This window comes from Streptococcus tangpeifui (genome assembly GCF_044503215.1).
Classification (GTDB): domain Bacteria; phylum Bacillota; class Bacilli; order Lactobacillales; family Streptococcaceae; genus Streptococcus; species Streptococcus tangpeifui.
Genome location: NZ_CP172427.1, coordinates 1,441,574 through 1,499,244, shown reverse-complemented (window position 1 = coordinate 1,499,244; position 57,671 = coordinate 1,441,574). Strand labels below are relative to the sequence as shown.

Here is a 57,671-nt window from a genome sequence, read left to right as displayed (position 1 = left end):
AAGACTGATTTTATCCGAGCTACCGGTAATATGATTCTTTTGGCTGGAAGCGAAGAAGGGGAAGAGGAAGGTCATGAAGGTCATCATCATGAATTCGATCCCCATGTATGGTTATCACCACAGCGGTCCATTAAATTAGTAGAAAATATTCGTGATAGCCTATCTAAGAAGTATCCTAAAAAAGCTAAAATTTTTAGGAAAAATGCCGCAACTTATATTAAAAAACTGAAAACCTTAGATAAGGATTATAGTTCAGCTCTTTCTACTGCTAAACAAAAGAGCTTTATCACCCAGCATGCAGCTTTTGCTTACCTAGCTTTGGACTATGGTCTCAACCAAATCCATATTAATGGTATTTCTGCAGAAAGCGAACCATCAGCCCAACATTTAGGCGAATTAACCCAACAAGTTAAAGACTCCGGTATTAAATACATTTATTTTGAAGAAAATGCTTCATCAGCTGTTTCAGAAACTTTGGCAAAAGAAGCTGGTGTTGAAACCTTGGTTTTGAACCCCATCGAAAGTTTGACCGAAGGAGAAATGAAAAACGGTCAAGACTACTTGTCTATCATGCGACAAAATCTGAAGAATTTACGAAAGACAACAGATAGTCAAGGGCAAGAAATCCCAGCTAAAGAAGCTGAAAAGACAGTTCAAAAAGGTTACTTTAAAGATACTGATGTTACGGATCGTAAGTTGTCTGATTGGACTGGTAGTTGGCAATCAGTTTATCCTTATCTTCAAAAAGGTACTCTGGACCAAGTTTGGGATTATAAAGCTAAGCTCAACAAGGACATGACAGCCAAAGAATACAAAGATTACTACACCAAGGGTTATAAAACGACTGTTGAGGCTATTTCTATTAATGGTAAGAAAAATCAAGTAACCTTCACCCAACGTGGTAAAAAACATACCTACACTTACAAATATGTTGGTTATAAGATTTTAACCTATAAGAAGGGAAACCGTGGTGTTCGCTATCTCTTTGAAACTAAAGACAGTAAGGCTGGAGAATTCAAATACATCCAGTTTAGCGATCATAATATTTCAGAGACTAAGTCAGCCCATTTCCATCTCTTTTGGGGCGATTCCAGTCAAGATACCATTTTAAAGGAAATGGACAACTGGCCGACCTACTATCCTAAGGACATGACAGGACATGAGATTGCACAAGATCTTGTTGTTCACACCTAAGCTATACAGACAGAAATCAATAATTCGAAGAATTTGATTGTCCTCGCTTAAAGCTCGAGAGTGGGACTCAATCAGTAAATCGTGATAAAATCACGATTTTGATTTATCACACACAAAGTGGAATTGTAAATATCACATTGTGTTCACCCCTAAGTATAGACGAAAAATCATCTATAATCAATATCGAAGCAGTCTCGGCGAGATATTCCACCGTTTATGTCGCTACAAAGGTGTAGAAATCATTGAAGGACATCTCATGCCAGACCATGTTCATATGTTGGTCAGTATTCCTCCGCGAATTAGCGAATCTAGTTTCATGGGCTATTTGAAAGGCAAAAGTGCTCTCATGATGTTTGACAAACACGCCAATCTCAAATATAAGTTTGGGAATCGCCATTTTTGGGCAGAGGGTTATTACGTGAGTACAGTCGGACTTAATGAAGCCACAATAAAGAAATATATTCAAGAACAGGAAAAGCATGATATCGCACTTGATAAACTGAGTGTGAAAGAATATGAAGCTCCCTTTAGGGATAATGGCAAGTAATACCAACACCTCTTTGAGAGGTTTGTGACGAGTCAAGAGCAGTGAGGCTTGAACAACGTGAAAGCCAGCGTCTTTAGGCGCTGGCTGGTTATCTGGGCTTATAGCCCTAGTTCAAACCACCCGTTTGACGGGTGGTTTTGATTTTTCTTCGCTCTCTTATTTTAAGACTCAGGTCTCTGCCACTCTCCTGTTTTTAGGTAGCAGGCTTTGGCAGTCTATCCCCAGACTGCCAAAGTCCACTGGAGCATTTTGATACTTGCTTTGCAAGTTTTATTTCCCGATTAAAAAGCTCTACCAGAGCTTTTTACCCCACCTCCGCACAGTTGATTAGGGATTGACATGAACTAACGTTCATAGAATTGGATATCCTCCAACAGTTCTCTAAACTGTGGGAGCTATCACTTGCGTGGTCGTTAAACAGTCCAGTGGACTGTTTAAGGGGGCGCCTGAAAATGGGACTGCCCCCAAAGATAAGAATTATCCAACCAGCAGTGAGCCATTGATGCTAAAGCACCTGATGAACTGTGCAGGGGTAAGACTAAGCCGGCACAGCCAACAAGTCTTTCCCCAACCACTGTGCCTAGCCAATAAAATTGACCAAATAAATAAGGCTGAGAACTTTTGTCTCAGCCTCTTTTTTTTCCGATAGAAAAAACAGCTCCGATGAGCTGTTTTCAATCTTATTTGAGGCCGTACTTTTTGTTGAAGCGATCGACACGTCCATCTGCTTGTGTGAATTTTTGACGGCCAGTATAAAATGGATGTGAATCTGAAGAAATTTCAACACGTACCAAAGGATAAGTTTCGCCTTCAAATTCAACAGTTTCTTTAGAAGGTTTTGTTGAACCACTAAGGAACTTGTAACCAGTAGTTGTATCAAGGAATACGACTGGGCGGTATTCTGGATGGATATCTTTTTTCATTCTCTAAAATTTCCTTTCTGCCATAGCTTTTCTAAGCCATAGTTTAATAACTATTCTAGTTTAACAAAGTTCCCTAGCTTTGGCAAGACTTTTAGTCAAATTCTTTAAGGTTTTTAGTGAGAAGATGCACCAGAAGTAGCATCAGCAGCAGTTGGAGCCCCGCCGTTAGAAGAAGATGCACCGGAAGTAGCATCGGCATTGGCGGAACCGGCAGCTGGGGCTGCTCCACCAGCCAAATGCTGACCAGTAGTTTCCAAATACCAGTCCAACCAAGGCTTGAAGTTAAAGACAATTTCATTGATACCTGCATAAGAACCATCGTCATAATACATAGCTTGATAATTATGGGTATTGAGGACAGCTGGATTGGGATTAGGAATTAAGGTCCGAACGACTTCTTGATCACCATTACGCAGGGTACCAATAACCCATTCAACATTTTTCATTCGATTAGCTGGTAGGCTGCTGTGGACTGTTGATAAACGGCTGCCTGACTGTGATGGAACACGTTTTGCAAACATGGTTTCTGGATCTTGGTGAGCATTATTGTAGTAGAGAAATTGATTGTTATCATCCGCATAGGTCAATTCAAAGGGCATAGACTTGAGGAACATATTGATTTGATCGACAGTTAGGATGCCGTGATCAAGCTTGACATAGGTATTACCCGAGACAGCACCAGTAATTTCGGCCACTTTTTCAACCCAGTCTGGATCATCAGGATCAACTTCGGTTACAGTGGTTGCGATTGGATGGTTACAATCCAAATCTTCTGGTTCGATAGGTTTTGGTTTTTTCAATTTTGAAACGACCTCCACATATTTAACGAAGTTATCTAAGCAGGTACTAAGGAAATCAACAGTTCCTTGGTTGATGATATCACCATTATCGTCAAAGGCTTCTTTTGCCTTGCCCAAGAGAAATTCATTACCAGGTAAGGTGTAAGCATTAACACCAGGTGCATCCAAAATTTTTCTCAGATGAACCTGAGCTCGTGAAGTTCCTTGATCATAGTAGGAGGCTCCGACAATCATAACGGGTTTGTTTTCAAAAGGATGGAGGTTGAAGGATAGCCATTCTAATGTACTCTTGAGTGCCGGTGTGATGGTGTGGTTATGTTCCGGTGTTGCAATGATGACACCGTCAGCGCGGGTAATTTTATTATAAAGATATCGGACTGCAAAGGAATCCGACTGGTCTTCGTCTTGATTGAACATTGGGACATCTTTGATTTCTAAAACTTCTAGTTCAAATTGAAATTTAAAGTGCCGACGAATATATTCCAGCAGCATGCGGTTATAAGAGGTTTCTGCGTTTGAGCCTACAAGTCCAACAAATTTCATTGTCATTTTTTATCCTCCCTTTTAGTTCAAAGTTTCCCAGTCGAAGTTTTCAGCCTCTTTTTTCAAGAGTTCCTTGGCATGAGACATTTTTTCTGTCATTTTTACAAAAAGCCTGAAGTCATCAAAAATAGCATCCAATTTTTGACTGGTTTCAATGTCATTGAGTTCTCCTTTAAGATCAAAGGCTTGTAAAGAGTGAGATAAAAGAAATTCATCAGGGAGAACATTAGCTTTGAGCTCTGGGGCATTGAGAATTTGTCGCAATTGGAGCTGAGCACGAGAAGAGCCTAAGGTTCCATAGGAAGCTCCTGTAATCATGACGGGTTTGTTAAGCATGGGATAGATACCATAGGATAGCCATGCCAGAGCATTCATTAGAACTGCAGGAACAGAGTGGTCATATTCAGGTGTTCCAATAATCACCCCGTCAGCGGCTTCAATTTTAGCAGCCAGTTGTCTAACGGCCTCAGGTAGTATACGATCCGCAGGTTTATTAAAGAGAGGTAAATCCTTAATTTCAACCAACTCTATGTCTGCCTTGTCAGCAAAATGTTTTTGCATATACTGTAGTAGCTGTCGGTTAGTGGACTTCTTAGAATTTGTTCCAACGATTCCGATAATTTTCATAATATAGCCTCCTCTGTTTAAGATATTAAGCCGTTAACCACGCTAAAGAAAAATAGGAACCTGACGATGAATCATACAGGTTCAAGGAAGGTGAGCTTTTTTACAGGAGCGTCGTAGGCGAGTTCCATTAACAAAATACGGCAGAGGTTTGTTATCTAAGTGCTTTGCACTTGATAGCAAGCGCCAATTACTAAGGTGACTTGGCTACCTCTCCCATTAACTCCATTTGGTTAGCAAGATTCCAAACGGAGTATCACAAAGGGACAATTCGCTTTAGCAAAAATTCCTGATAGGAACATAGAGAGTGAGACAGAAATCGGTATTATAATACAATTGATGTCATCGTCTTACCTTCGCAAGGATAGTCAGGATGAAACACTATTATGCAGATGATAAGTACCTTCAATCACCTACTAACTAGTTATTACTTGCATCGACTATAATTGCTTTTTTCTGAAAGAAATCGTCCCGTGTGCAATTCTGAATGCAGTATTATTGTAGCAAAAAAGCACCTCTTTTGAAAGTGCTTACAAAATATTTGAATCAGTTTTTCCAGATTGGCAGGTTAGAGCTAGATAAAACTTGGTTATTTTTAGTTACAACTAGAGTAGCTAAATCGGGTACTTGACTGACTTCCGTCAAAATTTCTGATGGGGATTTACCAAAGAGACGAGTAGTCCAGATTTCCCCGTCAACCGATAGCTTAGAAACAATGGTTAAACTGACTGTCTGGCAATTGACGGGATAACCAGTCTGACTGTCGAAAATATGGTGGTAAGTTTTTCCTTGGTAGGTAAAAGTTCGCTCGTAGATACCTGAAGTGACCACCGATTGGTCGCGGATGGAAAGAATGGCTAAGTGGTTTCCCCGAGGAAGTTTGGGATTTTGGATACCGATGCGCCAGTTTTGATCTGGATTATGGTAGGCAGGTCCGAATGTTAGGACATTGCCCCCTAGGTTGATGAGTCCAGCAGAGATACCCTGTTTTTTCAAAAATTCCATAAGTCGGTCGGCAATATAGCCCTTGGCCAAGGCTCCTAGGTCAATTTTCATACCAGTCTTGGCCAGATAGACAGAAGAATTTTTCTCATCCAGAATAATTTGTCTAGGATCAATCAGAGCTAACTTGGCTTTTATTTCCTCTTGACTGGGAACCTTAGCATCGTCAAAACCAATTCGCCAGGTCTGAATCAGTGGCCCAATGGCAATATTAAGATGACTGCCAGAGGCCAGACTGTGCTTTTTTCCTAGAGCAATCAGTTCAAAAAGCTGAGGATGGACAACGACAGCCTTATTACCTGCTGACCGATTGATAGCCATTAACTCAGAAGAATTATCATTAGCAGAAAAGCGATGGTTATAGAGACGAAGGAGTTCTTCGGCTTCATCCAAAATAGGTTCTGGATTGGCGTGATAAATGGAGATATCAATAGTTGTCCCCATTAGATAAACTTGCCGATTAGTTAGTGTTGGCATGGGCAACGGCCTCTTTAATTTCTTGGTAAATTTGCTCGTTTTCTTCTAAACTGTAAGAATTAGCTCCGCTGGCAAGCGGGTGCCCACCGCCATCGTGGCGTTTGGCAATTTCATTGATAATGACTTTTTTACTGCGAAGACGAACGCGATAGTAGCCTTCAGGTTGCTCAACGAAGATGGCCCAAGATTGTACAAGGTCAATCTTGCCTGGCGTACTGACAATGGCTGAGCTTTCAGCATCACTGATATCAAACTCCTCCAGCACCTGACGAGTTAAGAGCAGGCGGGCTGCTCCGTTTTCATCAACTTCCAAATGCTCGAAGACATACCCCTGTAGTTTAGCAATTTTGAAGGAGAAACTGTCCATTTGACGAGAAATGGCTGCAAAGTCAAAATCAAATTCTCGTAAGTCAGCCGCAATTTTCAAAGTTTTAGAACTAGTGGCGTCATAGAGAAAGCGACCAGTATCGCCAACAATACCAGCATAAAGGAGACGAGCAGCCTCATTGGTTAGCTCAAGGCCAGTTTCACGGGCAAAATCAGTGATAATTTCGCTGGCTGAAGAGGCTTTGGTATCAACATAGAGTAAGTCACCATAAGGATCTTCGTTAGGATGATGGTCAATTTTAATCAAACAATCGCCACGCTCAAAACGTCCATCATCAATACGAGGCGTGTTGGCAGTATCTGTCACGATGACTAGAGCTCCTTGATAGGCGCTGTCCCCAACAGTATCCATCTTGCCCAGCCAGCTTAAACTTGGTTCATCACTGCCCGTTGCCAGCACAGCTTTATCAGGAAAGTTATGGCGCAAAATCTCCCGCAGCCCCAGCTGACTGCCTAAGGCATCAGGATCAGGCCTTTGGTGACGGTGAATAATAATCGTATCATGAGTTTGAATTTTTTCCAAAATCTGGTTGAAAGTCATAATCTTCTTCCTTTAATGTAATGTTTTTTATGCTATTATAGCACGGAATACTTCCATTACTTGAAAAATAGTAAAAAAGAATCTATATACGGTCAAAATGAATTTGGTATAATTGGTAAAATATCAAAGAGGTGAGAAATAAGAGCAGTATAGCCATCGATTCCTTACAAATAGTGATTGTTATAGTACTCACATCAGTTGGTTTGATGCTGTTACGAACTGGTAAGAGTTGCTGATTAACATCGCCAAGATGAGATATTGAAGCCTTTACACGAAATGTCGACATTCAAATGTAAGGACAATGTAGGAAAAGCGAAGTTCCTACAGCTGTGCTTTCTTCTCCGTTACGTTTAGCTTAAGTTTGATGTACGATATAAAATATAAAGAGGTTGATGAATGGATTTATCATTTGATTTAAGTATAGCAAATGCTTATAAAAGCAAATCTCAAAAAGCCAGAGTGCTGACTGAAACTTGGGTAGCCCGTAATATTTATTGTCCCAATTGTGGCTGTAGCCCAGTACAGAAATTTGAAAATAACCGTCCAGTCGCAGACTTTTGGTGTGCTTCCTGTGCAGAAGAATTCGAACTCAAAAGCAAAAATGGAAAGTTTTCATCAACTATCGTAGATGGAGCTTATCAGACGATGATAGCCAAAATTAGGTCAAACAATAATCCAAATTTTTTCTTTTTAAATCATACCAAGGAAATGACCGTTAGTAATTTCATCGTCATACCTAAGCACTTTTTCACTCCTGAAATAATTATAAAGCGTAAGCCCTTATCTCCAAATGCTAAACGAGCTGGATGGGTTGGTTGTACCATTGATATGAGTAAAATATCAGAAAGCGGGAAAATTTTTCTAGTCAATAATGGAAGAGTGATAAATCCTGATTTAGTTCAGGAGAAATTTCAGAAAACTTTGTTTTTACGCCAGCAATCCGCTGATAAGAGGGGATGGCTATTAGAAATGCTAAAATGTTTGGATAAAATTTCTGATGATGAATTTACGCTAAAAGACATATATACTTTCGAAGCAGACTTTAAACAAAAGTATCCGGACAATCACCATATTAGAGAAAAAATTCGACAACAATTGCAAGTATTACGTGACCAAGGTATTATTGAATTTTTGGGAAAAGGAAGGTATAGAAAGTTGTGAGCTTTTGGAATAGATAGACACCCATTTTCTAACTTGGATTTGGTTAATCCGCTTAAAGAGGTAATTCCGTATCTGATTGGTGGTTAAGCAAAAAATTAGGTACCATGCTAAATAAGCCCAGTACCTTTTAAAATCGTCTTATTTTATTTCTTTATACTCTGCTTCTAGTCCACGTTTAACAGCTGGACGTTCCGCAATTTTCTTTGTCCATGCCTGTAGATTTTTGTATTCTGTGACATTGAGAAAGATTCCTGCACGATCCCAGATTTTATCTTGAGCCAAGCGGCCGTACCAAGACCAGATGGCGATATCAGCAATAGTATAGGTGTCGCCCGCAATATAAGGTTTCTTGGCTAATTCCTTATCAAGAAGGTCTAGCTGACGCTTGGCCTCCATAGCAAAGCGATTAATGGCATATTCGATTTTTTCAGGCGCGTAGTGGAAGAAGTGCCCAAAACCGCCACCCAAGAAAGGAGCAGCCCCTGTTTGCCAGAAGAGCCAGTTAAGAACTTCATTGCGATCAGCAGAGTTACTTGGAATCAGTTGATCAAATTTTTCCGCCAAGTAGAGCAGAATATTAGCTGATTCAAAGACACGAACAGGACTTTCTCCGGATAAATCTAAAAGGGCAGGAATTTTTGAGTTAGGATTGATAGCAACAAAATCAGAGCCAAATTGGTCACCATCACTGATGGAAATTTTAAAGAGGTCATAGCCGGCTTCCCTGACACCTAACTCTTTTAATTCCTCAAACATAATAGTGGCTTTAATGCCATTAGGTGTTCCCAGAGAATAGAGCTGAAAAGGCTGTTCTCCTTTAGGCAGTGTTTGCTCGAAGCGAGCTCCAGCAGTCGGTTGATTGATCGATCCCCAAGCGCCACCAATACTAGATGGATTTTCCCAAACTTTAGGCAGTTTGTAGTCAGACATGGTCTTACCTCCAATTATTTTAGTTATGGCCTTATGCTACCAAAATACGAGCATGATTTCAAAAAATTGATCGATCTAGGTCTTGAATTTTTGCTTAGTTGTGATAAGATAGGAAAAATATTTTAAAGGAGATTAGACATGTTTCAATCACTAGCTAAGACAGAACTGCACTGCCATTTGGATGGTTCCCTTTCCTTATCAGCCATTCGTCAGTTAGCCCAAATGGCCGAAATTGACATTCCAGAATCTGATCAGGAGCTAAGGAGTTTAGTGATGGCTCCAGAACATTGTCAAAATCTAATGGATTATCTGAAGACTTTTGATGTTATCCGCCCGCTCCTACAGACTCAAGAGGCTCTGGAATTGGCAGCTTATGACGTGGCTCGTCAGCAGGCTAAAGAAAATGTCATTTATAGTGAAATTCGTTTTGCTCCTGAATTATCTATGGATCAAGGCTTAACAGCCAGTCAGACAGTCAAGGCTGTCTTAGCAGGTCTGAAGCAGGCTCATGAAGAGTTTGGCATTGTCAGTAAGGCTATAGTTTGTGGCATGCGGCAATCGGATCCTGAGTTGACTTGGGAAATTCTATCAGAAGTTGCAGACTTAGCTCCCCAAGGCTTAGCTGGTTTTGATTTTGCAGGAGATGAGCATGCTTTTCCACCTGCCAAAATCGAAAAGCTCATCAAAAAGGTTCAAGAACTGGGCTACCCCTTGACCCTACATGCTGGTGAGTGTGGCTGTCCCCACCATATTGTTCAAACCTTAGAACTGGGTATCACGCGAATGGGCCATGCGGCAGCTATCACCCATCATCCAGAGATTATTACTGAATTTGTTAGGGAGGGAGCGACGGCTGAGCTTTGCCTGACCAGCAATCTCCAAACCAAGGCTGTTCCTAGTTTGGCTGATTATCCTTATCAGGAGCTCCTCAAAGCAGGTGCTAAGATTACTATTAATACCGATAATCGGACGGTTTCTGACACTAATTTAACCAAGGAATATGAGCTTTTTAACCGTTACTTTGCAGCCAGCCCTGCTGATTTTCTGACCTTCAATCAAAATGCAATCTCAGCTGCCTTTACTAGTCAAGAAGAGAAAGAACATTTATTTAAAAAGTTAAAAGGAGCTTATCAGCCGTATTTATAAGATTTGCGTCTATTAAAAAGTTCTCTAATGTGCTATAATCATCTCAATGATTATTTGGAGGAAACTATGGCTTTAGCTAAAATTGTTTATGCAAGTATGACAGGCAATACCGAAGAAATTGCGGATATCGTGGCAGAGAAATTAGAGGAATTGGGACACACGGTTGATGTGGACGAGTGTACCACTGTTGATGCCGCTGATTTTGAAGATGCTGATATGGCTATTGTTGCTACCTACACCTATGGAGACGGCGACCTGCCCGATGAGATCGTTGATTTCTACGAAGATTTAGCTGATGTTGATTTAACTGGCAAGATCTTTGGTGTAGTCGGTTCAGGGGATACCTTCTATGATTATTTTTGTAAATCTGTTGATGAGTTTGAAGACCAATTTGCTTTGACAGGTGCTACCAAGGGAGCTAATTCTGTCAAGGTTGACCTAGCAGCAGAAGACGAAGATATCGAAAATCTCGAAGCCTTTGCTCAAGCAATGTCAGCCAAATTAGGTTAGTACTCAAAGAAAATCGGTATAGATGTGGATAGCGAAAAGGCTTAAGGAAACTTTTTGAGGTTTTGAAAAGGGACGGAAGAGCTCTTCCAGCAAAAATAGAGCGAGTTGAAGTCAATGGCGTATCATTTTGATTTTCAAAGAGTGCAAATAGTAGTAGAGGAATCGGTTAGAAATTGTCGGTTCCTTTTTCGTGAAAATTCCTTGCAAAGAGGTTATAATGAAAAGAGAGCGGGACTCAATCAGTAAATCGTGATAAAATCACGACTTTGATTTTCCTCGCTCTCCCATTTAAGGCTCAGATCTTTGGCACTTTTTTGTTTTTAGGTGGCAGACTTTGGCAGTCTATGCCCAGACTGCCAAAGTTCACTGGAGCATTTCAATCCCGCCTCCGCACAGTTGATATTGGTTTTTCAAACAGTCCAGTGGACTGTTTCAGGTAGATGCTTAAAATTAAGAAGCGTCCAGTTACAGAAAAGCCAATCAGCAGTGGTTCATTGGTGCTAAAGCACCTAATAAACTGTGCAGGGGTAAGACTTCTTGACATAGCCAACCAGTCTTACTCCCAACCACTGCGTCAATCTAGTAAATCTAGAACAATGCTAACGAGTCTGGACTTTTGTCCCAGACGCAGTGTAGATTTTTAAGCGAGTGGGGTTATCAGTATAGCAAAACTGCTGAAAAACCTTACCTCTGCGCAGTTGATTGTGAAATTTTCAAACAGCTCTTCAAACTGTTTATTTAGTAAAGCATTCAACAATTACTTTCGTTGGCCTGAGATAGGCTAAATACTAAATCATTGAGCTTATCGTCACTAGTCAACTACAAAGTTAAACTACCAAAGTTAAAAATTATTACAGCTGGTGACTTTTGCGCCAGCCTTTCCAGATAGATGGAGGAAATATGGCTAAGAATAGAGATTACGCTTTTGGTTTCCACGATGATGTCAGCGCCCTAGTTTCAACAGGTAAGGGCTTGACCGAGGAAGTCGTTCGGGAAATTTCTCGAGTTAAGAATGAACCAGATTGGATGTTAGACTATCGGCTCAAGTCCTTGGAGCTCTTTCATAAGCTTCCTATGCCTGAGTGGGGTCCTGACCTATCAGGTATCAATTTTGATGATATTATCTACTATCAAAAGCTATCCAAGGATCGTTCCCGTTCTTGGGAAGAGGTGCCTGATAAAATTAAGGAAACCTTTGACCGTTTGGGAATTCCTGAGGCCGAAAAGCAGTATCTGTCAGGTGCTGCTGCCCAATATGAATCTGAGGTGGTTTACCACAATATGAAGGAAGAGTTCGAAAAGCTGGGTATTGTCTTTACCGATACCGATACAGCTTTGCAGCAGTATCCAGAGCTCTTCAAAGAATATTTCGGTACAGTCATTTCCAATGCTGAACATAAATTTGCTGCTCTTAATGGGGCAGTTTGGTCAGGTGGTACCTTTATCTATGTGCCAAAGGGAGTTCAGTGTCCGATGCCGGTGCAGACCTATTTCCGAATTAACAGCGAAAATGCTGGTCAGTTTGAACGTTCTCTCATGATTGTTGATGAAGGAGCTTCTATCCAATATATCGAAGGCTGTACAGCACCATCATATACGACTAACAGCTTGCATGCTGCCAGTGTGGAAATTGTGGTTAAGCGCGATGCTTCCTTCCGCTATACGACTATGCAGAACTGGTCGGATAATGTTTATAATCTAGTAACCGAGCGGGGAATCGTTGAAGAAAACGGTACGCTGGAGTGGATTGATGGAAACCTTGGTAGTAAGGTTAATATGAAATATCCTTGTTCCCTTCTCAATGGCCCTCATGCCCGTTGTTCGGTTCTGTCCATGGCCTTTGCCAACTATGGGCAGCACCTAGATGCTGGTTGCAAGGTTTACCACAACGCTCCGAACACTTCCAGTACCCTGATTTCTAAATCAGTTGCCAAGGATGGCGGTCGGACTGACTATCGCGGAACGGTTCGTTTTGCAACAAATAGTAAGGGTTCTAAGTCCCATATCGAGTGTGACACCATTCTCATGGATGAGGAATCAAGCTCGGACACCATTCCTTTCAATGAAATTCATAACTCAGATGTGGCTTTGGAACACGAAGCTAAGGTCTCCAAAGTTTCTGAGGAACAGCTCTATTATCTGATGAGCCGAGGTATTAGTGAGGAAGATGCCACAGCCATGATCATCAATGGCTTTATGGATCCAATCACCAAGGAACTGCCGATGGAATACGCTGTTGAACTCAATACCCTTATCAATATGAGTATGGAAGGATCGGTTGGTTAAAAGATCAAGGAGCCGGGGTAGAACCAAAGCATTTTAATCCCACCTCTATACAATTGATCTTGGTTTTCTCAAACAGTCTCCCAGACTGTTTAAGGAAGCGTCTGAAAATGGGAATACGTCCCAAGACGGACTACAATAAGCAGTGGTTCATTTGTAATAAAGCTCCTAATGAACGGTGTAAAAATAAGATTTCTTGGCCTAGCCCACACGTCTTACTCCCAACCACTGCGTCAATCTGGTAAATCTAGAATAATGCTAACGAGTCTGAGACAAAAGTTCTCAGACTTGTTTATTTGGTCAATTTTATTTGCTCTAGGCGCAGTGATTGGTTGGATATCCTTATTCCTTGCTATACAAGTGATAGCGGCTACCCTAACCAACTGTGCGGAGGTGGGATAGAAAGCCTGCCACCTAAAAACAAAAAAGTGGCAAAGACCTGAGCTTTAAATAGGAGAGCGAGGACAATCAAATTCTTCGAATGATTGATTTCTTATACGTAATCTTCAGAGATTGCAATGCTTTGTGGGTGAGGGCCAAGCTATCATGGCTGTTTGTCCCACTCTCTTCTTTGTAATAGCTTAACAGCGTCGGGGATTATTAGCTTGAATTTCGGCTACCAATCCCCTATAATAAGCCTATGTCATTTAAGAAAATAAATCTAAAAGGGCAAAGTTTACGGCGCATCATTGCCCTTTCGGGTCTAGTTGTCGGACTGTTTTATCTGTCTTTCGTCCTTTTCCGTTATCGAGATAATCTCAACAGTTTCTTTAATCTTGAGCAGCAGGTGCTCTCTCTTGGGCGTCAATTCTCGTCAGCTAATGCGGTTAATTTTTGTGTTTTGATTCTGCTGACAGCACTGGGGTCGGCTGTTCCCTTCCTGTCCAATGCTGTGCTTGCAGTTTTCAATGGGGTTGTTTTTGGACCGTGGCTGGGGCTACTGATGAATTTGATAGCTAACAGCTTAGGAAATTTTCTAGCCTTAAAAATTTTATCTAAAATTACTATCATAGAACGAGAGAAAAGCTTTTCTGAAAAGTTAGACTTCTTGAAGAAAATGGCCAATCCTTATCTGGCTATTAGCCTTGGCTATATGGTGCCTATCTTTCCTACTCTTTTGGTTAATTATTTAGTCATTGAGTTGAACTTTCCTCTGAAAAAATGGTTGCCATGTGTGTTAGTCGGAATCTTTCCCACTTCCTGTTTATATGCCTTTGGTGGAGACGCCATTCTCAAAGGAAATATCAAGAGACTGATTATTTTGCTTCTTATGGCTTTAATAGTTTACTTCTTAGTAAAAGCTGTCGTTAGCAAAAAGAGGGTCTAGTTTTACTAGGCTCTTTTTGCTATAATTTAGGTATTTTGAAATGGTATTGTAAGGGGGACTGTATGGATTTAGAAGCTATTCGACAAAATATTGACGCGCTTGATAAAAATTTAGTAATCTTAATGGAAAAACGAATGGACTTAGTCAGCCAAGTTGCAGCCTACAAAAAGGCAACTGGTAAGGCCATCTATGATCAGATACGTGAAGAAGCTGTTCTAAACAAGGTATCCAGCCTAGTCGAAAACAAAGACTTTGAACCTTTTATCCGATCGACCTTTGCTGATATGATGAAAGAGTCTCGTGCTTATCAAGCACAAAAGCTAAAGTAAAGATTACAGCGATTTCTGGGCTTCTTAGTTTGGAGGAAATTTATGCTTAAGTCACTAAAAAATAACACTCTGCTCGCTGTGACAGCTATCATTATCGGTTTGATAATTGGAATCATTGATATGATTTTTGGGCGTATCCTAGTCTTTGTCAGTGATTTTCGGGATAACCACCTAGTCTGGACCCTGCCTTTTTTAGCTCTTGCCGGTTTACTTAGTATCTGGCTCTACCAGCGATTCGGTGGTGAAGCCGATAAAGGAATGGGCTTGATCTTTGAAGTTGGTCAGGAGGAAAGGGACAGTATTCCTAGAATTCTGATTCCCTTAATTATGGTAGCAACTTGGCTGACACATCTTTTCGGTGGGAGTGCTGGGCGAGAAGGTGTAGCTGTGCAGATTGGGGCGACGGTTTCGCATTGGTTTGGTCAACTTATTCCACTGGAAAATAGTTCCCGCATTTTCTTGGTGACAGGAATGGCAGCTGGTTTTGCTGGTCTCTTTCAAATTCCCCTGGCTGCAACCTTCTTTGCTCTTGAAGTGTTAGTCGTTGGAGAATTGGCCTTTTCAGCCCTCTTGCCTGCCTTGCTTGCTTCTTTAGTAGCCAGTCAAACTTCTCATGTTCTGGGCTTGGAAAAATTTGCAGTACCAGTATCTGTCCATCTGGGTTTGAGTCCAGTTATCATTGTAAAATTGCTTCTCTTGGGACTTTGCTTCGGCCTTGTGGGTAATCTCTTTGCAGCCAGCTTGACCTGGACCAAGAAACAAGCCTCTGCCGCTTTCAAAAATCCCTATTGGCGGATTGCTATTATTAGTCTCTGTCTGACAGTCCTGCTTTTTATGCTTGGACAAGGACGTTATGCAGGATTGGGAACTAACTTGATTTCAGACAGTCTTCTGGGTGGTGAGATTTATCCTTGGGATTGGGCTCTGAAACTGGTTTTGACAGTCCTTACCCTGGCGGCTGGTTTCCAAGGAGGAGAAGTGACACCGCTTTTTGCAGTAGGAGCCAGTCTCGGAGCAGTTCTAGCAGGCCTTTTTGATCTCCCGGTAGCTCTTGCAGCGGGCCTAGGTTATATCAGTGTCTTTGGTTCAGCAACTAATACCCTCTTAGCTCCAATTTTACTGGGTGGTGAGGTATTTGGTTTTGACAATACGCCCTACTTTGTCATTGTGGCAATAGCTGCTTTTCTCTTTAGCCATAAACATACAATTTACACCTTGCAAAAACGCTAATCATAGTGTAAAATATTCTATGTGTGTAATGGACACACGAAAATACGGCTAATCCGCTGGGACAAGCACCTAAGATTAGTAAGATAGGAGAACAATAAATGAATCCATTAATCCAAAGTTTGACTGAAAGTCAACTGCGTACTGACATCCCTAACTTCCGCCCAGGTGACACTGTCCGTGTTCACGCTAAGGTTGTCGAAGGTAGCCGCGAACGTATCCAGATCTTTGAAGGTGTGGTTATCTCACGCAAAGGTCAAGGTATCTCAGAAATGTATACTGTCCGTAAGATTTCAAGCGGTATCGGTGTCGAACGTACATTCCCAGTTCACACGCCACGTGTTGAAAAGATCGAGGTTACTCGTCACGGTAAAGTGCGTCGCGCCAAATTGTACTACTTGCGTGCTCTTCAAGGTAAGGCAGCGCGTATCAAAGAAGTTCGTAAATAAGAAACAGTTTACTGAGCTGTTTAGGTTGAAGAAAATGGTTATTTTCTTCAACTTTTTTATTTGCGAGATAAAAAACTCTTAGAATGCTGAACTATCAACAATTCTAAGAGTAGTAGATATTATTTATCATTTCAGAGTATTTAAGATAAGATTTGTCTATGTTTTGAACAGTCTGTTAGACTGTTTTTTTATTTTTCTTCAGAATTTGATGGCTTATCTTCTAAATGATTAGATAAGCTTTGGAACATATCATTCAGAGTTAACAGACGTTTTTCAACTTTTTTTACAGAGGCTTCTAAAGTAAATCCCTCTTCTAACATTTCTTGAATTAAGAGTATTTTTTTGATGTTCATATAATCATATCGTCTAGTTGTCCCTTCCTTACCATTCTGAGATTGGATAATCCCTTTTTCCTCCCAATAACGGATTTTTCGAATAGGAATACCAGTGATTCGAGAAACTTCGCCGATACCAACAACTAATTTTTTTAAGAGTTCCACATCCAATAATGCTGAGTAATCTTCGTTTCTTTTCTCCATAAAACAAGCCCTTTTTAGTCTATATAAGTTTTGATGATAGCTCTATTTTACAATATTGAGAGTTAAAGGACAATTTTTCTTGACTATCAAGCAGATTTATTCTACAATCATTGTAGATTATATACAAAAGTATTTATTTGTTGCAAAAAGGAGCTTGACATGAAAGAAAATCGAGTCAACAGAAACGAAGTAATTTTAGCAACGTTACTATTTTGGTGTGGTCTTGTAGTTGTCGCCAGTAATTATATAACGATTCCTTTAATGTCTGTTTTTAATCAGCAGTTTCATGCCAGTTCAGAACAAACAGCCTTGTTAGGAACAAGCTTTTCCTTTGCTTATGCTTTTGGTTGTCTTTTAGTTGGAGTTTTATCTAATAAATTTGGTAGAAAAAGAATGATGATTGGAGGCTTGATTTTATTGTCAGTCGTTACTTTTATCATTCCCTTCGGGAACCAGTTGTCTTGGTTAATTTTGGGACGGATGATTCAAGGGATAGCGGCATCGAGTTTTGCTCCCGTTGCTGTTATCTATATTTCTGAGAAATTTTCAAAAGGCTTTAGGGGGACAGTTGTAGGCCTTGTTAGTGCCAGCTTTTTGATTTCAGCGATTGTAGGCCAAATTGTCAGTGCTTATATTAGCCAGTTACTGAATTGGCAAGCAGTCTTCTATATATTTGGAATGATTTATTTATTAACAGCTCTTATCTTATTTACCTACGCTTCGCCCGTTTCTAAACAAAATCAAGGAATTCATTTTTCTCAACTTTTGCATCAGTATTGGAAGGTATTAAGAAAAAAGGACTTAGCTAAACTTTATCTGATTGCGCTCACTTTATTGTTTGTCTTTGTAGCTTTTTACACCGTTTTAGAAAGCTATTCAGTTCATATACTTCATTTGAGTAAGACTGTTGTTTTCAGGATAAGGGCTTTAGGGATTGTCGGTATGATGCTTGCTCCTTTGGCGGATAAATTGGCCAAAATGTTTGATATAAAACGAGTACTCATCTTGTCTTTGCTGTCTTCGCTTCTATCTCTTTCTATTGTTGCTTTTTATCCCTATCTCAATGTGTTGATTGTAATGAGCCTTTTATTTGTAGCCGGAATTTCAATCATTGTTCCCGTCTTAATTATTTTAGTGGGAAAATTTGGGCAGGAACAAGCTGGAATCGCTGTTTCTTTTTATACCTTCACTTTGTTTTTAGGTGCCAGTTTGGGACCGCTTGCAGGAGTTCAGTTATTGACCTTGTTAGGGGAAAAAATAACCCTTTTGACCTTAGCACTGATATTGTTATTCAGTATGCTGATAGCATTTACTTTGGGAATTAAAGGAGAACAATAATATGCAGAAGGTATTAGTATTAGGCGCAACCGGCAGAACGGGAAGTTTGGCCATAGAAGAATTGTCTAAATATAAGTCTATCCAGCTCATTGCTGGCCTAAGAAAAGTAGAAGACAAGGAGCGGCTACCTAGGTTAAAGGCAGCGTTAGAGACAGCAGTGATTGATATTGATGATGTCTGCAGTCTGCGCAAAGCTTTGATTGACAGCGACATTGTTATTCAAGCTATTCGCCTACGAGAAGATATATCAGAAGATGCTTTAATTCAGCTGGATCAGCGGATTCAGCAAGCTCTTAATCCCTCAAAGAAAACTCATCTGGTTACGGTTGGAGGTGCTGGATCCCTAAAATTAGCCAATAGTCGGCGCTTTTGGGAAGATGAACATTTTCCAAGACAAACTCTGCCTAGAGGCATTGCTCATGCTAAACTGAGAGACTATTTGGAAGAGTCCTCTTTTGATCATACTTGGACCTATTTGATTCCTCCGCCAGTTTACATGGCTCAAGGAGTAAGAAGCGGTCGTTATGATCTCTATCCTTCGGCACAAAGAGAAGATTTTTTTCTCAATAAATCTATTTCTTATGCAGATTTTGCCTTGGCGATAGCAGATGCTGTAATGGAAGAGTGGCAGGGCGTTTACTTGATTTCAGGAAAGGAATAGCCTTGCCTTACGTTTTAATTGCTTGAATCAGCTTCTTAGGGTTGCATTCGTTTTTAGTCTAAGGTACAATAGAGGAAGTTTATATGTCTCCTTAGTTAAATGGATATAACAACTCCCTCCTAAGGAGTAGTTGCTGGTTCGATTCCGGCAGGGGATATTGGCAGAAGGTCTCGGTTGCACCGAGGCCTTATTTTTTCTCTAGCTTGACCTCCTTTATTCCTAGTGCTACAATATCTTGTATATAAGTAAACAATCGAACACAAGATATTGTAATAGAAGGAGTTTTTTTCTTGAAGTTTGTCTATATTAGCCTGAGTGGTAATACTAAGGCCTTTGTCCAGAAGCTGGTTGATTATTTTGCCTTTCACCATGCTGATATCCCAGTTGAAACTTTAGATGTCAAAGAGTTAGTCAAAGAAGGTCAGGCTTATCCTGATTTGGATCAACCCTATATAGCTTTTTTGCCGACTTATCTGGAAGGTGGAAATGGTGTTGATAACGGCGACCAAGAAATTCTGACGGCAGATTTACGCAAACTGATTGCCAAGGGAAACAATGCCAGAAATTGTTTAGGTATTATTGGAAGCGGCAATCGAAACTTTAATAACCAATTTTGTCTAACAGCTTATCAATATTCTGACCAATTTGGCTTTCCCGTTCTTGATACTTATGAGATGAGAGGCCTGTCTGCTGATGTGGAACGAATTGCTGGGAAAATTATGATGGCTTACAATTTAGAAAAATAGAGAGACAGAGAGCGGGTCTTAATAAGTCAGTCGTGATAACATTGCGATTTTGATTTTTCCTGCTCTCTTTTTAGAACTCAGATCTCTGCCACTTTCCTATTTTTAGGTGGCAGGCTTTGGCAGTCTATTCCCAGACTGCCAAAGCCCAATGGAGCCTTTCAATCTCACTTACGTAGTTGACCTTGGTTTTCTCAAACAGTCTCCCAAACGGTTTGACTTATCACATGTGTAGTACTTAAGCAATCCAGTGGACTGTTTAAGGTGGGTACGTAAAACTAAAAAGTGACCAGTTACAAAAAAGCCAATCAGCAGTGTCATTGGTGCTAAAGAACCTCATGAACTGTGCAGGAGTAAGACTTCTTGAGCTAGCCAACAAGTCTTACCCCCAACCACTGCGTTAATCTGATAAATCTAGAATAATGCTAACGAGTCTGGACTTTTGTCTCAGACTCTTTTGGTATTTAAAAGGATTGGTTAAGCGGGGATTTTAGCTTATTTATAATGATTTTCATCTGGACAAATCGTCTGAATTGTGCTACAATTCAGAATAATAAAAGGGAGGATTCCTAATGCGAGATGATATCAAGTTAAATGAGCGTGCTAAGGCTATCAGCCAAGAGTTGGTTGAAAAGTTAGAAACTGTTTATGATTCAGAGATTGAGCTGGATATTTATAATCTTGGTCTAATTTATGAAATTAATTTAGATGACAATGGTCACTGTCGGGTGGTCATGACTTTTACCGATGTTGGTTGTGGCTGTACAGAGACTCTCCCGCTTGATTTGGCTGATACCCTCAAAACCATTGATGGGATTGATTCTGCCACGGTTGAAGTCGTTTGGCAGCCAGCTTGGAAAATCACCCGCATCAGTCGATTCGGGCGGATCGCTCTGGGAATTAGTCCTAGGTAACTTTAGATTTCTGAAAAAGAAGTAACTGAGGCTCTGTTTTGTCTCGACTTATTTTCATTTATCTATCTAATAGAGAAGAGGAAGTTTTATGACAGATGATATGAAACAACTCCGTCATCGTTCAGCTGTTTATGACAGTATGGTTAAGTCACCTAATCGTGCTATGCTGAGGGCAACAGGGATGACTGATAAAGATTTTGATACTCCGATTGTTGGGGTTATCTCAACATGGGCTGAAAATACTCCTTGTAATATCCACTTGCACGACTTCGGTAAGTTGGCCAAGGTTGGTGTCAAAGATGCTGGTGCTTGGCCGGTTCAATTTGGAACTATTACAGTTGCTGACGGTATTGCTATGGGGACTCAAGGAATGCGCTTCTCTCTGACTTCCCGAGATATCATTGCTGATTCTATCGAAGCTGCTATGGGGGGGCACAATGTCGATGCCTTTGTGGCTATTGGTGGTTGTGATAAAAATATGCCAGGTTCCATGATTGCCATTGCAAATATGGATATCCCTGCTATCTTCGCCTATGGCGGTACTATTGCTCCGGGTAATCTGGATGGTAAGGACATTGATCTAGTTTCTGTCTTTGAAGGAGTTGGTCACTGGAATCACGGTGATATGACTGAAGAAGAGGTGCGCCAAATTGAATGTAATGCCTGTCCCGGCCCTGGTGGCTGTGGTGGTATGTATACGGCTAATACGATGGCGACAGCTATCGAAGTTCTGGGAATGAGTCTGCCCGGATCTTCATCACATCCAGCTGAATCGGCTGAAAAGAAGGCGGACATTGAAGAAGCTGGTCGTGCTGTCGTGAATATGCTTAAATTGGGCCTCAAACCATCTGATATCTTGACACGTGAAGCTTTTGAGGATGCTATTACAGTTACCATGGCACTTGGTGGATCGACTAACTCAACTCTTCACTTGCTCGCTATCGCACATGCAGCTAATGTTGACTTAACTTTAGAAGACTTTAATACCATTCAGGAAAAAGTTCCGCACCTAGCTGATTTGAAACCATCTGGTCAATACGTTTTCCAAGATCTCTATAATGTCGGTGGTGTGCCTGCTGTTATGAAATATCTATTAGCAAACGGTTTCTTACATGGTGATCGTATGACATGTACTGGTAAGACTGTTGCTGAAAACTTGGCAGCCTTCTCAGATTTAACGCCTGGTCAAAAGGTTATCATGCCGCTTGACAATCCTAAGCGCGCCGATGGTCCTCTGATTATTCTCAATGGTAATCTGGCACCAGAAGGAGCTGTTGCCAAGGTTTCTGGGGTTAAGGTCCGCCGACATGAAGGCCCGGCTAAGGTCTTTGATTCTGAGGAAGATGCTATTGAAGCGGTTCTGAATGATGATATTGTTGACGGTGATGTTGTCGTTGTTCGCTATGTTGGCCCTAAAGGAGGCCCCGGTATGCCTGAAATGTTGTCTTTGTCATCTATGATTGTAGGTAAGGGACAAGGCGACAAAGTAGCCTTAATTACTGACGGACGCTTTTCTGGTGGTACCTATGGCTTGGTTGTCGGTCACATTGCTCCCGAGGCTCAAGATGGTGGTCCGATTGCTTACTTAAGAACTGGTGACACTGTCATCGTTGACCAAGATACCAAGGAAATCACTATGAAAGTTTCTGAGGAAGAATTAGAACGTCGCAAGGCTGAGACAATTATTCCACCGCTTTATTCCCGCGGTGTGCTCGGTAAGTATGCTCACATCGTTTCCTCAGCTTCAAAGGGTGCTGTAACGGACTTCTGGAATCGAGACGATAAATAATGATCGCTGGGACCCTCTACTTTAGAGGGCAGAAACTAAATACAGTTGCTGAATAAATGATGAGTTTGGGACAGGAGTCTCAAACTCTTTCATTTTATGTAATATCAACTAGCTGTTTAACGTAGCTTGCTAGAAGTCTCGTCTAATTAAAACAAGTTTTGATCAGATGTTTGGCTAAAGAAAAAACATAACAGCAAGAGAGTTCCAAATAAAGAGAAGTGACTGATTAAAGAACATTCAATCCTAATTTGGACTTTTTTTGCTACTCTAAAAATGGTAACATAATAACGATAATATTTTTGGAGGTCGCCATGAAGACTTTGCAGGCCTATTTACCTGGTTTTGCTCTGACAGCAGTTTTAGCGGTCATTGCGATGATTTTGGGGGACTTTTTCCCTTTAATTGGCTCAAGTATCTTCGCTATTACTTTGGGGATTTTGATTAATAATACTCTGGGGGTGAAAGACACTCTGGAACCAGGAGTCGCCTATAGTGGGAAGAAAATTCTTCAGTATTCCATTATTGTCTTAGGATTTACGATGTCCATTCAGCAGGTGTCTAAAACTGGAATTTCCTCCTTAAAAATTTCAATTACGACAATTTTGATTTCTTTTTTAGTTTCTTATCTAGTTGGCCATTGGCTTAAGATGCCTAAGAATTTAGAGACTTTAATTGGGTTTGGAACGGCTATTTGTGGGGGATCGGCCATTGCAGCGGCTTCACCAATTTTAGAGGCTGAGGATGATGAAATTGCTCTCTCTATATCAACCATTTTCTTATTCAATATTTTAGCGGTCTTTCTCTTCCCAGCTCTAGGTCACTTGATGCAAATGTCGGATGACAATTTTGGTCTCTGGGCAGGAACTGCCGTCAACGATACGTCTTCAGTGGTAGCAGCTGGTTACAGCTACAGTCAAAAAGCAGGAGATTTTGCGACTATCGTGAAATTAGCCCGTGCCTTGATGATTGTGCCGGCCTGTTTGATTTTGGCGGGAATTAAATTTTATCAATCTAAGAAAAGCCAGCAAAATTTTTCTTTTAAAAAGATTTTTCCTTGGTTTATTCTCTGGTTTGTCCTAACATCAGTCCTGTCTTCGGTAGGGATTTTTCCTAAGTTTGCGATTCCTTATGCTAAATCATTGTCCCAATTCTTGATGGCTATGGCTTTATCTGGAATTGGTTGTAAGGTTTCTTTTCAGCAATTCAAGCAAGCAGGGCACAAGCCCTTGGTTACAGGGCTTATTACCTGGGCTGCTGTCGCAGGTTCTAGCTTAATCTTACAATATTTTGTCTTTTAAGGTCATGAGATTATTATGAAATCATGCTATAATTATCTGTAATTGTATTAAGGAGTGTGGCTATGCCAAGAAAAAGAAAACGACCTTTAGATAGTCGGATTGATTATACGGTAATCTTACCAGTCTTTTTGCTAATTCTAATTGGAATGGTAGCAATATATACAGCAACTAATCACGATTATCCTAAGACCATTTTATCAGTTATGATTCAACAAGTCGTTGGAGTTGTCATCGGTTGTGTAATTGCCTTTGTGGTCATGTTTTTCAACGTTGAACGGCTCTGGAAATTGACCCCCTATCTCTATGGGATAGGTCTAGTTCTGATGGTTTTGCCTCTATTTATTTATAGTCCGGCCTTGGTGGCCTCTACTGGGGCGAAAAACTGGGTCAGCATTGGTTCAATCAGCCTCTTTCAGCCGTCAGAATTTATGAAAATTTCCTATATTCTGATGTTGGCCCGAACGGGAGTCTGGTTTAAGGACGAGTATAAGGATGAAGAACCGTCTTTGCAAAAAGATGGTCGTCTGATTCTGATTTATTTTGGTATTACTGTCCCTGTTTTCTTGCTTCTACTGTTGCAAAAGGATTTGGGGACTGCTATGGTCTTTTTGGCTATTTTAGCAGGTTTAATTGTTCTCTCGGGTGTTTCTTGGCGATTGATCTTGCCCACCATCTTGGTGGCGGGCCTAGGCTTTGGTCTCTTCCTCCTCATCTTTACCAGTGATTGGGGTAAGGAGTGGCTCTATCACATGGGGATGGAGACTTATAAGATTAATCGGGTAGCAGCTTGGTTAGATCCCTTTGGCTATGAGTCTGGTATTGCCTACCAACAGGTTCAGGGATTGGTTTCTATCGGCAGCGGTGGCCTATTCGGAAAGGGCTTTAATGTTGCAGAGCTCTCGGTGCCAGTGCGTGAATCTGATATGATTTTCACGGTGATTGCAGAAGATTATGGTTTTATTGGAGCTGTGATCGTGATTTTGCTCTACTTGATTTTGATTTTCCGAATGATTCGGATTACTATCGAATCAAATAATGTCTTTAATACCTATATTGCGACTGGTTTCATCATGATGATTCTCTTCCACGTTTTTGAAAACATCGGAGCAGCTATCGGCGTTCTTCCTCTGACAGGGATTCCTCTGCCCTTCATTTCAAAAGGAGGATCGTCACTCATGTCAAATCTAATTGGGGTTGGTTTGATCCTCTCTATGTCCTATCAAAACTCTTTGGTTAAGGAGAGACGGATCGATGAAGGATTGAGCCGACAAAATTGGAATAAATATTGGATTTAAGAAGATGCCTTGGAATTAGTTCCAAGGCTCTTTGTTTGCCTTTCCAACCACTGGCGAACAGTAATGAAAAGCTGGCATATCTAGTGCAAAAAACACCAAAATATGCTACAATAAAGATTATGAAATTTCACGATTATATCTGGGATTTAGGCGGTACCCTACTCGATAATTATGAGACCTCAGCACAGGCATTTTGCCAAACCTTAAGGGAGTTTGGCCTAGAGGCTGATCACGATCAGGTCTATGCTAAGTTGAAAATCTCGACAGATGCAGCCATTGCTTATTTCATTCCTAACCAACCAGCTTTTCGGGCCCACTATAAGAGCCGTGAGGCACAAGCTTTAGCAGAACCGGTTCTCTTTACAGGTGCTAAAGAGTTGTTGGCAAAGATTGTTGAACAAGGTGGGCGAAATTTTATGATTTCCCACCGAAATCATTTAGTCTTAGATATCCTTAAAAAAGCAGGAATTGACCAGTATTTTACAGAAGTTGTAACCAGTGAGTCGGGATTTGCCAGAAAGCCCAACCCTGAGTCTATGCTTTATCTGAAACATAAATACGCTATGACAAGCGCTCTGGCCATTGGCGATCGAGAAATTGATCGGCAAGCAGCCCAATCAGCAGGAATTGAAGCCCTGCTCTTTGATGGAAAAAAATCATTATTAGAAACGGTAGTATAAGATGACAGAAGAAAATAAAACGCGTCAGGAATTGGCCCAAAAGTACGATGCCAGCCAAATTCAGGTTCTAGAAGGTCTAGAAGCTGTTCGAATGCGTCCTGGTATGTATATTGGTTCAACCTCTAAAGAAGGGTTGCACCACTTGGTTTGGGAGATTGTTGATAACTCCATCGATGAGGCGCTGGCTGGTTTTGCTAGTCATATTGAGGTCTTTATCGAATCTGATGATTCCATTACCGTTATTGATGATGGTCGGGGAATTCCGGTTGATATTCAAGAAAAAACAGGCCGTCCGGCAGTTGAAACAGTCTTCACAGTTTTGCACGCTGGGGGTAAATTTGGCGGAGGCGGTTACAAGGTTTCTGGCGGTCTTCATGGTGTTGGGTCTTCTGTTGTTAATGCGCTCTCAACCTCGTTGGAAGTTAAGGTTTACAAAAATGGTAAAATTCATTTCCAAGAGTATAAGCGCGGCTTGGTTGTCGCTGATCTCAAGATTATCGGAGATACTGATAAAACAGGGACAAGTGTTCACTTTACACCAGATCCAGAAATCTTCACAGAAACAACTGAATTTGATTTTGATAAACTGGCTAAGCGGATTCAAGAATTAGCCTTTCTTAACAAGGGACTCAAAATTTCTATTACCGATAAGCGGGAAGGCAAGGAACAAAGTCAAGTTTACCACTATGAAGGAGGAATTGTCAGTTACGTTGACTACCTCAATGAGAACAAAGAGGTTCTCTTTGATCAGCCTATTTATACTGATGGCGAAATGGATGGTATTTCAGTAGAAGTAGCTATGCAGTATACTGGGACTTATCACGAAAATGTCCTTAGTTTTGCCAACAATATTCATACTCATGAAGGTGGAACTCATGAGCAAGGTTTTCGAACGGCTCTAACTCGGGTTATCAATGACTATGCCCGTCAAAATAAGTTACTCAAAGAAAAGGACGACAATCTCTCCGGCGAAGATGTCCGTGAAGGTTTGACAGCAATCATTTCTGTTAAACACCCCAATCCTCAATTTGAAGGTCAAACCAAGACGAAACTTGGCAACTCGGAAGTAGTTAAAATTACTAATCGCCTCTTCAGCGAAGCCTTCTCACGCTTCCTTTTAGAAAATCCTCAGATTGCTAAAAAAATTGTTGAAAAGGGGGTTCTAGCTTCCAAAGCCCGGATTGCAGCTAAACGTGCCCGAGAAGTTACTCGTAAGAAGTCAGGTCTGGAAATCTCCAATCTGCCCGGTAAGTTGGCCGATTGTTCTTCTAATGATGCTAGTCAAAACGAACTCTTCATTGTCGAAGGGGACTCGGCCGGCGGTTCGGCTAAGTCGGGTCGAAATCGCGAATTTCAAGCCATCCTTCCTATCCGTGGTAAAATTCTTAATGTTGAAAAGGCCAGCATGGATAAGATCTTGGCTAATGATGAGATCCGCAGTCTCTTTACAGCTATGGGAACAGGCTTTGGGGCAGAGTTTGATGTCAGCAAGGCACGTTACCAAAAATTAGTCATTATGACCGATGCTGATGTCGACGGTGCCCACATTAGAACCTTACTCTTAACTCTCTTTTACCGCTACATGCGACCAGTTGTTGAAGCAGGTTATGTCTACATCGCCCAACCACCAATCTATGGGGTTAAAGTCGGCAGTGAGGTTAAGGAGTACATCCAACCAGGTGCTGATCAAGAAACTAAGTTACAGGAAGCTCTGGACCGCTATACTCAAGGTCGGTCTAAACCAAGTGTACAACGCTATAAGGGACTTGGTGAGATGGATGACCATCAGTTGTGGGAAACAACCATGGACCCTGAACATCGCCTCATGGCAAGGGTTTCTGTGGATGATGCGGCTGAAGCAGATAAAATTTTTGATATGCTAATGGGAGATCAAGTCGGTCCTCGCCGTGAGTTTATCGAAGAAAATGCGGTCTACTCGACCCTAGATATTTAGTTGGAACTTTTTTTGATAAGTCCCTGGAACTATGATATAATGGGGCGTACTATGTGAAAGAAAAGGAGCAAAAGTGTTGGTTTCATTAGAATGAGAATCATGATTTTGCTCTAGCAAGCCCGACTAACTTTGCAGGCCGGCCCTGATAAAGACAGTGGATCTTGCATTAAGGTATCAAAATGATAGAAAGTAAGGTGGTCTTCTACGAATGCCCATCTTATAACTTAAAGGAGAGAACATGTCGAGCGGAATTGTCGTACTGATTGTAGTCGTTGTCCTAGTGGTCATCATCGGCTACCTCATCGGTGTTATTCTTAGAAAACGAAACGATTTACGACTGGCAAAGTTGGAAGAACGCAAGGAAAAGTTGTTTGACCAGCCTGTCGCAAAGGAATTAGAATCCGTTAAAAAGCTGAATCTGATTGGTCAAAGTCAAACCACCTTCCGTGAATGGAACCAAAAGTGGACAGATCTTTCGAATAATACGATTAAGGATATTGAGGCCAATCTGGTTGAAGCTGAAAACCAAAACGATTCTTTCCGCTTCCTCAAGGTCAGAAATTCTATTGGTACAATTGAAAGCCAGTTAGAGTTGGCAGAAGAAGATATTACTTCAGTTCGTGAAGCTCTTGAAATTTTGAAGGATCAAGAAGATAAAAATAGTGCACGTGTTAAGCATGCCCTTGATCTTTATGAAGATTTGAAAACCAGCATTGAAGATAATTCTGATAACTTTGGAGCAACTAAAACTGAGATTGAGAAACAACTCAAGAATATTGAAACTGAGTTTTCTCAATTTGTAACTCTTAATTCGACAGGTGATCCAGTTGAGGCAGCTGAAATTCTAGATAAAGCTGAGGAGCATACAATTGCCCTTGGACAAATTTCTGAAAGAATCCCTGCAATTGTGGCTAAGTTAGAAGATGACTTCCCAGATCAATTGGATGATTTAGAGTCAGGTTACAGCAAGCTTTTGGATGCTCATTATCACTTCCCAGAGCGCAATATTGAGCGTCGCTTCCAAGACATTCGTGAATCAATCTCCAGCAATGCAGATGGTTTGGTGACCTTGGATTTGGATCGGGCCAATGAAGAAAATGAAGAAATTCAAGAGAAAATTGATGGTCTTTATGCAATCTTTGAGCGTGAAATTGATGCCAATAAACAGGTCATGAAAGACTCTAAGATCCTTCCAAAATACTTGGAACATGCTAAGCATAATAACCAAGCTCTGGAAAAAGAGATGGATCATCTCAATACACTTTACATTATTGAAGATAATGAGACTCTCAGTGTTAGCAAGTTTGCTAAGGAACTGGAAAAAATTGAAGAAGATACGATCCCAGCAATTGAAAACTTTGATACTCAAGAGAAACCTTTCTCTGAACTCAAAGGGATTTTCGATGACGCTCTTAAAACCTTGTCCACTGTTGAAGAAGGTCAGATTGAACTTAGCGGTGAGCTCAAGGGCATTGAACGTATTGAAAATGAGTCACGGATTAAGGCTGATGACTATGTCAACCAATTGCATGTCATCAAACGCTTTATGGAAAAACGCAATCTACCTGGTATTCCACAAGATTTCCTCAGCATTTTCTTCACAACCAGTGAGCATCTGGAAACGTTGTTGGATGAATTAAGTAAGGGACGTATCAATATTAATTTGGTAGCACGATTAACGGAATCGGCGGGTTCTTCTATGGATCTTCTGATTGAAACAACCTACCGAGTGGTTCAAAATGCTACTTTAACCGAACAGCTCCTGCAGTACTCAAACCGCTACCGTAGCTTTGAGCCAGCTGTTCAGGATAGCTTTGAAATTGCTCTTAAACTCTTTGAAAAAGAGTATGATTATAAGTCCTCCTTTGAAGAAATCTCTTACGCCTTGGAAATTGTTGAACCTGGTGTAACTGATCGTTTCGTATCATCTTATGAAAGGACACGGGAAATTATCCGCTTCTAATAAGGGAAAAATGACTGGAAATTCCGGTCATTTTTTAATGTAAAATTTCGGACTAAAGGTCATAAATTTTATACCCATTTGTGATATAATGAAAGTCCTAATGAACAAGGGAAGCTGGTAAATATTTGCCAGTTTTACTATGATAAAACAGGTATGATTTTGTTTGACTTGGTATTTAAAAAGGGGGATGCTAATGTTTGAGACGGCTAAAAGCGCCGAACGGGTGATTTTGCTGGGCCTTGAACTGCCAAGCAGCCAGAACTTTGCAATGTCTATGTCAGAATTGGCTAGTTTGGCTAAGACAGCAGGTGCCCAGGTCGTCACAAGCTATCGGCAGAAGCGAAAAAAATATGATAGCCAATTCCTAATTGGTTCTGGGAAGCTACAAGAAATTGCGGCCATGATTGAGGCGGATGAGATTGATACGGTCATTGTCAATAATCGCTTGACTCCGAGACAAAATTCCAATCTGGAGCAAGCCTTTGGTATTAAGGTTATCGACCGTATGCAACTAATTTTGGATATTTTTGCCATGAGAGCCCGCAGTCATGAAGGAAAGCTCCAAGTTCATCTCGCCCAACTTAAATATATGCTGCCTCGCTTAGCTGGACAAGGTGTTATGCTCAGCCGTCAGGCGGGTGGAATTGGCAGCCGAGGCCCGGGTGAAAGTCAGCTGGAACTCAATCGTCGTTCTATTCGTCATCAAATTGCTGATATTGAGAGACAACTTAAGGCTGTTGAAAAGACACGGTCAGTCATACGGGAAAAACGTTTGGAGCCAACCGTTTTTAAAATCGGTTTGATTGGTTATACCAATGCCGGAAAATCCACTCTCATGAACTGTTTGACGGATAATGGTCAATATGAAGCTGATGAGCTCTTTGCTACTTTGGATGCCACGACCAAGCAAATTTATCTCAAAGATCAGTTTCAAGTGACGCTGACGGATACGGTTGGTTTTATTCAGGATTTGCCGACAGAATTGGTAGCAGCTTTCAAGTCAACTCTGGAAGAAAGCCGTCATGTGGACTTACTTCTCCATGTTATTGATGCTAGCGACCCTAATCATACTGAGCAGGAACAAGTGGTTTTAGCTATTCTCAAGGACTTGAACATGTTGGATATTCCTCGATTAGCCATCTATAATAAGATGGATCAGGCTAAAAACTTGGTGGCAACCGTCTTTCCTAATATCCGCATTTCATTAAGAAATCAAGGAAGCCGACAGATCCTCCGTCAGCAGATTTTAGATGAGATTGAGCAGATTTTTCTGCCTTTTTCAATTAAGGTCAGCCCCAATAAGCTTTACAAGCTCTATCAATTAAGCAAGTATGCCTTGCTTGACCCCTATCAATTTACTGAAGGAAGTCAAGAAATTTCAGGATTTATTGCTGAAACAAATAAATGGCGATTGGAAGAATTTTATGACTGATATGATGGAATTAGCCCTCAAATATGGCGGTTATACTAGTTTAGATAAAGTTTATCTACAGACTATTTTAGCGGATCTAAATACTGAGGAGGCTTTGCTTCTAGTTAGTCCGCCCCCGAGTGTTATCAATGCTTACTTTGCTGAGCTCTACCAGAAAGAGAGTCCTCAGAGAGCCACTGACTATTACTGGGAGCTCTCTAAAGCCTTAGGATGGATGACTAAAGAGCCTTCCTTTGTAGAAGAAAGTCATCCTTTTATTCGGCTCAATTTGTCAGGAAAGTCTTTTGGCTTTGTTTATGAGTCCGCCGACCAGATAGCTCAAGTTTTTTCGGAAAAGGCAGAAGTTGTCAGCGACCGACTCTTGATGGAGCTGGCTCAGATCTTCCCCCACTATAAGGTTTATCAAGAGGCTGGCAAGATTAAAATGCGGCCGCTGGAATTTGACGAGGAAGAAAAAGAGGCTGTTACCTTAGACCAGATGTCGTTATTAACGGATGTCTCCCGCTTGAAAGGGGGAATCCTCAAGATTTCTGGCTATAATATAGATGAAGTTATTCATCTAGCAAGCCGGTTGAAAGAGAGCGCTCATGGCTCTGTATATTATGGCTTTAGTCAGAGAGAATTTGCCATTTATATTAAAGAATAGTAAGAAAGAGAGAGGCTAGTTCCTAAGACCTTAGGACTAGCAAGAGAGTTAAGTATGGAATTACAATTTTTAGGAACGGGAGCGGGCCAGCCTGCCAAGGCGAGGAATGTCTCCAGCTTAGTTTTAAAACTTCTCAATGAGATTGATCAGGTTTGGATGTTTGATTGCGGAGAAGGAACCCAGCGGCAGATTTTGGATACAACCATAAAACCCCGCAAGGTGAGAAAGATTTTTATCACCCACCTGCATGGTGATCATGTCTTAGGCTTGCCCGGCTTTTTAGCGAGTCGATCTTTCCAAGCCAGTGAAGAGCAGACTGATTTAGAAATCTATGGTCCAGTTGGTATTCGTAGTATGGTTCTCAATACGCTTAAGTTATCGGGAACACGTTTGCCTTATCACCTTCATTTTCATGAGTTTGATGCTCAGTCTTTGGGAAAAATTTTAGAAACTGATAAATTCACCGTCTATGCTGAAAAGCTGGACCATACCATTTTTTGTGTGGGTTATCGGGTGGTGCAGAAGGATTTGGAAGGTACTTTGGATGCAGAGAAATTGAAGGCTGCCGGCGTTCCTTTTGGCCCTCTTTTTGGTCAGGTTAAGAATGGTCAAGATGTGATGCTAGAAGATGGGACAAAAATTATCGCCAAGGACTATATTTCTGCTCCTCGCAAGGGCAAAGTTCTGACTATCCTTGGAGATACTAGAAAATGCCATGCCAGTGTCAGACTGGCTTTAGGAGCTGATATCCTAGTCCACGAATCAACCTATGGAAAGGGAGATGAGCGTCTGGCACGCAACCATGGCCATTCCACCAATATGCAGGCAGCGCAGGTGGCTAAGGAGGCTAGTGCTAAACGACTCTTAATGAATCATATCAGCGCCCGTTTCTTGGCCCGTGATGTCCGTAAGTTGGAGGCTGATGCCAGAACTATTTTTGAAAATAGTAAGGTGGTCTGGGATTTAGAAGAGGTAGAGATTTGACACAAAAACGACAGCGAGTGATTGCCATTACAGGGGCTTCCGGTGGTTTAGCAGAAGCTATCATTAAACTCTTGCCGCAAGAAGATATGGTAGTGGCTATTGGACGCAACAAGGAAAAAATGGACAGGCTTTATGCTGATAGAGTTAATTTTCAAGCATACAGCCTCAATAGCCGAGATGATCAGGCAGTGGCTAAGCTGGTTGATCAGCTTTATACAGACTTTACCAAGATTGATGTTTTTATTAATAATGCTGGTTTTGGTGAATTCAAGAATTTTGATCAATTTGATGCTGGAACTATCCGAGAGACCTTCGATGTTAATACGCTAGCTGCCATCAATTTTTCTCGCCTAGTTGGGGAAAAGATGGCACAGACTGGCTCAGGGCATATCATCAATATTGCTAGTATGGCTGGTAAAATGGCAACCGCAAAATCCTCTGTTTATGCAGCAACGAAGTTTGCCCTTATTGGCTATTCCAATGCTCTGCGTCTGGAATTGGCTGACAGCCATGTCTACGTGACCACGGTCAATCCTGGTCCCATCTCGACCAAATTCTTTGACCGAGCGGATCCATCGGGGAATTATCTCAAGGCGGTTGGTCGGTTTAGTTTAACCCCTGAGCAGGTAGCCAAGAAAATTGTTGCCAGTATGGAAAAGAATAAACGGGAGCTCAATATGCCCTTCGCCATGGTATTGGCGGCCAAATTCTATGCTCTCTTTCCTAAGACGGCAGATTTTCTTTCAAGAAAGGCTTTTAACTATAAATGATTTCTTCAAAGTTTGATTGGAAACAAATTGACCAGGCTCCGAGTGAGCCCTTTTTAGAGCTGGCGAAAAAAGAAGATTTAGATGAATTGGCAGCTCAGATTCTCTATGAACGAGGAATTGATGATGAGGACAAGCTGCATGATTTCCTATCAGCTGACTTATCTCAGCTCCACGATCCTTATCTGCTCCATGATATGGATAAAGCTGTGGATCGGATTCGTAGAGCGATCGAGTCTGGTGAGCGAATTCTTATTTATGGAGACTACGATGCTGATGGTATGACTTCTAGCTCCATTATGAAGGAGGCTCTGGAAATACTGGGCGCTGAGAATCAGGTTTACCTGCCTAATCGGTTTACCGATGGCTATGGTCCCAACCTGAGTGTCTATAAGTACTTTATTGAGCAGCAAGGGATTTCTCTCATCGTGACAGTTGATAATGGCGTGGCTGGTCATGAAGCCATTGCCTACGCGCAAAAGCAAGGGATTGATGTTATCGTCACTGATCACCATTCTATGCCGGATAGTCTGCCAGATGCCTATGCTATTGTTCACCCTGAACATCCAGCGGGCGATTACCCCTTTAAGTACCTAGCGGGCTGTGGCGTGGCTTTCAAATTAGCTACAGCCCTCTTGGAGGGTATTCCAAACGAGCTCTTGGATTTGGTAGCTATTGGGACTATTGCGGATATGGTCAGTCTGACAGGGGAAAATCGGATTTTAGTAAAATTCGGCCTGCAGATGCTGGCTCAGACAGAGAGAATTGGTCTGCAAGAGCTCATGCAGGTGGCAGATATTGACTCCAGTGACCTTAATGAGGAAACGGTAGGTTTCAAAATTGCTCCCATGCTCAATGCTTTGGGACGTTTGGATGATCCCAATCCAGCTGTTGAACTATTAACGGGCTTTGATGACCAAGGAGCTCACGAAATTGCCCTCATGATTCAGGAGAAGAATGAGGAACGTAAGCAAATTGTCCAAGACATTTATGACCAAGCGCTTGCTATGGTTGACCCTGCTAAGCCAGCTCAAGTTCTAGCCAAGGAAGGTTGGCATCCGGGTGTTTTAGGCATTGTTGCCGGTCGAATTCTGGAAGCCATTAGTCAGCCGGTCATCCTTTTATCTATCGAGGATGGACAAGCTAAAGGATCCGCCCGTTCGGTTGAAGCAGTTAATATTTTTGATGCCCTTAACCCTCATCGAGAGATTTTCGAGGCCTTTGGCGGTCATGCTGGAGCAGCTGGAATGACCTTGCCTGTTGAAAATTTAGCTCAGCTTTCGGATGTTCTCTGCAACTACATCCTTGAAAAAGAGTTGGATAAGGCTGGTAAGAATAGCTTAATCATTGATGAGGAACTCCAGCTGTCCGAATTATCTCTAGATACAATTAGAAATTTGGAAAAGCTCGCTCCCTTTGGAATGGATAATAAAAAGCCAGTCTTTCTCCTTCGGGATTTTAAAGTTCTCCAAAGTCGAATTATGGGACAAAATGGAACTCATCTCAAGCTTAGAGTAGGTCAAGCAGGAACAGAGTTCGATTTGATAGCCTTCTCGCAAGGCCATCTGGCTCAGGAATTTGCTCAGGCCCAAAACCTTGAACTGGCTGTGACTCTCTCGGTCAATAAGTGGAACGGCAATACCAGTCTCCAGCTTATGCTGGTAGATGCTCAAGTTCATGGTGTTCAGTTGATTGATATCAGATCTAAATCTGCTCAGCTGCCTGAAGGCGTCCCCAGCCTCCAGCAAGTAGGAGAAGGGACCGATAAAGCTCAGACTCCAGCTGTGGTTCTATTAGAAATTCCTGATAGCCCGAGTCAGCTCAAGGAAGCTTTTAAGGGACAAGAGTTTCAGACAATCTACTTTAAAAATCAAATTAAACAAGCCTATTATCTAACAGGCTACGGAACGAGAGAACAGTTTGCTAAACTCTACAAGACAATCTACCAGTTCCCAGAATTCGATGTGCGCCATAAGTTGAAGGACTTAGCTGCTTATCTCAATATTCCTAATTTGCTTCTAATTAAAATGATTCAGATTTTTGAAGAGCTGGATTTTGTATCCATTGATAATGGCATCATGACGGTCAATAAGACTGCCAGCAAAAAAGAGATTTCAGATAGTCAGATTTATCAAAATTTGGTAGCCCTAGTCAAATACCAAGAGTTGATGGCTCTGGGAACACCTCAAGAAATTTATGACTGGTTAAAAGCTGAAGAGCATTAGTTAAAAGGGCAGAAATCACATTAATCTGATTATCGAGATAGTTAATTCAAACGAAGATAATCAGATAAGTTTTTAATCAAAGAAAAGTTATTTCCTTGACTTAAGTCGGAGATACTGTTAAAGTAGTCAAGTAATGATTTTTTGAGATAAAGTATTAGGCATCTTTTGTTTTACCTCTTAATTTTTACAAATAAATAAAAAGAGGTAACTCAAAATGGCACAAGGTACAGTAAAATGGTTTAATAGCGAAAAGGGATTTGGTTTCATCACTCAAGAAGATGGTCCAGATGTGTTTGCACACTTTTCGGCAATCCAGTCAAATGGGTTTAAGTCACTTGAGGAGGGGCAAAAGGTTTCATTCGATATAGAAGAAGGAAATCGTGGACCTCAAGCTGCTAATATCATTAAGGTTGATGAGTAATTTATTTAAATAACTTAAAGCACTTCTTTCTCATGAACAGAGAGAGGTGCTTTTTAATGGCTCTTTGTCAACTGTAGTGGGTGACTTATAACGAATATCCAGAGAGAAGACGAATCAGGTCTTCTCTTTTTTTGACGAAAATGTTTAGCAGTAGTTAGTCATGAAGGCCGTTAAAAGATATTCCCAGTCTGCTGCAGTGTCTGTCCATTTTCAGTGTTAATCACCGATGGGTTTGACTATGTTCCTAAAAAACTGTACTATAATAGCATGGATATTTGGACAGCCTTGGGAAAGTATTCCCAGTTGGAAACGGAGCGGCTTTGGCTTCGTCCCTTTCGCTTTGCTGATAGTCAAGACTTTTATAAAATTACACGAAATCCCACTAATCTGGCTTTCATCTTCCCTGCTCAGGCCAGTCAGGCAGAAAGCAATTACCTCTTGGTTCATTATTTTATGAAAGAGCCCTTAGGAACCTGGGCTCTGGAGGATAAGGTCAGTCACCAGATGATCGGAGCTATCCGCTTTGAAAAGCTTAACTTAACCAAGCAGAGAGCTGAAATTGGCTATTTTCTTCGTCAGGATTTTTGGGGACAGGGCCTAGCAACAGAGAGTCTGAAACTGCTGTCCTTTTTAGCCTTTCAAGAATTTAATCTGCGAAGCCTGACAATTATTACCCACAGAGAAAATTTGGCCAGTCAAAAGGTGGCTCAGAAGGTTGGATTTAAATTGGTGAGGGCGTTTAAAGGAAGCGATCGCTACACCCATAAAATGCGCGATTACCTAGAATTTCGTCTAAAGGCAGGTGAGATGTCATGACTAAACATCAGGAAATTTTAGAATATTTAGAAGGTCTGCCTATTGGTAAGCAGGTTAGTGTTCGCTCTATTTCAAATCACCTGTCGGTCAGTGAGGGAACAGCTTATCGCGCCATCAAGGAGGCTGAGAATCGTGGTTTGGTTGAAACCAGACCTCGCAGCGGAACCGTTCGGGTAGAGCAGAAGGTTCAGGTGCGGCTGGAGAAGTTGACGTATGCTGAAATTGCGACCATCTCAGAGTCTGAAGTTGTAGCTGGTCATGCTGGTCTTAAACACGAATTCAGCCGTTTTTCTATCGGGGCGATGACCAAAAAAAATGTTGGCCGCTATCTCGTTAAAGGTGGCCTGCTAATCGTTGGTGATCGAGAAGAAATTCAGATTCTAGCCTTGGAAAATAAGAATGCCATTCTCGTGACCGGTGGCTTTACCGTTTCGGACAAGGTTTTAGAGTTGTCTAAAAAGCAGGGGATTCCAGTCATGGTGACAGCCTACGATACTTTCACTGTTGCAACCATGATTAACCGTGCCCTTTCTAATGTAAGAATTAAGACTGATATCAAGACAGTAGCTCAGGTCTATAGTCTTAGGTCTCAGTACGGTTATCTCACCACAAGTGATACTGTTAGTGATTACCATCGCTTAGTCAGGAAGAACAACCATGTTCGCTACCCTGTCATTGATCAGTTAGGACAGGTGCTGGGAGTTATTACCATGCGGGATGTTTCCAACCAAGAGTTGACTACCCAGTTAACTGAGGTGATGACCAAGCCAGTGACAACTAAACCAGAAACCAGTCTGGCAACGGTCGCCCAGCGGATGATTGTCGAAGATTTTGCCATGTTACCAGTAGTGGATGATGATAACCAACTGCTGGGGGTTATTACCCGCAAATTAGTCATGGAAAATCTTCAGGAGCTTAATCATGACGGCCTTCATACCATCAGCGATCAAATTATTGCCAGCCTTAAGACAGAAAATCGAGGCTATGGCTTCAAGGTAGAACCTGCTATGATTGATAACGCCGGTAATTTGACGACTGGCGTTTTGGCTGAGATTCTTAAGGAAACTAGCCGACGAACTTTATCTCAAACTAGTAAAAAAAATATCATTATTGAACAAATGATGATATACTTTTTACAGGCTGTACAAATTGACGATGATCTACGCCTAGATCCGAGGATTGTCAGAGAAAATCGCCGCTCTGCCTTAGTGGATATTGAAGTGACCTGTCAGGACCGGGTAGTCTGTAAGGCCCTGATTACCAGTAAGCTTAATTAAATAAACAGAAAAAAAGAAGATTGATGTGGATGAGAGAGCCTGAGCCAAAAGTCTCAAACTCTTCCACTTTATGCAGTATTTAGAGGAGTTTTTTAAATGATTACACTAAAATCACCACGTGAAATTGAAGCTATGAAGAAAGCAGGGGACGTCCTTGCCAGTATTCATATTGGCTTGCGTGATATGATTAAACCGGGACTGGATATGTGGGAGATAGAAGAATATGTCCGTCGTCGCTGTAAAGAAGCCAATGTCCTGCCCCTGCAAATCGGTGTAGACGGTCAGCTCATGGATTATCCTTATGCTACTTGCTGCGGACTCAATGATGAAGTTGCTCACGCTTTCCCGCGCCACTATATCCTGAAAAAAGGTGATTTACTCAAGGTAGATATGGTACTGAGTGAACCCCTAGATAAATCTGTCGTCAATGTGGCCAAGTTGGACTTCGACAACACTGCTGAAATGAAGAAGTATACAGCGCCTTATACTGGCGGTGTAGCGGATTCCTGCTGGGCTTACGCTGTAGGTGAGGTATCACAGGAAGTTAAAGATTTGATGGCTGTGACCAAGGAGGCCATGTATTTAGGGATTGAAAAGGCTGTTGTCGGCAATCGTATCGGCGATATTGGCGCTGCTATTCAAGAGTATGCAGAAAGCCGTGGTTATGGTGTTGTTCGTGATCTTGTTGGCCATGGTGTCGGTCCAACCATGCACGAAGAACCGATGGTTCCCCACTATGGGAAAGCTGGTCGCGGTTTGCGGCTTAAAGAAGGTATGGTACTCACCATTGAACCAATGATCAATACAGGTACGTGGGAAATTGATACGGACATGAAGACTGGATGGGCCCACAAGACCTTTGATGGCGGTCTGTCTTGTCAGTATGAGCACCAGTTTGTCATCACCAAAGACGGCCCAGTCATCTTGACCAGTCAGGGAGAAGAAGGAACGTACTAAAAAGATGAAAAAAAAGTTCTTGGATGGGTTAGTGGATAAGCTTAACTATCCGCCCTTGCAAGTCTATCTCAAGCATTATCGCAGTGCTGAGATAGACTTATCCAGTATTGCTGTGGCTTATTATTTGTTACTGACATTCTTTCCCTTGATTGTTATCTCAGCCAATATTTTTCCTTATCTGGATATTGATTTACCAGATGTGTTAACCTTTTTACGGGCCAATTTGCCAGCTGAAATTTATAGCAATGTTGCAGGTATCATTCGTAACCTCTTTGCTACCCCATCTAATGGAATTCTGGGAATTGCGACCTTGGCAGGTTTTTGGACCATGTCTCGCAGTCTGACTTCCTTGCAGAAAGCCTTTAATAAAGCTTATGATGTCAGTCAGCACCGTGATTTTGTTATTGGTCATATCGTAGGAATTGTGGCCAGTTTTTTCATCCTCTTCCTGTTGACCTTTGCTCTTTTGCTGTCGACCTTGTCCGATGGGGTTTATCAAGCGGTTCTGCAGAAAAAATATGATGTTCCTTCTGGCTTAATTAAGCTTTTGCTTCACCTCAACCGACCGATAATGGTTCTGGTGGTTTGGATTGGCTTGACGGTCCTTTATTTTATCTTGCCTAATGTGCGAATTAGGAAGATTCGTTATACACTTCCGGGAACGATTCTCAGTGCTGTTGTTATCATCTTTATGACTGGTTTGGTCGGAGACTATGTGACCCGAACCTTCAACAACCTTGTTGATATCAAATTTTTTGGCTCTATCATCATCTTTATCATTATGTTTTGGTTTGTCCTCTTGGCACGGATTCTTATTACTGGAGCTGTCCTCAATGCGACTGCTCAGGAATTATTGACTGGTAAGATGGAAGGTCGCAGAGGAGATGTCTTTGCCTTTCTCCAATCCATGGGAGATCATCGTGGAGAAAATGACAGAGAAGATCAGCCAGAGAAGCAGTCTGGTAATCCTTTTAAAGAGAATGACTAAATCAGCTCCAAGGCTTTGGCCTTGGTTTTTTGTATCTCTAACATATTGATAGTTATAGCAGCTTCTTTAGTCTGGTCTGCATTTGTGCTATAATGGTGAGGATTAAACCCATTAGATGAGGTAGCAAAATGACAGTTGATTTTAAAGCAGAAGTAGAAAAACGCCGTGAAGATTTGCTGGCTGATCTGTTCAGCCTTTTGGAAATCAATTCAGAACGCGATGATAGTAAGGCCGATAAGGAGCATCCCTTTGGCCCAGGTCCTGTCAAGGCGCTCAAGCACTTTTTAGCCATGGCTGAAAAGGATGGTTATAAGACACGCAATATCGATAATTATGCTGGTGATTTCGAATTTGGTGAAGGCGATGAGACTTTGGGAATCTTTGCCCATCTGGATGTGGTGCCTGCTGGTTCTGGTTGGGAGACTGACCCCTATAAACCGGTTATCAAAGATGGCAAACTCTATGCGCGTGGTTCCTCTGACGATAAAGGTCCAACTATAGCAGCCTACTATGCTCTAAAGATTATTAAAGAGCTAGGCCTGCCAACCTCTAAAAAGGTTCGCTTTGTTCTAGGAACAGATGAAGAATCTGGATGGGCTGATATGGATTATTACTTTGCCCACGCAGATGTAGAAAAACCAGACTTTGGCTTTGCTCCGGATGCTGAGTTTCCAATTATCAATGGGGAAAAGGGCAATATTACCCAGTACCTGCATTTTTCTGGCCAAAATACTGGTTCAGTCGTTCTCCAGTCTTTCAAGGGTGGTCTGCGGGACAATATGGTTCCGGAATCGGCAACGGCAGTCCTTTCTGGTCAAGTCAGTCAAGCAGATTTGGAAGAGAAATTATCAGTCTTCTTAGTTCAAAATCCTGATCTGTCAGGCTCTCTAACAGCAGAAGGCGACAAGTTAAAAGTCCAAATTATCGGGAAGGCAGCCCATGGTTCAACCCCTGAAGAAGGTCTCAATGGGGCAACTTATTTAGCGCTTTTTCTTAAGGATTTATCTTTTGCTGGTCCTGCCAAAGCCTTCATTGATTTGACTGCTGATGTTCTGCACGGGGACTTTGATGGGCATAAATTAGGCTTAGCTTATAAGGATTCTAAGATGGGAGCCTTGTCTATGAATGCTGGTATTTTCGACTTTGAAGCGACTTCTGATGATAATACCATTACCCTCAATTTCCGCTATCCCCAAGGAATAGATACTGCAACCATCAAGGCTGGGCTCGAAAAGTTAGTTGTGGTTGAATCTGTTAGTCTGGCTGACCATGAACACCTGCCTCACTATGTCCCAATGGATGATCCCCTAGTTAAGACGCTCTTGTCTGTTTATGAAAAGCAAACTGGTCTAGAAGGTTATGAGCAGGTCATTGGCGGTGGGACTTTTGGCCGCCTCTTGGAAAGAGGTGTTGCCTTTGGCGCTATGTTCCCCGATTATGTCAATACCATGCATCAGGCCAATGAATTTGTCGAAGTGGAAGATCTCTATCGGGCTTGCGCTATCTACGCTGAAGCCATCTACGAATTGATCAAATAGCGCAATAACCATATATCTAAACCAGCTAAGCTCTCGCTAGACTGTTCCGCTGATTTTAGCTTGGAAATACTCAAGGCTGAATGCCCAAGGGCAGAAAAAATGCTCCGACATCAACCTGATTTTGAAAAGGAGATGTTGTCCATGTCAACCATGCAAGACATTGTTAAAGCTATCATGGCCGATCCACAAAATGAGGATTATACCAAGGCTGGTATTGCACCGCTTTTTACGGCGCCAAAGAGCGCCCGTATCAATATCGTTGGTCAGGCTCCGGGAATTAAGGCCCAGGAATCCCGCCTTTACTGGAATGATCCATCAGGTGATAATTTACGGGATTGGTTGGGGATTGATCGGGATACTTTCTACAATTCCGATAAAATAGCCGTTATCCCTATGGATTTCTATTATCCTGGTAAAGGTAAGTCAGGGGATCTTCCCCCTCGCAAAGGCTTTGCTCAGAAATGGCATCCCTTGATTTTGCAAGAATTACCTGATATTTCCCTAACTCTGCTGATTGGTAATTATGCGCAACACTATTATCTCCAGCAAAAGCCTTCAGTCAAGCTGACCGACAATGTCAAGGCCTACAAGGACTTCCTCCCTGATTTCTTCCCTCTGGTCCATCCGTCGCCTCGCAATAATATTTGGCAAAAGAAAAATCCTTGGTTCAAAGAAGAAGTATTGCCAGACCTCAAAAAACTTGTGAAAGATATTCTTGAAAATGACGCAAAAACTGACCTTTAATGTCGCTACCGCTCAAAAGAAACCTAATAATCAGGATAGCTGTCCTTTTTGCCAGATAGATAGTCTGGAAAAAATCATCGCTCAAGAAGGCGATATGATTTGGCTAGACAATAAGTATCCTGTTCTCGATAAGACCTACCAAACCTTGATCATTGAGTCTGACCAGCATCTAGGTGATATCACAACCTACAGTCAAGAACATAATCGCAAACTCTTTGCTTTCGCTATCAAGGCTTGGCACCAGTTGGAGGAGAGCGGCCGGTTCAAGACGGTTGGCTTCTTTAAAAATTTCGGCCCCCTTTCCGGCGGATCTCTGCGCCATCCTCACATGCAGGTCATCGGTTTTGAAGACCTTGATGCCTATGAAGCTATTGACCCGAAAACCTTTGAGGGAGCTCTGGTCTGTCAAGAGACAGATCGGCTGGCTCAGGTCACTATTTCCGGTCAGCCTATGAGCAGTTTCACCGAAATTAATGTAGCTATAGCAGATAGTAAGGACAGCCATAAGCTGGCTGACACTGTTCAAAAGGTCCTCCGCTATGTTTTAGAGGGCTATTTAGACGGAGCCTGCAGCTCCTACAATCTCTTCTTTTACCATCAGGAAGAAGGTCTCATTTGTAAAGTGGTCCCCCGTTTTGTAGCCTCTCCCTATATGATTGGCTATCATCTGGTTCAAGTCAATTCAGCTGTCAGGGTGGCAGAAGAGGTGGCAGAGTTACAGGCTTTTTTAGAAAAGTAGATGGAGTCTGATCCAAGTTGCTTGGATCAGATTTTTTCTAGCCAGCCAGTACACTTACCCTATATTAAATTATTGGAAAAAGGCTTGCCGGCCTTCTTATAAAATGGTAAACTTTTTCTAAAAGTTTTTTTAAGGAAAATATTATGACTCCGAATCAATTTAACCAAGAGCGAGAGGAACAAGACTTTTCTAACCCTATTTGGACATCGGGCAGGGATCATTTCCAAGAACGTTATTCTGACTTAAACCCGCCTACTCTTTCTAAGCAGGATTCTTTAAGGACATTGTCTTTTAGGCAGAACCGCTCGAAGGTGCCAGGCCTATTTGCGGCTATTGTTGCTATTATGACAGCAATTTTATTGCTGTTGATTCTATTAGGTATAATATTTAGCTCGGCCATTAATAATGTCGTTCTGGGCTTAACGACAATAGTCTTGGTCTTTACCTATATGCCTGCGACTATTATTCTTACTATTTTAGGAATAGTTAAGGCCAGTCAATATAATCGTTGCGGTATCGAAAGCTATTCAGCGAGTCTGGTAAGTAACATCGTTTTTTTAATCATCAATGGTCTACTATGGTTCTTTTTCCTAATTTTGGTTATAGAGGGGATTAGGAGCTAAGGATATAAGAAGACGGATTATTAAATATTAAAAAAGGAAAAAATTGTGGCATTAAAATTAACAGAAGAAATTGTTTCGAACTTAGTTGCGGAGTACAATCAGATTAATCCTGCCTTTCAAATTGACTGGAAAACCTATATTTATGGGACTGCCAAAGAAGGCTCTGGCCGATCTTCTCAGCAAGCACCTCTCTTATGGTTTGAAAATGATTATTATTTTGTTTTAATCTATTTAGCGACTTTAAATGTCAGTAAAATTCAAAAAGTTAAGGTTATTGATAAAGATGAAATTCAAGGAGTGAAGATTAAATACGGTGGCCTAAATGCTGTCGTTAAAATTCGGATGACCAATGGAGCTTACTATAACTTGAGATTAGCTCGCAGAAATTACAAGACTCTGCCTCGTCAATTGTCTAACTTGGATAGCTTGATGGAGGTTTTCCATCTTTTCTACAGTGACCGGATTGATATGAAGGACCATTCCACATCAATCGGTGCTAAGGTCCTGAGTGCAGCGACAACCGCAGTCTTAGTGATCCTAGCTATCCTCTTTATATTTTTAACCAAGTCTAGAGCTCTGACTTATCTTTTGTTAATTCTAGCTATTTTCTTAGGTGGTTTGATTTGGACTCAAGCAGAAACCTTTATCAATAAGCAAAGAGACAGAGCATTTGTGCAAGCTTTTGAGCAAACAAAGCAGCTTGTTACTAGTATGACAGAAAGTCAGTACTATCAAGCCTTACAGGGTATAGATGTAAAACCAAAAACTCAGATGATGCAGGAAAGCTACCTTAAGGTTCTAATTTCAATCGCTCATAATCTGGGCTTGGATAAGGAGGCTAGAGCATATTTAACACAATTTCCTAGACGATATTCAGCCGATGCTGAAGAAACTTATTTAGGACTCATAAATCTGTTAGCCTCCAATCAAAAAGTCCCTTACGAATTTGGCCAAGCACCGTTAGACGTTGAACAGGATATCTGGCAGAAGTATCAGTAAGAGCATAACCTGAAAATCCTAGGAATGGCTATCTTAGATTTTGGGAAAGCCTGCTGGCCATCTCTGGTCTGGTTTGTCTATTTTTTCTATCAGAGGATCAGGTTAATAACGTTTTTCTAATTTTTTGAATCTAAAATCCGAGATCTTGGTGGTAAGTAGGTTAATAATCAGTCAAAAAAATCTGAGACAAGACTCAGATTTTTTTTTGAGTTGGATAATAATTGCAGGACTCGCTAGCAATAGTTTGTGTCTTAATTGTTCGCCATCCATTACTTTCAGGCTTGGTCTAAACTGTTGCTTCCCAGACTGGTTTATTTCCCCAAACAGAACTGACTAAATAGCTGGGTGATCAATTCATCAGGAGCGGCATCGCCGGTGATTTCTCCCAGAATTTCCCAGCAGCGTGTCATATCAACTTGGAGTAGGTCGACAGGCATACCCGCTTCCAACCCCTTATTGACGTCTTGCAGACTGGCCAGAGCCTTTTCTATCAGAGAAATATGGCGAGAATTGGATAGGTAGGTAGCATCCTTTTCCACTAAACCAGCATTATCAAAGAAGAGGTCATTGATCCTTTCTTCAATAAGGTCAATATTTTGATTTTCTAAAACCGAAATCTGGATAATATCGCCGGGCAGCTGCTCCAGTTCAATCTGTTGAGGTAAATCAGTCTTATTGATAAGAATAATCCGCTTGCTATCCTTGCTGATATCCAGCAAAGCACGATCCTGATCGGTTAAGCTTTCTGAACCATTGAGAACCAGAAGAACCAAATCCGCTTCAGCCAAAGCTTTTTTGGAACGTTCAACGCCGATTTTTTCAACGCGGTCATCGGTTTCACGAATTCCAGCAGTATCAATTAACTTGAGCGGAACACCCCTGATATTGACATATTCTTCAATAACATCGCGGGTGGTTCCTTCAACATCGGTGACAATAGCCTTGTCTTCCCGCAAAAGATTGTTAAGCAGGCTGGATTTGCCGACATTGGGCCGTCCGATGATGACTGTTGAAATCCCTTCACGAAGGATTTTACCTCGCTTAGCGGTAGCCAGCAGGCGAGTTAACAGAGCCTCAAACTCTTGAGTCTTTTCCCGCATTAGGGCTGTGGTCATTTCTTCCACATCGTCGTATTCAGGGTAGTCGATATTAACTTCTACCTGAGCTAGAGTGTTGAGAATTTCCTGACGAGTATTATTGATGAGATTTTTGAGAGAACCATCCAGCTGACTGACCGCAATATTCATGGCCTTATCAGTCTTAGCTCGGATTAAATCCATGACGGCCTCGGCCTGAGTTAAATCGACCCGGCCGTTGAGAAAGGCGCGTTTGGTGAACTCACCGGGCTCAGCCATTCTAGCACCTGACCGAAGCAGCAGCTGAAGGATTTCATTAGTGACAGCAACACCTCCGTGAGTATTGATTTCAACGACATCCTCCCGCGTAAAGGTCTTTGGTGCCCGCATGACGGAAACCATGACTTCATCAATAATCTCGTCATTTTCAATAATATGGCCGTAGTTGATAGTGTGAGAAGAGACCTTTTCTAAATCTTTGCCTTTAAAAACGCTTTTGGCAATAGCAACAGCCTGACTGCCGGAGAGTCGGACAATTCCGATAGCTCCTTCGCCTAGAGGTGTTGAAATCGCTGCAATGGTATCAAATTCTTTCGTAATGGCCATAAGTCTTCCTTCATGATTAAGATACTGTCATTGTATCGCAAGCCTTAAGGGATAGCAAGTGATAAAATCCTCAGCCTCAGTTGGTACTTAAAGCCTTTTCATGATATAATAAATTGATTAAAAAGAGAGGGAAATAGCATGCAAAATATGGATGACTTGAAAAAGCAAGCGGGTGTCAGAGCTGCTCAGTATGTCAAGGACGGTATGGTCGTCGGTCTGGGAACGGGTTCAACCGCTTATTATTTTGTCGCCGAGATTGGCCGCCGAGTTCAAGAGGAAGGCCTACAAGTAATTGGCGTTACAACGTCAAGTAGGACAACCGCCCAAGCTCAATCCTTAGGAATTCCACTCAAGTCTGTCGATGAGATTGATCGCATTGATGTCACCGTTGACGGGGCTGATGAGATTGATCGCAACTTTAACGGCATCAAAGGTGGCGGTGGCGCTCTCCTGATGGAAAAAATTGTGGCGACCCCCACGAAGGATTATATCTGGGTGGTTGATGAGAGCAAGCTAGTTGAAACTCTGGGGGCTTTTAAGTTACCAGTTGAAGTAGTTCAATATGGGGCAGAGCGGCTTTTTCGGGAGTTCCAAGCTAAGGGTTACAAGCCGGCCTTTCGCCAAAAGGATGGCCAGCGTTTTGTGACCGATATGAAAAACTTTATTATCGACTTAGATTTAGGAGTGATTGAAAATCCTTTTGCTCTGGGGCAAGAACTTAAAGCTATGACAGGTGTGGTGGAACACGGCCTGTTTAATGGCATGGTCAACAAGGTTATTGTTGCTGGCCAAGAAGGTGTAAAAATTTTAGAAAGTCACTAATTGTGGTGTCCAAATGTATTCTGAGAATAACTAGAGCGTAGATTCAAAGATCACATTTGGCCCCAACCACGCAAGTATACCGATAGCTCAGCTATCTTAGAAAAGAGACGAAAATGTCAAAATTTGAGCGTATTCACTTAGTTGTTTTAGATTCAGTTGGAATCGGTGCAGCGCCCGATGCTAATAATTTTTCCAATGCTGGTGTGCCAGATGGTGCCTCTGATACCCTAGGCCACATTTCTAAGACTGTTGGACTTGATGTGCCGAATATGGCTAAAATAGGCTTGGGTAATATCCCTCGCCCTCAGGCCCTCAAGACGGTTTCAGCAGAAAGCAATCCAAGTGGTTATGCTACTAAGCTGGAAGAAGTGTCACTTGGTAAGGATACCATGACTGGTCACTGGGAAATTATGGGACTCAATATTACTGAACCTTTTGATACTTTCTGGGACGGTTTTCCGGAAGAAATCATCACTAAGATTGAAGAGTTCTCAGGACGCAAGGTTATCCGTGAAGCCAACAAACCCTATTCAGGAACTCAAGTTATTGCGGACTTTGGCCCCCGCCAAATGGAAACCGGTGAACTGATTATCTATACGTCAGCTGACCCAGTTTTACAGATTGCGGCCCATGAAGATGTTATTCCGCTGGATGAACTTTACAAGATTTGTGAATATGCCCGTTCCATCACACTGGAACGTCCAGCTCTGCTCGGTCGTATCATTGCCCGTCCCTATGTAGGCCAACCGGGTAACTTTACTCGTACTGCTAATCGCCGTGATCTAGCCGTTTCTCCTTTTGCCCCAACTGTCCTCAACAAATTGGATGAAGCAGGTATTGACACTTATGCTGTCGGTAAAATCAATGATATTTTCAATGGTTCAGGCATCAATCACGATATGGGGCACAATAAGTCTAACAACCATGGTGTTGACAATCTTATCAAGGCTATGAAGTCGCCTGACTTTGAGCACGGTTTCTCTTTTACCAACCTGGTAGACTTCGATGCCCTCTATGGTCACCGTCGCAATGCTCACGGTTATCGCGATTGTCTACAAGAGTTTGATGCTCGTTTACCTGAAATTATTGCAGCTATGGGAGAGAATGATCTTCTCATGATTACGGCTGACCATGGTAATGACCCAACTTACGCCGGTACCGACCATACTCGTGAATACATCCCACTCTTAGCCTACAGTCCAGCCTTTAAGGGTAACGGTACCATTCCAGTCGGCCACTATTCAGATATCTCAGCCACCATCGCTGAAAACTTTGGTGTCGACACAGCCATGATTGGTCAAAGCTTCTTGGATCAGTTGGTGTAGGAAAAGGACAAAAATATGGGGAGAACAAGAGCTATTTTAGATAGTATTAAAGAAAAAGGTAGTGCTTTAGATGCCCGTTCTAAAAAATTTACTTCGGAAAAACATGTCCAAACCCAGGAAATAAGTCAGGAAGCTCTTTCAAATATTTTGGATTGGGCCTACACAAAGACTGTTGAAGGAATACCAGGCCAACCATCTATAGACCAATTTGTAGATGACTACCTATTAAAAAGTAAGAGTGCTGATGAAGCTATTGATAAGATCATTAAGTTTCAAACTACAAAGGCTGCTGTTTCTGGATTTGTCACAGGCTTTGGAGGTGTTTTAACATTACCTGTGACTATTCCTGCGAATGTATCTTCGGTTATTTTATTCCAGATGAGAATGATAGCAGCTATTGCCAGTATACGAGGCTATGATTTACATAGCGATCAGGTTCAAACATTTGTATATGCTAGTTTAGCTGGTTCTTCTGTAGCTGATATTATTAAAAAGTCTGGGATAACAATTAGTAATAAGTTGGCTATTGGTGCTGTCCGAAAAATTCCTGGAACTGTTTTGACTAAAATAAATCAAGCTGTTGGGTTTAGACTGGCAACTAAATTTGGAACCAAAGGAGTTGTTAATCTAGGGAAACTGGTGCCAGTAGCTGGTGCAGGAGTAGGAGCTATTTTTGATGCTACTGCCACAAAGGCTATTGCTCAAATGGCTAAGAAAACTTTTACCGATGATGGCATTAATTTAGGAAATGGTGAAGTTCTTAGCAAAATAATTATTAATCAGTAACTTTTTAGGTGCTAGAAAGAAGGTCGTCCATGCCAACATCTATTGAAAAGGTTGAACGTCTTATTGATCAGATCAATAAGCTTCATTTGGCTTATTCCCAGGATTATTTTGAGACTGGTAAAGTTGAGAAGGTTAATCTCTCTCATACTTTTTCAAAAGTACCGACTGAGCATATTTTGTCTTACCGCCTCAACCTCCATGAGTCTATCAACGACTATCTGTATCGGGCTGATGTTAAAGATATCAATTTTTACTATCGTGTAAAGACAGCTGAGTCAATTTTAGATAAAATTGAAAGGTACAAAGCTCGAGATACTCAATACCCTGTCAATAATATTCTGAATGATATCTTTGGAGCTCGTATGATTTTGACCTCTGAGCAAGTTAGTCAAGTCCTTAATTCACTAGATACTTGGAAAGATGAATTTGGTCTGAAAAACTGGTACTTACGTGATATGGATGGTTACATCGGTATTCATATCTATTTCAAAAATAGCAGCAATTTCTACTATCCCTGGGAATTGCAGATCTGGGATGAAAAGGATGCTGAAGCCAATATCAAAAGCCATCAAGACTTTAAGCGATCATTTGTAAAATAAGAAAGAGGAAGCTATGACACTAATTGAAAAAATCCAGCAAACCCGCGATTTCTTACAAGATAAAGGCATGACAGCACCCGAATTTGGTCTGATTTTAGGATCGGGCCTTGGAGAGCTGGCAGAAGAAGTCGAAAATGCCATCGTTTTGAATTATGCCGATATTCCTAATTGGGGCCGTTCCACGGTTGTCGGCCATGCTGGTAAGCTAGTCTACGGTGACTTGGCTGGCCGAAAGATTCTGGCTTTGCAAGGCCGTTTCCATTTCTATGAGGGCAATCCCCTAGAAGTAGTTACCTTCCCAGTTCGAGTTATGAAGGCTCTTGGTTGTCAAGGTGTCCTCGTTACCAATGCTGCAGGCGGTATTGGTTTTGGCCCAGGAACACTTATGGCTATTAGCGATCATATCAATCTAACAGGACAAAACCCGCTGATTGGAGCTAACTTAGATGACTTTGGTCCACGTTTTCCTGATATGTCCAATGCCTACAGCAAAGACTATCGTAGGGCAGCCCATCAAGCAGCTGATAAGCTCGGTATTAGGCTGGATGAAGGCGTTTATATCGGTGTATCAGGACCTTCCTATGAGACACCGGCCGAAATCCGAGCCTTTAAGACCATGGGAGCTGATGCTGTTGGCATGTCAACCGTACCAGAGGTGATCGTAGCAGCTCATTCAGGCCTTAAAGTCTTAGGAATTTCAGCTATCACCAACCATGCCGCTGGTTTTCAAGCTGAACTTAATCACGAAGAAGTGGTAGCAGTCACTCAGAGAATTAAAGCCGATTTTAAGCAGCTGGTCAAGGCAGTTCTAGCAGAACTGTAGGAGGCAACCATGCGGGTCCATTTTGTTATTCATGAGCCATACGAAGCACCAGGAGCTTACTTAGCTTGGGCAGCTCTGCGGGGGCATGAGGTGTCTTTCACCAAGGTCTACCAATTTGAAAAACTACTTAATACAGTTGATGATGTCGACCTCTTGATCGTCATGGGAGGGCCCCAGAGCCCGACCTCTACTCAGGAAGAATTTCCTTATTATAATGCTCAAGCAGAAATCGATCTGATTAAAAGGGCTATTGACGCTGACAAATATATCATTGGAGTCTGTCTAGGGGCGCAACTTCTAGGTGAAGCTTATGGGGTAACCTGTACAGCCAGTCCAGAGCGAGAAATCGGTAATTTTCCGATTGAACTCACCGAGGCCGGACAAGCGGACTCCAGATTATCCCATATCCCATCAGGCCTTGTCGTTGGCCATTGGCACGGCGATATGCCAGGCATGATCAAGGGTGCTCAGGTTCTGGCAACTAGTCAAGGCTGCCCTAGGCAGATTGTCCGCTATACGCCTAAACATTACGGCTTCCAATGTCATTTGGAATTGACTAAAGATTTGGTGGCTCAGCTCTTGGCGCAGGAAACGGATATTGAAGGCGAAAGCCAGAGATATACTTATGTACAGGAAACTAAGACTATTCTCACCTACAACTATGACCAGATGAATCAGGTTCTCTACGAGTTTTTAGATAAACTGCTTAGTACTTAATTCCATAAACGATTTAGAAGAGATGAGAATGTGTCCAAGTCATTTGAACACGAGCGGAAAATTTGGAAATAGGTAAGACTTATAAGAGTGACAGACGCCCATGAGGACTGTGCTCTAGCCCATAATATATTTAACCTCTGAAGGCTATATATCAAAAGCTCTGCTGCGTATGAACTATTTTTGTGAGATGAACCGTTTGACGCAGCGGTTGGAGTGAGGCTTGCTGGCTGTGCCAAGAAGTCTTACTCCTAGTTCATTAGGTGTCTTAGTACCTCCTCGATTTTCTAATTTCCAGTCGCTTTCTGGTCACTCTCAAGATTTTTCACAATAAAAATAACAGAAAGGCGGGTGTAGCCTGTAGTCAGTGTAACTGAATACGATAGCTGAGGACTTGAATAAAAAGATAATCGCCGGTAAAAGTCATGATTTTCGAGCGATTCTCTCTTTGGTCTGTGTCCTTTTACACCCTTTATATCTTAATTATGTCTATCCATATTGAAGCGACCCAAGGTCAAATTGCTGATAAAATCCTACTGCCAGGAGATCCCCTGCGGGCAAAATTTATTGCTGAAAACTTTTTAGAAAATACCCAATGTTTTAACAAGATTAGAGGCATGCTAGGCTACACCGGAACCTACAAGGGTGAAAAGGTCTCTGTCATGGGAACTGGTATGGGAATGCCATCTATCTCCATCTATGCCCACGAATTGATTGTTGATTACGGTGTGAAGAAGCTGATTCGCGTTGGAACAGCGGGTTCGATTGACCCAGATGTTCATGTGCGTGAGCTGGTTCTGGCCCAAGCTGCAGCGACCAATTCCAATATCATTCGCAATGACTTCCCAGAGTATGATTTTCCACAAATCGCTGATTTTGACTTACTGGACAAGGCCTATCACATTGCCAAAGACCTTGGGCTGACGCCCCATGTTGGCAGTGTCCTGTCATCAGATGTCTTTTACTCTAATATGCCCGAGCGTAATATGAAACTGGGGACACTGGGGGTTAAGGCCATCGAAATGGAAGCAGCAGCTCTTTATTATTTGGCAGCTCAATACCATGTTCAGGCCTTGGGAATCATGACTATATCTGACAGTGTAGTCAACCCAGAAGAAGACACGACAGCCCAAGAGCGCCAAACAACCTTTACCGATATGATGACCGTTGGCTTAGAAACATTGATTCGTTAAGATGAAACAGCAGACTTTGGAAGATACACTAGAAATTCTGATTAATCACTATGATTATGCTTCTGCTTATGGTTTGCTGGAGCAGCAGCAGATTGCCCCGGATGCCAAAAAGTTGATTTATCTCATGAAAAAACGTCGTCAGCTGGATATTGAGGAAATTTGTGAACCAGCGACGCTTAAATATTTTCAAGAGACTTATCGGTTGCAGTTGGCAGTCAATCCTAAAGACGAGGAGCAGTTGGCCAACTACATTATGGACTTGCAGGCTAAGGTGATGACTGAAGACATTATCGATTTTGTTCGGGCAGTCAGTCCTATCATCTACCGTTTATTCATGCGATTGATTGCTGGTAAAATTCCCGACATTCAGGATTATGTGGCCAATTCTAAAGATGCTCAATATGACATGTGGAGATTTTCCAAGATGGAAGAGTCACCTCAGCAGGTTTTGATTGATTTTTCCAAAACGTGGCATGACCCCAGAGTGACCTCCAGAAGTCTAGTGGCCCTGATTGCTCTTTTGCCGATTTCCGATTCGCTCAAGAAAGATGTGGTCTTCCTTAGGAATATGGAAAAGTCGGTCCGCAATCCTCTGGCTCATCTGATTAAGCCATTTGATGAAAAGATCTTGCATGACACAACAGGTTTTTCCTCCCGCTCCTTCTTGGAGATGATTATCAAGTTAGCTCGTCATACTGGCATCAACTATCAAGAAAGCCCCTTTTACTTTGACCAAATTAATCGGCTGATTAGCTCACTCTTATAAACCAAAAGGATAAAAATTTTTATGAATTATTTGATTACCTTTCTCATTTCCATGATCCCCCTTGTCGAATTACGGGGAGCCGTCCCCTATGGTATAGGTACGGGGCTGCCTATGTGGCAGGCTCTTGTCATCGCTGTTATCGGCAATATGTTGCCCGTCCCTATAATCTTTTTCTTCGCTCGCCGTGTACTGGAATGGGGAACTGACAAGCCTGTCATTGGTGGCTTCTTTAGTTGGTGTTTGAAAAAGGGCCATAATGGTGGCCAGAAGTTAGCCAAGAGCGCTGGTGACAAGGGGCTTTACTTCGCCCTCTTCCTCTTTGTTGGCATTCCTCTGCCGGGGACAGGAGCTTGGACTGGCACCCTAGCAGCCTCCATTCTTGACCTCAAATTCAAGAACAGTATCATTGCTACTATGGCAGGTGTTGTTTTGGCTGGTTTCATCATGGGCTTCGGCTCGGTATTTGTCAAGAGCTTTTTCTAGAGATAGAAAGAGAGTGGGACAAACAGCCATGATAGCTTAGCCCTCACAAAGCATTGTAATCTCTGAAGATTACGTATAAAAATCAGTAAATCGTGATAAAATCACGATTTTGATTTTCCTCGCTCTCCCATTTTAAGGCTCAGGTCTCTGCCACTTTCTTTTTTATATATGATCTTCAGCAGAGATTACAGCACTTTTAGGGTGAAGAAGTGGTCATCCGTACAATTGATATTGATTTTCTCAAACAGTTTTCCAGACTGTTTGACCTATCATCTGCAAGGCAAGGGATAAAGTTAACACAGGGCAGAACTTTTGTCTCAGTCAAGCCTCATTATGAGCAAATATGCATTAAGCCCATGAGAATTTTTTTTATCGAGCACACCTACATCCTTGTGGAAAAAGACAAATCGGGTTTGGAGCACTTAAACTCCAAACCCGATTTTCTATTTTCCTTGGTGAGGCCTATCGGCTCCCTAGTTTAATCAAATTTCACTTCCTCGAGCAGATAGTCAATAAAACGTTCACCCATTTTGGATAGGTTGGCCTTTTCGTGTTTGAGGTAAACGATATCAATTTGATCATCAACTTCTAGTGGAATAGAGACAATATCGTCCCCGTTGAGATTACTGTTAAGAATACCAGTCGCAATAGTATAGCCATCCAGACCAATCAGGAGATTAAAGAGCGTTGCCCGATCGGAAACGACAATGGATTTTTTATGAGGAATCTGCGACATAATCTCTTCTGAGAAGTAGAAGGAGTTGTGCAGTCCTTGTTCGTAGCTGAGATAAGGAAAATCTTCAAGGTCACTGAGGCTGACTGATTTTTTGTTGGCTAAAGGATTGGACTTGCTGACAAAGATATGAGGTTGAGCGACAAAGAGGTTGGTATAGGTTAGGTGATTGTCATCAAACATCTTGGTTAGGACATCGCGGTTGTAGCTGTTAAGAAAGAGGACTCCGATTTCTGAGCGGAAGTTCTTAACATCGTCAATGATTTCATAAGTCCGAGTTTCTCGCAGAAAAAGCTCATACTGGCTCATATCTGCTCCTTTGAGCAAGGAGACGAAAGCATTGACAACAAAAGCATAGTGCTGGGCTGAGACACTAAAAAGCTCGCGATTATGGTCTTTGCTCTTATAGCGTTCTTCCATGAGATTAGTCTGCTCCACAACCTGACGAGCATAGGAGAGAAACTCCATACCATCCTGAGTCAGGGTAATCCCTTTAGGATTTCGGTTAAAAATCTTAATGTTCATCTCTCTCTCCAAGTCTCTCACGGCATTTGAGAGACTGGGTTGGGTGATGTAGAGCTGTTTGGCAGCTTCATTCATACTGCCGGTTTCGACGATTTTGATAATATAATGTAATTGTTGAATTCGCATACACCTATTCTAACATAAAGCAGCTATAGTTTCAGGCTATAGCTATGATACAGGATTTGTAGCCGATAGACACTAAATTCACTCAAGTATAAGTCTGGGAATTGACCAGAACTTGCTTTGTCCGATCCCTTATTTTTACTGACATTTGAAAGGGCTTATGGTATAATTTTAACAGACAAATTGTGAAAGGAAGCTTTTCCTATGAAAGGTATTATTCTTGCAGGTGGGTCTGGGACTCGCCTCTATCCATTGACCCGTGCGGCTTCAAAGCAGCTTATGCCTGTTTACGATAAACCCATGATTTATTACCCTCTCTCTACTTTGATGTTGGCGGGAATTAAGGACATCTTAATCATTTCGACACCGCAAGATTTGCCTCGTTTCAAGGAATTGCTTCAAGATGGTTCTGAATTTGGCATTAACCTGTCTTATGCCGAACAGCCCAGTCCAGATGGTCTGGCTCAGGCTTTTATCATCGGTGAAGAATTTATCGGCGATGACAATGTGGCTCTGATTTTAGGGGACAATATTTACTATGGTCCAGGTCTCAGCCGAATGTTACAAAAGGCTGCCAGCAAGGAAAAGGGGGCAACCGTCTTCGGTTATCAAGTCAAAGATCCAGAACGCTTTGGGGTTGTTGAGTTTGATGACGATATGAATGCCATTTCCATCGAAGAAAAGCCTGAGTATCCTAAGTCTCATTATGCTGTAACAGGTCTTTATTTCTATGATAATGATGTCATCGAGATTGCCAAAAATATTAAGCCCAGTCCTCGGGGTGAATTGGAAATTACCGATGTCAACAAGGCCTATCTCGATCGTGGTGATTTATCGGTTGAAGTTATGGAACGCGGTTTTGCTTGGTTGGATACTGGGACTCACGAAAGTTTGCTAGAGGCTGCCCAGTACATCGAAACCGTTCAACGGATGCAAAACTTACAAGTGGCTAACCTTGAAGAGATTGCTTATCGTATGGGGTATATCACCAGAGAGCAGGTGCGTGAACTCGCACAACCTCTCAAGAAAAATGAATACGGACAATACTTGCTTCGTTTGATTGGAGAAGCATAATGACAGAAAGATTTTTTGAAAAAGAACTCGCTGCTCGTAACATTGATGCCATTCCTGGCATGATTGAATTTGATATCCCCGTTCATGGAGATAACCGTGGTTGGTTTAAGGAAAATTTTCAAAAAGAAAAGATGCTGCCGCTTGGTTTTCCAGAAAGTTTTTTTGCAGAAGGAAAACTCCAAAACAATGTTTCTTTCTCTCGTAAAAATGTTCTGCGAGGACTTCATGCTGAACCTTGGGATAAATATATCTCAGTAGCTGATGAAGGTAAAGTTCTAGGCTCTTGGGTTGATTTACGGGAAGGCGATAGCTTCGGCCATGTCTATCAAACCATTATTGACGCTTCCAAAGGCATCTTTGTTCCCCGCGGCGTTGCTAATGGCTTTCAAGTCCTATCTGACAAGGTTTCTTACAGCTACTTGGTTAATGATTACTGGGCTTTAGAACTTAAACCCAAATATGCCTTTGTTAACTATGCAGATCCAAGCCTAGGTATTAAATGGGAAAACCTTGAAGAGGCAGAAGTCTCAGAGGCAGATAAAAACCACCCAATGCTCAAAGATGTGAAGCCATTGAAAGCTGAAGATTTGTAAGGGGGAAGCCTGACCATTTTCTCTTATAGGGAATAGACTCTCTTGAAATCAAAGAAAGGTCGTACCGAGTAAGCGAGCCATATACTGTTTGCTAAGGTGGGTATAAGGCGAACAAAGTGAGCCGCTAATCGACAGTTTCCGCCGTGGTGAAAATATGGGCGATTCTGAAACTGAAATTTCAGAATCGAGTCAATGAAATCCAGTTTATAGAGTGACTTGAAAGCCTTTAGCAACGAAGTTGACAAGGTAAATTTCATAGGCACTTTTAGATTTAGTTCATAACGTCCTCTTCCCTAAGGAAACTGTCAAAAAAGAAAAAGCAAAAAGGAATAATCATGTCTGAATACAAAAATATTATCGTAACCGGCGGTGCTGGTTTCATCGGTTCTAATTTCGTACACTATGTTTATAACAACCACCCAGATGTCCATGTGACTGTCCTTGACAAACTCACTTACGCTGGTAACCGCGCTAACCTTGAAGAAATTCTTGGCGACCGTGTGGAGTTGGTTGTTGGAGATATTGCTGACGCTGAATTGGTAGATAAATTGGCCGCTAAAGCAGATGCCATTGTCCACTATGCAGCTGAAAGCCACAATGACAATTCACTTAAAGACCCATCACCATTTATTTATACAAACTTTGTCGGGACCTACACGCTTTTGGAAGCTGCTCGTAAATACGACATTCGTTTCCACCA

At 41.8% G+C, this 57,671-nt stretch carries 56 protein-coding genes and 1 tRNA gene (2 of these 57 running past the window's edge); 48 read left to right on the top strand and 9 right to left on the bottom strand.

The genetic code is table 11. From position 1 onward, the window contains the following. Positions 1-1,194 carry the 3' portion of a zinc ABC transporter substrate-binding protein AdcA gene (locus tag ACFSN5_RS06895; RefSeq protein WP_165329110.1) on the top strand. 327 nt of this gene lie to the left of the window's left edge, so 1,194 of the gene's 1,521 nt are visible here — the last part of the coding sequence; its start codon lies beyond the left edge, outside the window; its stop codon occupies positions 1,192-1,194. A 136-nt stretch (positions 1,195-1,330) separates the two neighbouring features. After that, the gene (tnpA, locus tag ACFSN5_RS06890; RefSeq protein WP_165210546.1) at positions 1,331-1,741 is read left to right on the top strand and encodes an IS200/IS605 family transposase; all 411 of its coding nucleotides are present in this window, start codon (positions 1,331-1,333) and stop codon (positions 1,739-1,741) included. 680 nt (positions 1,742-2,421) lie between these two features. On the opposite strand, the gene ACFSN5_RS06885 is transcribed toward tnpA, so the two are convergent. The 5 genes from ACFSN5_RS06885 to ACFSN5_RS06865 form a co-directional block, all read right to left on the bottom strand. Continuing rightward, positions 2,422-2,664 carry a type B 50S ribosomal protein L31 gene (locus tag ACFSN5_RS06885; protein ID WP_004229899.1) on the bottom strand — a complete coding sequence of 81 codons (243 nt, stop codon included), beginning with the start codon at positions 2,662-2,664 and terminating at the stop codon, positions 2,422-2,424. A 113-nt stretch (positions 2,665-2,777) separates the two neighbouring features. Beyond that, positions 2,778-4,007, bottom strand: a complete 1,230-nt coding sequence (locus ACFSN5_RS06880; RefSeq protein ID WP_165210549.1) for an NAD(P)H-dependent oxidoreductase — start codon at positions 4,005-4,007, stop codon at positions 2,778-2,780. A gap of 21 nt (positions 4,008-4,028) precedes the next feature. Continuing rightward, positions 4,029-4,634 carry an NADPH-dependent FMN reductase gene (locus ACFSN5_RS06875; RefSeq protein WP_165210227.1) on the bottom strand — a complete coding sequence of 202 codons (606 nt, stop codon included), beginning with the start codon at positions 4,632-4,634 and terminating at the stop codon, positions 4,029-4,031. A 543-nt stretch (positions 4,635-5,177) separates the two neighbouring features. Continuing rightward, positions 5,178-6,110: an FAD:protein FMN transferase gene (locus ACFSN5_RS06870; RefSeq protein WP_165210230.1), complete on the bottom strand. Its 933-nt coding sequence runs from the start codon at positions 6,108-6,110 to the stop codon at positions 5,178-5,180. Continuing rightward, on the bottom strand, positions 6,094-7,038 hold the full coding sequence (locus ACFSN5_RS06865; protein ID WP_165210233.1) for a DHH family phosphoesterase: 945 nt from the start codon (positions 7,036-7,038) through the stop codon (positions 6,094-6,096). The genes ACFSN5_RS06870 and ACFSN5_RS06865 overlap by 17 nt, the downstream gene beginning before the upstream one ends. Positions 7,039-7,434: 396 nt before the next feature. Between ACFSN5_RS06865 and ACFSN5_RS06860 the strand changes: the two genes are divergently transcribed. Beyond that, positions 7,435-8,199: a DpnI domain-containing protein gene (locus ACFSN5_RS06860; protein WP_165210236.1), complete on the top strand. Its 765-nt coding sequence runs from the start codon at positions 7,435-7,437 to the stop codon at positions 8,197-8,199. Between the two features lie 138 nt (positions 8,200-8,337). On the opposite strand, the gene yghU is transcribed toward ACFSN5_RS06860, so the two are convergent. Further along, positions 8,338-9,129 carry a glutathione-dependent disulfide-bond oxidoreductase gene (gene yghU / locus ACFSN5_RS06855; RefSeq protein ID WP_165329109.1) on the bottom strand — a complete coding sequence of 264 codons (792 nt, stop codon included), beginning with the start codon at positions 9,127-9,129 and terminating at the stop codon, positions 8,338-8,340. 138 nt (positions 9,130-9,267) lie between these two features. Between yghU and add the strand changes: the two genes are divergently transcribed. The 7 genes from add to rplS all read left to right on the top strand — a co-directional run bounded on the left by add (position 9,268) and on the right by rplS (position 16,400). Beyond that, entirely contained in the window at positions 9,268-10,275 is a 1,008-nt protein-coding gene (add, locus tag ACFSN5_RS06850) for an adenosine deaminase (RefSeq protein WP_165329108.1), read from the top strand. A 66-nt stretch (positions 10,276-10,341) separates the two neighbouring features. After that, positions 10,342-10,785, top strand: a complete 444-nt coding sequence (locus ACFSN5_RS06845) for a flavodoxin (RefSeq protein WP_165210245.1) — start codon at positions 10,342-10,344, stop codon at positions 10,783-10,785. Positions 10,786-11,685: 900 nt separating this feature from the next. After that, positions 11,686-13,071: a Fe-S cluster assembly protein SufB gene (gene sufB / locus ACFSN5_RS06840; RefSeq protein WP_165210248.1), complete on the top strand. Its 1,386-nt coding sequence runs from the start codon at positions 11,686-11,688 to the stop codon at positions 13,069-13,071. 637 nt (positions 13,072-13,708) lie between these two features. Continuing rightward, positions 13,709-14,395, top strand: coding sequence for a VTT domain-containing protein (locus ACFSN5_RS06835; protein ID WP_165210251.1), 687 nt, complete (start codon positions 13,709-13,711; stop codon positions 14,393-14,395). Between the two features lie 62 nt (positions 14,396-14,457). Further along, a complete protein-coding gene (locus ACFSN5_RS06830) occupies positions 14,458-14,724 on the top strand; it encodes a chorismate mutase (RefSeq protein WP_165210254.1) in 267 nt (88 codons plus the stop codon). A 42-nt stretch (positions 14,725-14,766) separates the two neighbouring features. Continuing rightward, positions 14,767-15,954, top strand: a complete 1,188-nt coding sequence (locus tag ACFSN5_RS06825) for a chloride channel protein (protein ID WP_165210257.1) — start codon at positions 14,767-14,769, stop codon at positions 15,952-15,954. 98 nt (positions 15,955-16,052) lie between these two features. Beyond that, complete coding sequence (rplS, locus tag ACFSN5_RS06820) at positions 16,053-16,400, top strand: 50S ribosomal protein L19 (protein ID WP_165210260.1); 348 nt, start codon at positions 16,053-16,055, stop codon at positions 16,398-16,400. Between the two features lie 188 nt (positions 16,401-16,588). On the opposite strand, the gene ACFSN5_RS06815 is transcribed toward rplS, so the two are convergent. After that, positions 16,589-16,939: a MerR family transcriptional regulator gene (locus ACFSN5_RS06815; RefSeq protein ID WP_165210263.1), complete on the bottom strand. Its 351-nt coding sequence runs from the start codon at positions 16,937-16,939 to the stop codon at positions 16,589-16,591. 159 nt (positions 16,940-17,098) lie between these two features. On the opposite strand from ACFSN5_RS06815, the gene ACFSN5_RS06810 reads away from it, so the two are divergent. The 26 genes from ACFSN5_RS06810 (at position 17,099) to ACFSN5_RS06685 (ending at position 44,730) form a co-directional block, all read left to right on the top strand. Continuing rightward, complete coding sequence (locus ACFSN5_RS06810) at positions 17,099-18,277, top strand: MFS transporter (RefSeq protein WP_165210265.1); 1,179 nt, start codon at positions 17,099-17,101, stop codon at positions 18,275-18,277. Position 18,278: 1 nt separating this feature from the next. Further along, on the top strand, positions 18,279-18,938 hold the full coding sequence (locus ACFSN5_RS06805) for an NAD(P)-dependent oxidoreductase (RefSeq protein ID WP_165210268.1): 660 nt from the start codon (positions 18,279-18,281) through the stop codon (positions 18,936-18,938). Positions 18,939-19,023: 85 nt separating this feature from the next. After that, positions 19,024-19,095: transfer RNA gene (locus ACFSN5_RS06800), tRNA-Arg, on the top strand. A 133-nt stretch (positions 19,096-19,228) separates the two neighbouring features. Next, on the top strand, positions 19,229-19,684 hold the full coding sequence (gene nrdI, locus ACFSN5_RS06795) for a class Ib ribonucleoside-diphosphate reductase assembly flavoprotein NrdI (RefSeq protein WP_165210271.1): 456 nt from the start codon (positions 19,229-19,231) through the stop codon (positions 19,682-19,684). A gap of 569 nt (positions 19,685-20,253) precedes the next feature. Further along, the gene (locus tag ACFSN5_RS06790) at positions 20,254-20,595 is read left to right on the top strand and encodes a metal-sulfur cluster assembly factor (protein WP_165210274.1); all 342 of its coding nucleotides are present in this window, start codon (positions 20,254-20,256) and stop codon (positions 20,593-20,595) included. 88 nt (positions 20,596-20,683) lie between these two features. After that, positions 20,684-22,384: a dihydroxy-acid dehydratase gene (gene ilvD / locus ACFSN5_RS06785; protein WP_165210277.1), complete on the top strand. Its 1,701-nt coding sequence runs from the start codon at positions 20,684-20,686 to the stop codon at positions 22,382-22,384. Between the two features lie 311 nt (positions 22,385-22,695). Then, on the top strand, positions 22,696-23,682 hold the full coding sequence (locus ACFSN5_RS06780) for a YeiH family protein (protein WP_165210280.1): 987 nt from the start codon (positions 22,696-22,698) through the stop codon (positions 23,680-23,682). Between the two features lie 62 nt (positions 23,683-23,744). Continuing rightward, entirely contained in the window at positions 23,745-24,977 is a 1,233-nt protein-coding gene (locus ACFSN5_RS06775; protein WP_165210283.1) for an FtsW/RodA/SpoVE family cell cycle protein, read from the top strand. 119 nt (positions 24,978-25,096) lie between these two features. Next, complete coding sequence (locus ACFSN5_RS06770; protein ID WP_165329107.1) at positions 25,097-25,657, top strand: HAD-IA family hydrolase; 561 nt, start codon at positions 25,097-25,099, stop codon at positions 25,655-25,657. Between the two features lies 1 nt (position 25,658). Further along, a complete protein-coding gene (gene gyrB, locus ACFSN5_RS06765) occupies positions 25,659-27,611 on the top strand; it encodes a DNA topoisomerase (ATP-hydrolyzing) subunit B (RefSeq protein WP_165210289.1) in 1,953 nt (650 codons plus the stop codon). Between the two features lie 238 nt (positions 27,612-27,849). Beyond that, positions 27,850-29,574 carry a septation ring formation regulator EzrA gene (gene ezrA, locus ACFSN5_RS06760; RefSeq protein ID WP_165210292.1) on the top strand — a complete coding sequence of 575 codons (1,725 nt, stop codon included), beginning with the start codon at positions 27,850-27,852 and terminating at the stop codon, positions 29,572-29,574. Between the two features lie 193 nt (positions 29,575-29,767). Then, positions 29,768-31,006 (top strand): GTPase HflX, encoded by a 1,239-nt coding sequence (hflX, locus tag ACFSN5_RS06755; RefSeq protein ID WP_165210295.1) that lies wholly within the window; start codon positions 29,768-29,770, stop codon positions 31,004-31,006. Then, positions 30,999-31,652 carry a cystathionine beta-lyase gene (locus ACFSN5_RS06750; RefSeq protein ID WP_165210298.1) on the top strand — a complete coding sequence of 218 codons (654 nt, stop codon included), beginning with the start codon at positions 30,999-31,001 and terminating at the stop codon, positions 31,650-31,652. Before hflX ends, ACFSN5_RS06750 begins: the two co-directional genes overlap by 8 nt. Positions 31,653-31,706: 54 nt before the next feature. Beyond that, positions 31,707-32,636: a ribonuclease Z gene (rnz, locus tag ACFSN5_RS06745; RefSeq protein WP_165210301.1), complete on the top strand. Its 930-nt coding sequence runs from the start codon at positions 31,707-31,709 to the stop codon at positions 32,634-32,636. Then, positions 32,633-33,406 (top strand): SDR family NAD(P)-dependent oxidoreductase, encoded by a 774-nt coding sequence (locus ACFSN5_RS06740; RefSeq protein WP_165329106.1) that lies wholly within the window; start codon positions 32,633-32,635, stop codon positions 33,404-33,406. Before rnz ends, ACFSN5_RS06740 begins: the two co-directional genes overlap by 4 nt. After that, positions 33,403-35,628, top strand: a complete 2,226-nt coding sequence (gene recJ / locus ACFSN5_RS06735) for a single-stranded-DNA-specific exonuclease RecJ (RefSeq protein WP_165329105.1) — start codon at positions 33,403-33,405, stop codon at positions 35,626-35,628. The genes ACFSN5_RS06740 and recJ overlap by 4 nt, the downstream gene beginning before the upstream one ends. 214 nt (positions 35,629-35,842) lie before the next feature. Beyond that, entirely contained in the window at positions 35,843-36,049 is a 207-nt protein-coding gene (locus ACFSN5_RS06730) for a cold-shock protein (RefSeq protein WP_165210310.1), read from the top strand. Positions 36,050-36,316: 267 nt separating this feature from the next. Then, complete coding sequence (locus tag ACFSN5_RS06725; RefSeq protein WP_165329104.1) at positions 36,317-36,865, top strand: GNAT family N-acetyltransferase; 549 nt, start codon at positions 36,317-36,319, stop codon at positions 36,863-36,865. Continuing rightward, positions 36,862-38,142: a CBS-HotDog domain-containing transcription factor SpxR gene (gene spxR / locus ACFSN5_RS06720; RefSeq protein WP_165329103.1), complete on the top strand. Its 1,281-nt coding sequence runs from the start codon at positions 36,862-36,864 to the stop codon at positions 38,140-38,142. The genes ACFSN5_RS06725 and spxR overlap by 4 nt, the downstream gene beginning before the upstream one ends. 96 nt (positions 38,143-38,238) lie before the next feature. Further along, the gene (locus ACFSN5_RS06715; protein WP_165329102.1) at positions 38,239-39,099 is read left to right on the top strand and encodes a methionyl aminopeptidase; all 861 of its coding nucleotides are present in this window, start codon (positions 38,239-38,241) and stop codon (positions 39,097-39,099) included. A gap of 4 nt (positions 39,100-39,103) precedes the next feature. Beyond that, positions 39,104-40,087, top strand: a complete 984-nt coding sequence (locus ACFSN5_RS06710; protein ID WP_165329101.1) for a YihY/virulence factor BrkB family protein — start codon at positions 39,104-39,106, stop codon at positions 40,085-40,087. Positions 40,088-40,215: 128 nt separating this feature from the next. Next, on the top strand, positions 40,216-41,625 hold the full coding sequence (gene pepV / locus ACFSN5_RS06705) for a dipeptidase PepV (RefSeq protein WP_165329100.1): 1,410 nt from the start codon (positions 40,216-40,218) through the stop codon (positions 41,623-41,625). A 141-nt stretch (positions 41,626-41,766) separates the two neighbouring features. After that, entirely contained in the window at positions 41,767-42,369 is a 603-nt protein-coding gene (locus ACFSN5_RS06700; RefSeq protein ID WP_165329099.1) for a uracil-DNA glycosylase family protein, read from the top strand. Further along, positions 42,347-43,108, top strand: a complete 762-nt coding sequence (locus ACFSN5_RS06695; RefSeq protein ID WP_165329098.1) for a DUF4931 domain-containing protein — start codon at positions 42,347-42,349, stop codon at positions 43,106-43,108. Before ACFSN5_RS06700 ends, ACFSN5_RS06695 begins: the two co-directional genes overlap by 23 nt. A gap of 143 nt (positions 43,109-43,251) precedes the next feature. Then, positions 43,252-43,731, top strand: a complete 480-nt coding sequence (locus ACFSN5_RS06690) for a hypothetical protein (protein ID WP_165329097.1) — start codon at positions 43,252-43,254, stop codon at positions 43,729-43,731. Positions 43,732-43,776: 45 nt separating this feature from the next. Beyond that, positions 43,777-44,730, top strand: coding sequence for a hypothetical protein (locus ACFSN5_RS06685; RefSeq protein ID WP_165210337.1), 954 nt, complete (start codon positions 43,777-43,779; stop codon positions 44,728-44,730). 311 nt (positions 44,731-45,041) lie between these two features. Here ACFSN5_RS06685 and mnmE read toward each other — a convergent pair whose 3' ends face one another. Further along, entirely contained in the window at positions 45,042-46,412 is a 1,371-nt protein-coding gene (gene mnmE, locus ACFSN5_RS06680) for a tRNA uridine-5-carboxymethylaminomethyl(34) synthesis GTPase MnmE (protein ID WP_165329096.1), read from the bottom strand. Positions 46,413-46,559: 147 nt separating this feature from the next. Between mnmE and rpiA the strand changes: the two genes are divergently transcribed. From rpiA to ACFSN5_RS06635, 9 genes are all read left to right on the top strand, one after another. Beyond that, positions 46,560-47,234 carry a ribose-5-phosphate isomerase RpiA gene (rpiA, locus tag ACFSN5_RS06675; protein ID WP_165329134.1) on the top strand — a complete coding sequence of 225 codons (675 nt, stop codon included), beginning with the start codon at positions 46,560-46,562 and terminating at the stop codon, positions 47,232-47,234. Between the two features lie 113 nt (positions 47,235-47,347). Beyond that, entirely contained in the window at positions 47,348-48,559 is a 1,212-nt protein-coding gene (locus tag ACFSN5_RS06670) for a phosphopentomutase (RefSeq protein WP_165329095.1), read from the top strand. Between the two features lie 15 nt (positions 48,560-48,574). Next, positions 48,575-49,345, top strand: a complete 771-nt coding sequence (locus tag ACFSN5_RS06665; RefSeq protein WP_165329094.1) for an EcsC family protein — start codon at positions 48,575-48,577, stop codon at positions 49,343-49,345. Between the two features lie 29 nt (positions 49,346-49,374). Beyond that, a complete protein-coding gene (locus tag ACFSN5_RS06660; protein WP_165329093.1) occupies positions 49,375-49,944 on the top strand; it encodes a GTP pyrophosphokinase in 570 nt (189 codons plus the stop codon). Between the two features lie 13 nt (positions 49,945-49,957). Next, entirely contained in the window at positions 49,958-50,767 is an 810-nt protein-coding gene (locus ACFSN5_RS06655) for a purine-nucleoside phosphorylase (protein ID WP_165210348.1), read from the top strand. Between the two features lie 9 nt (positions 50,768-50,776). Next, complete coding sequence (locus ACFSN5_RS06650) at positions 50,777-51,484, top strand: glutamine amidotransferase-related protein (protein WP_165210351.1); 708 nt, start codon at positions 50,777-50,779, stop codon at positions 51,482-51,484. A gap of 482 nt (positions 51,485-51,966) precedes the next feature. Beyond that, a complete protein-coding gene (deoD, locus tag ACFSN5_RS06645) occupies positions 51,967-52,674 on the top strand; it encodes a purine-nucleoside phosphorylase (RefSeq protein WP_165210354.1) in 708 nt (235 codons plus the stop codon). A 1-nt stretch (position 52,675) separates the two neighbouring features. Next, positions 52,676-53,440: a LytR family transcriptional regulator gene (locus tag ACFSN5_RS06640; RefSeq protein WP_165210357.1), complete on the top strand. Its 765-nt coding sequence runs from the start codon at positions 52,676-52,678 to the stop codon at positions 53,438-53,440. 21 nt (positions 53,441-53,461) lie between these two features. Then, on the top strand, positions 53,462-53,923 hold the full coding sequence (locus ACFSN5_RS06635; RefSeq protein WP_004225422.1) for a COG2426 family protein: 462 nt from the start codon (positions 53,462-53,464) through the stop codon (positions 53,921-53,923). A 478-nt stretch (positions 53,924-54,401) separates the two neighbouring features. Here ACFSN5_RS06635 and ACFSN5_RS06630 read toward each other — a convergent pair whose 3' ends face one another. Then, positions 54,402-55,307, bottom strand: coding sequence for a LysR family transcriptional regulator (locus ACFSN5_RS06630; protein WP_165210360.1), 906 nt, complete (start codon positions 55,305-55,307; stop codon positions 54,402-54,404). 201 nt (positions 55,308-55,508) lie between these two features. On the opposite strand from ACFSN5_RS06630, the gene rfbA reads away from it, so the two are divergent. The 3 genes from rfbA to rfbB all read left to right on the top strand — a co-directional run. Beyond that, positions 55,509-56,378, top strand: a complete 870-nt coding sequence (gene rfbA / locus ACFSN5_RS06625) for a glucose-1-phosphate thymidylyltransferase RfbA (RefSeq protein WP_165210363.1) — start codon at positions 55,509-55,511, stop codon at positions 56,376-56,378. Beyond that, complete coding sequence (locus ACFSN5_RS06620) at positions 56,378-56,971, top strand: dTDP-4-dehydrorhamnose 3,5-epimerase family protein (RefSeq protein ID WP_165210366.1); 594 nt, start codon at positions 56,378-56,380, stop codon at positions 56,969-56,971. The genes rfbA and ACFSN5_RS06620 overlap by 1 nt, the downstream gene beginning before the upstream one ends. A gap of 335 nt (positions 56,972-57,306) precedes the next feature. Next, on the top strand, positions 57,307-57,671 hold the beginning of the coding sequence (gene rfbB, locus ACFSN5_RS06615; RefSeq protein WP_165210369.1) for a dTDP-glucose 4,6-dehydratase. The gene runs 682 nt beyond the window's last position; the window shows 365 of its 1,047 coding nt (coding positions 1-365); it begins with the start codon at positions 57,307-57,309; the stop codon falls past the right edge of the window.

What these genes read in the sequence shown, in the direction of transcription:
- ACFSN5_RS06885 (WP_004229899.1), bottom strand. Translation starts at nt 2,664, where the DNA reads ATGAAAAAAGATATCCATCCAGAATACCGCCCAGTCGTATTCCTTGAT.
- ACFSN5_RS06880 (WP_165210549.1), bottom strand. Translation starts at nt 4,007, where the DNA reads ATGAAATTTGTTGGACTTGTAGGCTCAAACGCAGAAACCTCTTATAAC.
- ACFSN5_RS06875 (WP_165210227.1), bottom strand. Translation starts at nt 4,634, where the DNA reads ATGAAAATTATCGGAATCGTTGGAACAAATTCTAAGAAGTCCACTAAC.
- ACFSN5_RS06870 (WP_165210230.1), bottom strand. Translation starts at nt 6,110, where the DNA reads ATGCCAACACTAACTAATCGGCAAGTTTATCTAATGGGGACAACTATT.
- ACFSN5_RS06865 (WP_165210233.1), bottom strand. Translation starts at nt 7,038, where the DNA reads ATGACTTTCAACCAGATTTTGGAAAAAATTCAAACTCATGATACGATT.
- ACFSN5_RS06860 (WP_165210236.1), top strand. Translation starts at nt 7,435, where the DNA reads ATGGATTTATCATTTGATTTAAGTATAGCAAATGCTTATAAAAGCAAA.
- yghU (WP_165329109.1), bottom strand. Translation starts at nt 9,129, where the DNA reads ATGTCTGACTACAAACTGCCTAAAGTTTGGGAAAATCCATCTAGTATT.
- add (WP_165329108.1), top strand. Translation starts at nt 9,268, where the DNA reads ATGTTTCAATCACTAGCTAAGACAGAACTGCACTGCCATTTGGATGGT.
- ACFSN5_RS06845 (WP_165210245.1), top strand. Translation starts at nt 10,342, where the DNA reads ATGGCTTTAGCTAAAATTGTTTATGCAAGTATGACAGGCAATACCGAA.
- sufB (WP_165210248.1), top strand. Translation starts at nt 11,686, where the DNA reads ATGGCTAAGAATAGAGATTACGCTTTTGGTTTCCACGATGATGTCAGC.
- ACFSN5_RS06835 (WP_165210251.1), top strand. Translation starts at nt 13,709, where the DNA reads ATGTCATTTAAGAAAATAAATCTAAAAGGGCAAAGTTTACGGCGCATC.
- ACFSN5_RS06830 (WP_165210254.1), top strand. Translation starts at nt 14,458, where the DNA reads ATGGATTTAGAAGCTATTCGACAAAATATTGACGCGCTTGATAAAAAT.
- ACFSN5_RS06825 (WP_165210257.1), top strand. Translation starts at nt 14,767, where the DNA reads ATGCTTAAGTCACTAAAAAATAACACTCTGCTCGCTGTGACAGCTATC.
- rplS (WP_165210260.1), top strand. Translation starts at nt 16,053, where the DNA reads ATGAATCCATTAATCCAAAGTTTGACTGAAAGTCAACTGCGTACTGAC.
- ACFSN5_RS06815 (WP_165210263.1), bottom strand. Translation starts at nt 16,939, where the DNA reads ATGGAGAAAAGAAACGAAGATTACTCAGCATTATTGGATGTGGAACTC.
- ACFSN5_RS06810 (WP_165210265.1), top strand. Translation starts at nt 17,099, where the DNA reads ATGAAAGAAAATCGAGTCAACAGAAACGAAGTAATTTTAGCAACGTTA.
- ACFSN5_RS06805 (WP_165210268.1), top strand. Translation starts at nt 18,279, where the DNA reads ATGCAGAAGGTATTAGTATTAGGCGCAACCGGCAGAACGGGAAGTTTG.
- ACFSN5_RS06790 (WP_165210274.1), top strand. Translation starts at nt 20,254, where the DNA reads ATGCGAGATGATATCAAGTTAAATGAGCGTGCTAAGGCTATCAGCCAA.
- ilvD (WP_165210277.1), top strand. Translation starts at nt 20,684, where the DNA reads ATGACAGATGATATGAAACAACTCCGTCATCGTTCAGCTGTTTATGAC.
- ACFSN5_RS06780 (WP_165210280.1), top strand. Translation starts at nt 22,696, where the DNA reads ATGAAGACTTTGCAGGCCTATTTACCTGGTTTTGCTCTGACAGCAGTT.
- ACFSN5_RS06775 (WP_165210283.1), top strand. Translation starts at nt 23,745, where the DNA reads ATGCCAAGAAAAAGAAAACGACCTTTAGATAGTCGGATTGATTATACG.
- ACFSN5_RS06770 (WP_165329107.1), top strand. Translation starts at nt 25,097, where the DNA reads ATGAAATTTCACGATTATATCTGGGATTTAGGCGGTACCCTACTCGAT.
- gyrB (WP_165210289.1), top strand. Translation starts at nt 25,659, where the DNA reads ATGACAGAAGAAAATAAAACGCGTCAGGAATTGGCCCAAAAGTACGAT.
- ezrA (WP_165210292.1), top strand. Translation starts at nt 27,850, where the DNA reads ATGTCGAGCGGAATTGTCGTACTGATTGTAGTCGTTGTCCTAGTGGTC.
- hflX (WP_165210295.1), top strand. Translation starts at nt 29,768, where the DNA reads ATGTTTGAGACGGCTAAAAGCGCCGAACGGGTGATTTTGCTGGGCCTT.
- ACFSN5_RS06750 (WP_165210298.1), top strand. Translation starts at nt 30,999, where the DNA reads ATGACTGATATGATGGAATTAGCCCTCAAATATGGCGGTTATACTAGT.
- rnz (WP_165210301.1), top strand. Translation starts at nt 31,707, where the DNA reads ATGGAATTACAATTTTTAGGAACGGGAGCGGGCCAGCCTGCCAAGGCG.
- recJ (WP_165329105.1), top strand. Translation starts at nt 33,403, where the DNA reads ATGATTTCTTCAAAGTTTGATTGGAAACAAATTGACCAGGCTCCGAGT.
- ACFSN5_RS06730 (WP_165210310.1), top strand. Translation starts at nt 35,843, where the DNA reads ATGGCACAAGGTACAGTAAAATGGTTTAATAGCGAAAAGGGATTTGGT.
- ACFSN5_RS06725 (WP_165329104.1), top strand. Translation starts at nt 36,317, where the DNA reads ATGGATATTTGGACAGCCTTGGGAAAGTATTCCCAGTTGGAAACGGAG.
- spxR (WP_165329103.1), top strand. Translation starts at nt 36,862, where the DNA reads ATGACTAAACATCAGGAAATTTTAGAATATTTAGAAGGTCTGCCTATT.
- ACFSN5_RS06715 (WP_165329102.1), top strand. Translation starts at nt 38,239, where the DNA reads ATGATTACACTAAAATCACCACGTGAAATTGAAGCTATGAAGAAAGCA.
- ACFSN5_RS06710 (WP_165329101.1), top strand. Translation starts at nt 39,104, where the DNA reads ATGAAAAAAAAGTTCTTGGATGGGTTAGTGGATAAGCTTAACTATCCG.
- pepV (WP_165329100.1), top strand. Translation starts at nt 40,216, where the DNA reads ATGACAGTTGATTTTAAAGCAGAAGTAGAAAAACGCCGTGAAGATTTG.
- ACFSN5_RS06700 (WP_165329099.1), top strand. Translation starts at nt 41,767, where the DNA reads ATGTCAACCATGCAAGACATTGTTAAAGCTATCATGGCCGATCCACAA.
- ACFSN5_RS06695 (WP_165329098.1), top strand. Translation starts at nt 42,347, where the DNA reads ATGACGCAAAAACTGACCTTTAATGTCGCTACCGCTCAAAAGAAACCT.
- ACFSN5_RS06690 (WP_165329097.1), top strand. Translation starts at nt 43,252, where the DNA reads ATGACTCCGAATCAATTTAACCAAGAGCGAGAGGAACAAGACTTTTCT.
- mnmE (WP_165329096.1), bottom strand. Translation starts at nt 46,412, where the DNA reads ATGGCCATTACGAAAGAATTTGATACCATTGCAGCGATTTCAACACCT.
- rpiA (WP_165329134.1), top strand. Translation starts at nt 46,560, where the DNA reads ATGGATGACTTGAAAAAGCAAGCGGGTGTCAGAGCTGCTCAGTATGTC.
- ACFSN5_RS06670 (WP_165329095.1), top strand. Translation starts at nt 47,348, where the DNA reads ATGTCAAAATTTGAGCGTATTCACTTAGTTGTTTTAGATTCAGTTGGA.
- ACFSN5_RS06665 (WP_165329094.1), top strand. Translation starts at nt 48,575, where the DNA reads ATGGGGAGAACAAGAGCTATTTTAGATAGTATTAAAGAAAAAGGTAGT.
- ACFSN5_RS06660 (WP_165329093.1), top strand. Translation starts at nt 49,375, where the DNA reads ATGCCAACATCTATTGAAAAGGTTGAACGTCTTATTGATCAGATCAAT.
- ACFSN5_RS06655 (WP_165210348.1), top strand. Translation starts at nt 49,958, where the DNA reads ATGACACTAATTGAAAAAATCCAGCAAACCCGCGATTTCTTACAAGAT.
- ACFSN5_RS06650 (WP_165210351.1), top strand. Translation starts at nt 50,777, where the DNA reads ATGCGGGTCCATTTTGTTATTCATGAGCCATACGAAGCACCAGGAGCT.
- deoD (WP_165210354.1), top strand. Translation starts at nt 51,967, where the DNA reads ATGTCTATCCATATTGAAGCGACCCAAGGTCAAATTGCTGATAAAATC.
- ACFSN5_RS06640 (WP_165210357.1), top strand. Translation starts at nt 52,676, where the DNA reads ATGAAACAGCAGACTTTGGAAGATACACTAGAAATTCTGATTAATCAC.
- ACFSN5_RS06635 (WP_004225422.1), top strand. Translation starts at nt 53,462, where the DNA reads ATGAATTATTTGATTACCTTTCTCATTTCCATGATCCCCCTTGTCGAA.
- ACFSN5_RS06630 (WP_165210360.1), bottom strand. Translation starts at nt 55,307, where the DNA reads ATGCGAATTCAACAATTACATTATATTATCAAAATCGTCGAAACCGGC.
- rfbA (WP_165210363.1), top strand. Translation starts at nt 55,509, where the DNA reads ATGAAAGGTATTATTCTTGCAGGTGGGTCTGGGACTCGCCTCTATCCA.
- ACFSN5_RS06620 (WP_165210366.1), top strand. Translation starts at nt 56,378, where the DNA reads ATGACAGAAAGATTTTTTGAAAAAGAACTCGCTGCTCGTAACATTGAT.